At 70.1% G+C, this 41,296-nt stretch carries 40 protein-coding genes; 16 read left to right on the top strand and 24 right to left on the bottom strand.

Annotation, left to right across the window (positions count from 1 at the left end; translation table 11 throughout):
• Nucleotides 1-36: 36 nt before the first annotated feature.
• From ACFWBT_RS17070 to ACFWBT_RS17045, 6 genes are all read right to left on the bottom strand, one after another.
• The gene (locus ACFWBT_RS17070; protein ID WP_385700795.1) at nt 37-1,053 is read right to left on the bottom strand and encodes a glycoside hydrolase family 6 protein; all 1,017 of its coding nucleotides are present in this window, start codon (nt 1,051-1,053) and stop codon (nt 37-39) included.
• A 515-nt stretch (nt 1,054-1,568) separates the two neighbouring features.
• Nucleotides 1,569-2,234 carry a class F sortase gene (locus ACFWBT_RS17065; protein WP_385700792.1) on the bottom strand — a complete coding sequence of 222 codons (666 nt, stop codon included), beginning with the start codon at nt 2,232-2,234 and terminating at the stop codon, nt 1,569-1,571.
• A gap of 1 nt (nt 2,235) precedes the next feature.
• On the bottom strand, nt 2,236-2,787 hold the full coding sequence (locus tag ACFWBT_RS17060; RefSeq protein ID WP_385700790.1) for a hypothetical protein: 552 nt from the start codon (nt 2,785-2,787) through the stop codon (nt 2,236-2,238).
• A 130-nt stretch (nt 2,788-2,917) separates the two neighbouring features.
• Nucleotides 2,918-3,697 carry an HAD-IIA family hydrolase gene (locus tag ACFWBT_RS17055; RefSeq protein ID WP_385700787.1) on the bottom strand — a complete coding sequence of 260 codons (780 nt, stop codon included), beginning with the start codon at nt 3,695-3,697 and terminating at the stop codon, nt 2,918-2,920.
• 295 nt (nt 3,698-3,992) lie between these two features.
• A complete protein-coding gene (locus ACFWBT_RS17050) occupies nt 3,993-4,910 on the bottom strand; it encodes a hypothetical protein (protein ID WP_385700786.1) in 918 nt (305 codons plus the stop codon).
• 357 nt (nt 4,911-5,267) lie between these two features.
• On the bottom strand, nt 5,268-6,470 hold the full coding sequence (locus ACFWBT_RS17045) for an ROK family protein (RefSeq protein WP_385700783.1): 1,203 nt from the start codon (nt 6,468-6,470) through the stop codon (nt 5,268-5,270).
• 207 nt (nt 6,471-6,677) lie between these two features.
• Between ACFWBT_RS17045 and ACFWBT_RS17040 the strand changes: the two genes are divergently transcribed.
• Complete coding sequence (locus tag ACFWBT_RS17040; RefSeq protein ID WP_385700781.1) at nt 6,678-7,763, top strand: Gfo/Idh/MocA family oxidoreductase; 1,086 nt, start codon at nt 6,678-6,680, stop codon at nt 7,761-7,763.
• A complete protein-coding gene (locus ACFWBT_RS17035; protein ID WP_385700779.1) occupies nt 7,760-8,242 on the top strand; it encodes a heme-degrading domain-containing protein in 483 nt (160 codons plus the stop codon). Before ACFWBT_RS17040 ends, ACFWBT_RS17035 begins: the two co-directional genes overlap by 4 nt.
• Before the next feature lie 120 nt (nt 8,243-8,362).
• Here the strand turns inward: ACFWBT_RS17035 and ACFWBT_RS17030 are convergent, their stop codons facing one another.
• The 4 genes from ACFWBT_RS17030 to ACFWBT_RS17015 form a co-directional block, all read right to left on the bottom strand.
• The gene (locus tag ACFWBT_RS17030; protein ID WP_385700776.1) at nt 8,363-9,220 is read right to left on the bottom strand and encodes a fumarylacetoacetate hydrolase family protein; all 858 of its coding nucleotides are present in this window, start codon (nt 9,218-9,220) and stop codon (nt 8,363-8,365) included.
• Between the two features lie 208 nt (nt 9,221-9,428).
• Nucleotides 9,429-10,187, bottom strand: coding sequence for a YidC/Oxa1 family membrane protein insertase (locus tag ACFWBT_RS17025; protein WP_385700773.1), 759 nt, complete (start codon nt 10,185-10,187; stop codon nt 9,429-9,431).
• 131 nt (nt 10,188-10,318) lie between these two features.
• Complete coding sequence (locus tag ACFWBT_RS17020; RefSeq protein WP_385700771.1) at nt 10,319-10,627, bottom strand: DUF6412 domain-containing protein; 309 nt, start codon at nt 10,625-10,627, stop codon at nt 10,319-10,321.
• Nucleotides 10,628-10,670: 43 nt separating this feature from the next.
• Nucleotides 10,671-11,270 carry a winged helix-turn-helix transcriptional regulator gene (locus ACFWBT_RS17015; RefSeq protein WP_385700768.1) on the bottom strand — a complete coding sequence of 200 codons (600 nt, stop codon included), beginning with the start codon at nt 11,268-11,270 and terminating at the stop codon, nt 10,671-10,673.
• A gap of 138 nt (nt 11,271-11,408) precedes the next feature.
• On the opposite strand from ACFWBT_RS17015, the gene ACFWBT_RS17010 reads away from it, so the two are divergent.
• On the top strand, nt 11,409-12,929 hold the full coding sequence (locus tag ACFWBT_RS17010) for an MFS transporter (RefSeq protein WP_385700766.1): 1,521 nt from the start codon (nt 11,409-11,411) through the stop codon (nt 12,927-12,929).
• A 172-nt stretch (nt 12,930-13,101) separates the two neighbouring features.
• Here ACFWBT_RS17010 and ACFWBT_RS17005 read toward each other — a convergent pair whose 3' ends face one another.
• Nucleotides 13,102-13,935 carry a class E sortase gene (locus tag ACFWBT_RS17005; RefSeq protein WP_385700763.1) on the bottom strand — a complete coding sequence of 278 codons (834 nt, stop codon included), beginning with the start codon at nt 13,933-13,935 and terminating at the stop codon, nt 13,102-13,104.
• 409 nt (nt 13,936-14,344) lie between these two features.
• On the opposite strand from ACFWBT_RS17005, the gene ACFWBT_RS17000 reads away from it, so the two are divergent.
• Nucleotides 14,345-15,820 (top strand): beta-1,6-galactanase, encoded by a 1,476-nt coding sequence (locus ACFWBT_RS17000; RefSeq protein ID WP_385700761.1) that lies wholly within the window; start codon nt 14,345-14,347, stop codon nt 15,818-15,820.
• Between the two features lie 172 nt (nt 15,821-15,992).
• Nucleotides 15,993-17,006 carry an SEC-C domain-containing protein gene (locus tag ACFWBT_RS16995; RefSeq protein ID WP_385700759.1) on the top strand — a complete coding sequence of 338 codons (1,014 nt, stop codon included), beginning with the start codon at nt 15,993-15,995 and terminating at the stop codon, nt 17,004-17,006.
• Nucleotides 17,007-17,064: 58 nt separating this feature from the next.
• Here the strand turns inward: ACFWBT_RS16995 and ACFWBT_RS16990 are convergent, their stop codons facing one another.
• Nucleotides 17,065-18,162, bottom strand: a complete 1,098-nt coding sequence (locus ACFWBT_RS16990) for a YDG/SRA domain-containing protein (protein WP_385700756.1) — start codon at nt 18,160-18,162, stop codon at nt 17,065-17,067.
• Nucleotides 18,163-18,362: 200 nt separating this feature from the next.
• Here ACFWBT_RS16990 and ACFWBT_RS16985 point away from each other — a divergent pair, with 200 nt between their 5' ends.
• Complete coding sequence (locus ACFWBT_RS16985) at nt 18,363-21,452, top strand: DUF3427 domain-containing protein (protein WP_385700801.1); 3,090 nt, start codon at nt 18,363-18,365, stop codon at nt 21,450-21,452.
• 3 nt (nt 21,453-21,455) lie between these two features.
• Here ACFWBT_RS16985 and ACFWBT_RS16980 read toward each other — a convergent pair whose 3' ends face one another.
• Nucleotides 21,456-22,112, bottom strand: a complete 657-nt coding sequence (locus ACFWBT_RS16980; protein WP_385700753.1) for an ATP-binding protein — start codon at nt 22,110-22,112, stop codon at nt 21,456-21,458.
• Nucleotides 22,113-22,320: 208 nt separating this feature from the next.
• Here ACFWBT_RS16980 and ACFWBT_RS16975 point away from each other — a divergent pair, with 208 nt between their 5' ends.
• Nucleotides 22,321-23,166 carry a helix-turn-helix domain-containing protein gene (locus ACFWBT_RS16975; RefSeq protein WP_385700751.1) on the top strand — a complete coding sequence of 282 codons (846 nt, stop codon included), beginning with the start codon at nt 22,321-22,323 and terminating at the stop codon, nt 23,164-23,166.
• On the top strand, nt 23,166-23,384 hold the full coding sequence (locus tag ACFWBT_RS16970) for a DUF397 domain-containing protein (RefSeq protein WP_385700749.1): 219 nt from the start codon (nt 23,166-23,168) through the stop codon (nt 23,382-23,384). The genes ACFWBT_RS16975 and ACFWBT_RS16970 overlap by 1 nt, the downstream gene beginning before the upstream one ends.
• 40 nt (nt 23,385-23,424) lie before the next feature.
• On the opposite strand, the gene ACFWBT_RS16965 is transcribed toward ACFWBT_RS16970, so the two are convergent.
• A complete protein-coding gene (locus ACFWBT_RS16965; protein ID WP_385700746.1) occupies nt 23,425-24,117 on the bottom strand; it encodes a hypothetical protein in 693 nt (230 codons plus the stop codon).
• Nucleotides 24,118-24,276: 159 nt separating this feature from the next.
• Between ACFWBT_RS16965 and ACFWBT_RS16960 the strand changes: the two genes are divergently transcribed.
• Both ACFWBT_RS16960 and ACFWBT_RS16955 read left to right on the top strand, forming a co-directional pair.
• On the top strand, nt 24,277-24,771 hold the full coding sequence (locus ACFWBT_RS16960) for a hypothetical protein (protein WP_385700743.1): 495 nt from the start codon (nt 24,277-24,279) through the stop codon (nt 24,769-24,771).
• A 27-nt stretch (nt 24,772-24,798) separates the two neighbouring features.
• Nucleotides 24,799-25,101 carry a hypothetical protein gene (locus ACFWBT_RS16955; RefSeq protein WP_385700740.1) on the top strand — a complete coding sequence of 101 codons (303 nt, stop codon included), beginning with the start codon at nt 24,799-24,801 and terminating at the stop codon, nt 25,099-25,101.
• 90 nt (nt 25,102-25,191) lie between these two features.
• Here ACFWBT_RS16955 and ACFWBT_RS16950 read toward each other — a convergent pair whose 3' ends face one another.
• Nucleotides 25,192-26,151 (bottom strand): GlxA family transcriptional regulator, encoded by a 960-nt coding sequence (locus ACFWBT_RS16950; protein WP_385700738.1) that lies wholly within the window; start codon nt 26,149-26,151, stop codon nt 25,192-25,194.
• 361 nt (nt 26,152-26,512) lie between these two features.
• On the opposite strand from ACFWBT_RS16950, the gene ACFWBT_RS16945 reads away from it, so the two are divergent.
• Complete coding sequence (locus ACFWBT_RS16945) at nt 26,513-27,022, top strand: hypothetical protein (RefSeq protein ID WP_385700735.1); 510 nt, start codon at nt 26,513-26,515, stop codon at nt 27,020-27,022.
• 32 nt (nt 27,023-27,054) lie between these two features.
• Entirely contained in the window at nt 27,055-27,564 is a 510-nt protein-coding gene (locus tag ACFWBT_RS16940) for a levansucrase (protein WP_385700732.1), read from the top strand.
• Between the two features lie 87 nt (nt 27,565-27,651).
• Here ACFWBT_RS16940 and ACFWBT_RS16935 read toward each other — a convergent pair whose 3' ends face one another.
• From ACFWBT_RS16935 to ACFWBT_RS16920, 4 genes are all read right to left on the bottom strand, one after another.
• Nucleotides 27,652-28,011 (bottom strand): VOC family protein, encoded by a 360-nt coding sequence (locus tag ACFWBT_RS16935; protein WP_385700729.1) that lies wholly within the window; start codon nt 28,009-28,011, stop codon nt 27,652-27,654.
• Nucleotides 28,012-28,145: 134 nt separating this feature from the next.
• A complete protein-coding gene (locus ACFWBT_RS16930) occupies nt 28,146-28,619 on the bottom strand; it encodes a hypothetical protein (RefSeq protein ID WP_385700726.1) in 474 nt (157 codons plus the stop codon).
• A gap of 135 nt (nt 28,620-28,754) precedes the next feature.
• Nucleotides 28,755-30,269 carry an MFS transporter gene (locus tag ACFWBT_RS16925; protein ID WP_385700723.1) on the bottom strand — a complete coding sequence of 505 codons (1,515 nt, stop codon included), beginning with the start codon at nt 30,267-30,269 and terminating at the stop codon, nt 28,755-28,757.
• Between the two features lie 52 nt (nt 30,270-30,321).
• On the bottom strand, nt 30,322-31,686 hold the full coding sequence (locus ACFWBT_RS16920) for a DUF445 domain-containing protein (RefSeq protein WP_385700721.1): 1,365 nt from the start codon (nt 31,684-31,686) through the stop codon (nt 30,322-30,324).
• A 230-nt stretch (nt 31,687-31,916) separates the two neighbouring features.
• On the opposite strand from ACFWBT_RS16920, the gene ACFWBT_RS16915 reads away from it, so the two are divergent.
• Entirely contained in the window at nt 31,917-33,248 is a 1,332-nt protein-coding gene (locus ACFWBT_RS16915; protein WP_385700718.1) for an SGNH/GDSL hydrolase family protein, read from the top strand.
• 138 nt (nt 33,249-33,386) lie between these two features.
• On the opposite strand, the gene ACFWBT_RS16910 is transcribed toward ACFWBT_RS16915, so the two are convergent.
• The 4 genes from ACFWBT_RS16910 to ACFWBT_RS16895 form a co-directional block, all read right to left on the bottom strand.
• Nucleotides 33,387-34,238: a DUF1707 domain-containing protein gene (locus ACFWBT_RS16910; RefSeq protein ID WP_385700716.1), complete on the bottom strand. Its 852-nt coding sequence runs from the start codon at nt 34,236-34,238 to the stop codon at nt 33,387-33,389.
• A 33-nt stretch (nt 34,239-34,271) separates the two neighbouring features.
• On the bottom strand, nt 34,272-35,294 hold the full coding sequence (locus ACFWBT_RS16905) for an ATP-binding cassette domain-containing protein (protein WP_385700799.1): 1,023 nt from the start codon (nt 35,292-35,294) through the stop codon (nt 34,272-34,274).
• Between the two features lie 76 nt (nt 35,295-35,370).
• On the bottom strand, nt 35,371-36,228 hold the full coding sequence (locus tag ACFWBT_RS16900) for an ABC transporter permease (RefSeq protein WP_385700797.1): 858 nt from the start codon (nt 36,226-36,228) through the stop codon (nt 35,371-35,373).
• A gap of 79 nt (nt 36,229-36,307) precedes the next feature.
• On the bottom strand, nt 36,308-37,108 hold the full coding sequence (locus tag ACFWBT_RS16895) for an ABC transporter permease (protein WP_385700714.1): 801 nt from the start codon (nt 37,106-37,108) through the stop codon (nt 36,308-36,310).
• 200 nt (nt 37,109-37,308) lie between these two features.
• On the opposite strand from ACFWBT_RS16895, the gene ACFWBT_RS16890 reads away from it, so the two are divergent.
• Nucleotides 37,309-39,747, top strand: coding sequence for a transglycosylase domain-containing protein (locus ACFWBT_RS16890; RefSeq protein ID WP_385700711.1), 2,439 nt, complete (start codon nt 37,309-37,311; stop codon nt 39,745-39,747).
• A gap of 107 nt (nt 39,748-39,854) precedes the next feature.
• On the opposite strand, the gene bcp is transcribed toward ACFWBT_RS16890, so the two are convergent.
• Nucleotides 39,855-40,322: a thioredoxin-dependent thiol peroxidase gene (bcp, locus tag ACFWBT_RS16885; protein ID WP_266759207.1), complete on the bottom strand. Its 468-nt coding sequence runs from the start codon at nt 40,320-40,322 to the stop codon at nt 39,855-39,857.
• Nucleotides 40,323-40,457: 135 nt separating this feature from the next.
• Between bcp and ACFWBT_RS16880 the strand changes: the two genes are divergently transcribed.
• Together ACFWBT_RS16880 and ACFWBT_RS16875 are read left to right on the top strand one after the other, a co-directional pair.
• Nucleotides 40,458-40,796, top strand: coding sequence for a DUF3618 domain-containing protein (locus ACFWBT_RS16880; protein WP_385700708.1), 339 nt, complete (start codon nt 40,458-40,460; stop codon nt 40,794-40,796).
• 97 nt (nt 40,797-40,893) lie between these two features.
• Nucleotides 40,894-41,196 carry a co-chaperone GroES gene (locus tag ACFWBT_RS16875; protein WP_052454563.1) on the top strand — a complete coding sequence of 101 codons (303 nt, stop codon included), beginning with the start codon at nt 40,894-40,896 and terminating at the stop codon, nt 41,194-41,196.
• Nucleotides 41,197-41,296: the final 100 nt, after the last annotated feature.

Here is a 41,296-nt window from a genome sequence, read left to right as displayed (position 1 = left end):
ACAGGGAGGGCGCCCCCTTTCACGTACGAACTGCCGCTACCCGGAGGCCTTCGCGAGCTTCAGGGCGTACTCCGCCCACCATTCGCCCGCCTTCGGGCCTCCCTTGCACGTGCCGTCCGACTCGCCCGGCCGCTTGACCCACAGATACGCGTCGACGAGCGGATCGGCGGTCTTGGTCGTCGGGCTCTCGCCGAGCGCGCGGCCCGGCGGGTTGCACCAGTTCTCGTCGGCCTTGCCGCCCGTGTACGGACCGTTGCCGTTGCGGCTGGTGTCGATGACGAAGTGCTTGCCCGCGACCTTCGCGGCCAGCTGCTTGCCGTAGGCGATGGAGTCCTCGGTCGAGTAGAAGTTGGAGACGTTGACGGAGAAACCGTCGGCCTCGGCGATGCCCGCCCACTGCAGCGGCTGGAAGATCTGGTCGGGGTGGCCCCAGCCCGCGTTGCCCGCGTCCAGGTACACCTTTGTGTTCTTCAGGGACTTGAGCTTGCCGACGGCGCCCTTGAGGAGGTCGTAGCGCTCCTCGTGGAACTCCTCCGGAGTGCACTGGTTGACCAGGTGCAGGATGGCGTCCGGTTCCAGGATCACCGTGGCCGGGCGGTCCCCGATCCCCTTCGCCACCCCGTCGATCCAGGTCCGGTAGGCGTCGCCGTCGGCGGCACCGCCCTGCGAGAACTGGCCGCAGTCGCGGTGCGGGATGTTGTACAGGACGAGGATCGCGGCCCGGTCGACCTTCTCGGCGGCCTCGGTGAAGCCGCGCGCCTCCTGCTCAGGGTTCTCCGCGCCGATCCACTCACCGGTGGGCTGCTCGGCTATCTTGCGGATCTGCTCGGCGTCCTTGTCCTTGCCCGCTCTGGCGTAGGTGGCGACCTGCTCGGCCGCGTTCCCGTCCGGATTCACCCAGAACGGGTCCGCGTTCTTCGGCTGCTGTGTGACCTTGGCTCCGGAACCCTCGTCCTTGTCCCCGTCGCCCCCGGAGGAACACCCCGCGAGCAGCAGTGCCGCCCCCAGCACCGCCGTGGACGCCCGTGCCCCGGCACCCCTCTTGCCGTACATGCAACTCCCCCTCGGGTGCACCGTCCTAAGCCTCAATCGTGACATACCCGCCGCGCGGCCCACGAGGCCGCCCGGGCCTTGTCGGCGAGCTGTTACAGCCCCGCCTCCGCGACCGCGCGCTCCGGCACCGGCACCCCACGGACGAGCGACGCGGGTCCGTGACCACGCCATGGACCGGGGTAACGGAACGCATAGTCATCCGCGGTTCCGGGAAGGCTTCCGGAGCGACCGCGCCCGGCCTGCGGGCATCGCCCGGCGCCACCCGTCACGGACTTGGCGTCGGACAGCCTCTGGGCCACGCCGCTCACCTGTTCCCAGGTGGCGGCGAGCGGCCCGAGCCCCCGGCCAGTCGCTCCGGCCCGACCGCCCCGCACCGGCGGACGGGCTCCAGACCTCCCGCGCCGGCGCCGGGTTACTCCCGCAACCCGTGCGCGCGCGGTCGAGGACCAGCCCGGTCGGCGGCTTCGGGGGAGCGGGTCGTCGACCGGGCCCGGTAACCGCGTCCGTATCCCCGCTCAGGGCCCGTTCCCCGTGAGATACGCCGAGACGATCACGTTGGCCGTGTAGCTGCCGCTGGTCCGGTCGAAGGTTCCGCCGCACGTGATCAGCCGCAGCTCGGCCCGGCCCGACTGCCGTTCACCGTAAGCCTGTCGGGCGTCGAAGTGGTCGCGCGCGAGCACCTGGACGTCGTCCACGGTGAACTCCGCGACCGTCCCGTCGTCGCGGACGACCCTGACGGTGTCGCCGGGCTTGACGGCGCTGAGCTTGTAGAAGACCGCGGGCCGGGTCTCGGTGTCGACGTGCCCGACCATCAGCGCGGTCCCGGCTGCGCCCGGCTGCGCCCCGGCCGCGTACCAGCCGACGACGCCCGGCTGCTCGTACGGCGGCGGATCGATCCCGCCCCGCCGGTCGAGCCCGCGGGCCACCACGGGGGCCTGCACTCCCATCGAGGGAATGTCGACGCGCTGCGGCCGGGCGTTCCCGAGGGGCTTCAGCGCGGGCGGCAGCCGCACCTCCGGCGGCCGTCCGACGGCCGCGATGTCCCCCGTGGTCGGCGCCGATATCCCCAGCCGCAGGTCCGTCACCTGACGGCCCCACAGCCACAGTCCGAGCAGCAGCACCAGCCAGGCCACGCCGGTCAGCAGGCGGCCGGCGCCCGGGGAACGCTCCCGTTCGGCCATGTCAGTCGCGGCTGTCGTGGCCCCGGCGCGCGCCGCGGACCGCCACTGCGGCCGCGGCGACGCCCGCGAGGACCAGGCCGACCACGGCCTGCTTGGTGCCGGGTCCGGCCGCTCTGGCGTCCACCGAGGCGAAGTGGGCGGTACCGCCGCCGCCCGCGTGCACGGGCGCGATCGGCGAGGCGGGTGGGGAGACGCTCGGGGTGGAGTCCGGCGCCGTGACGGTGACCGTGCCCCTGACCCGGCCGGAGTGGCCGTCGCAGTCGACCTCGATGCCGTAGCTGCCGGGGTTGAGCGAGGTGCGGACGCGGGTCTCCCCGGTCAGTCCGCCGCCGCCCCCGCCGGTCAGCCGCGCGTCCGAGACGAACGCGTCGGACACCGCGGTGCCCGTCCGGCCCGCGCAGCCCATGACCCGCAACTGGATGTCGCTGCCGGGGCCGGGGGACGCGGGTGTCACGGAGATACCGGCCGGTCCCGCGTCGGCCGCGTACGCGGCGGGCGTGAACGCGGCCGCGACCACCGCCCCGGCACAGAGAGTGAGTCGCATTGAGCGCATCGTGAAACCTCCAGATATCTGGAGACTCCCCCTCTGGGCGGCGGCCCGCATCTTCAGGGGGCCGCCGCTGCTCCGTACGGGTCAGTCCGCGGCGGTGCGGGTTTCGGATCCGCTCGGCGCGCTCCGGGATTCAGATGCGGTCGACGAGATCCGCGATCGAGTCGACGATCTTCGACGGCCGGTACGGGTAGCGCTCGATCTCCTCCGGCGTGGTCAGCCCGGTCAGGACGAGGAAGGTCTGCATCCCCGCCTCCAGACCGGCCAGGACGTCGGTGTCCATGCGGTCGCCGATCATCGCGCTCGACTCCGAGTGCGCGCCGATGGCGTTCAGCCCGGTCCGCATCATCAGCGGGTTCGGCTTGCCCGCGAAGTAGGGCTGCTTGCCGGTGGCCTTGGTGATCAGCGCGGCCACCGCTCCGGTGGCGGGCAGCGGCCCCTCGGTGGACGGGCCGGTCTCGTCCGGGTTGGTGGCGATGAACCGGGCGCCGCCCTTGATCAGCCGGACCGCCTTCGTCATGGCCTCGAAGGAGTAGGTACGGGTCTCGCCGAGGACCACGTAGTCCGGTTCGTGGTCGGTCAGGACGTACCCGATGTCGTGCAGCGCGGTGGTCAGGCCCGCCTCGCCGATGACGTACGCCGTGCCGCCGGGCCGCTGGTCGTCCAGGAACTTGGCCGTGGCGAGGGCGGAGGTCCAGATGTTCTCGACGGGCACGTCCAGGCCCATGCGCTGGAGCCTGGCGTGCAGGTCGCGGGCCGTGTAGATCGAGTTGTTGGTCAGGACCAGGAACGGCCTTCCGGACTCCCGCAGCTTCTTGATGAACGCGTCGGCGCCGGGGATCGGCACACCTTCGTGGATGAGGACACCGTCCATGTCGGTGAGCCACGACTCGATGGGCTTGCGCTCTGACATGTACGGGTTCTCCTGCCGTCCTGGCGTACGTACGCACTCGATCCGGGGACGCCGGAACGACGCTGTGCCGACGCCCCCAGCCTAGTCAGGGCGGTGTGATCCCGGCCCGGCCGGGATCACACCGCCCCGGCCGGGTCGGACCGGCTCGGCCGGCACGCCGTCGCGGGGTCAACCGGCGGGGCGCCGGAACGAGCTCCGGAATGCCGGAGCGGACGGGGGCGCCAGGAGCCTGGTCGTTCGGACGGTCGACGGAAACGATCGTCGCGGACGGCGCTCCCGCCACGGCTTCCAGGTGTCAGGGCCGGCGCGGACGCACCCGCCGCCCCAGGGCGAGCAGTCCGGCTCCGGAGACGAGCAGGGTGAGCGCGAGCGCGGCCAGTCCCAGCCGGTTCGAGGCACCGGGTCCGGTGCTGGCCAGCTGGTCGGCGGACGGCGCCGCCGCACCGGTCTCCGCGGTCCCGCCGACGGTCGTCCCGCTGCCGGTCCCGCCGCTCGGAGTGCCCGTACCGGCGCTGGCACTGGCGCTGGCACTGGCACTGGCACTGGCGCTGGCGCTGGCGCTGGCGTCGGTACCGGTGTCGGCGGCGCCCACGTCCGCGCCCGCTTCCTTACCCGTCTCCTCGCTCCTGCCCGTGCCGTCGTCCTCGACGCGGAACCGGTAGTCGTTCGACTCCCCCACCCAGTCGCCGTCGTCCTCGTGCCGCTGCACGACGGCCGCGTTCGCGACGACGGTGTTCGGCGCGGTCGCGCCGGAGGTCAGGGAGAGCCGCACCTTCACGGTGAGGGTGCGGCCGGGCGCCACGGTGAACCCGGGGAAACCGTCGTCGAACGGCCCCACGTTCTCGTCCTCGTCGCTCCGTACGAACGTCACCGCGTGCGCCCGCCCCCCCTCGAAGAACTCCAGCCGTGCCTGCTCCGGCCGCAGCGTCCGCTTCGCGTCGACGAGGACGACGACCGGATGGATCGCGCCGCAGGTGTGCGCCGTGGTGTTGGTGAGGTCGATGTACCAGGTCCCGAAGCCGCCGCCGGCCTCGTAGGCGTCGGGACCACCGTGGATACGGGTCTTGATCGGGAAGTCGCGGGTGTCGGACGAGACGCAGGCGGGCCGGGGTTCCAGCGCGTGCGCCGGGGTCGGCGTGAGCGTCACGCACAGGGCGAGAGCCGTCGGGGCGAGGGCGGTCGGGGCGAGCGGGTGGGACGTACGCAGTCGCATGAGGAGCCTTTGGCCGATCGGAGGGTGGCGGGGATCGGGAGGATCGAAAGCGTCAGTCGGTACCGGGCAATGGCCCCGTGACCCTGCCACGCGTCACCCCCGCCGACGGACCGCCACGCACGGAGTCACCCCGTTCGGCCGCACAGATCCCCTCACCCGGCCCGCATCCCCCTCCACCGACCCCGAACCCCTTCACCGACCCCGCACCACCTCCGCCCAGCCATCTCCCCCCCTGGCTCAGCCCCCGTGGCTCAAGCGCTCAACCCATATCCCGTCGCCCGGTCAGCTCCTCGCCGTGCTGCCCGCGTCCTCGTCCGCCCGGCCGTCCCGACGGCCCGGCTGCCCGCACCCCTCCGCTCAGCCCTCTCCCCGGCCGAACAGTGGGGCCAGCAGGAGTTGGGCCGCACCCTCGGCCACTCCGCGTGCCCCACCGGGAGCCACCCGGACCGGCACCGCGGCGCCGCCCCCTTCGCGCCGGGCCCGTTCCTCCAGGACGGCGCCGACGCCGCGTACGAAGACCTCCTCGTGCGCCGCGACCGTGCGCCCGCCCAGCAGGACGAGGTCGATGTCCAGCAACCCCACCAGATTCGCCGCCCCGGCGCCGAGCACCCGGGCCGCCTCGTCCACGGTCCCGCGCCCCACCGCGTCCAGACACAGCACCTCGATGCACCCCCGGTTCCCGCACTCGCACAGCGGCCCGTCCAGCTGGATGACCTGATGCCCGAACTCCCCGGCACCGGTACGGGTCCCCCGGTGCACGACCCCACCGAGCACGAGCCCGGCTCCGAGGCCCGTACCGAGATGCAGATACGCGAAGGATCCACCGCCGGAAAAGCCGGTGCCGGTGCCGGCGTCGGCACCGGACCCCACCGCGACGCCGAGTGCCGCCGCGTTGGTGTCCTTGTCCACCACCACCGGCAGCCCGAGCCGCCCGGCCAGCGCGTCCCGCAGCGCGAACCCGTCCCACTCGGGAAAGCCCGTGACCCGGTGCAGCACCCCCGAGGTGTGATCGAGGGGCCCCGGCAGCGCGACCCCCAGGCCGAGCGGCGACACCCCGCCGAGCAGGGCCGAGACCTCCCCGGCCGCCCCGTCGACCACCGCGTCGGCCCCGGCCCCCAAGTCCAGCGGTGCGCGCCGCTCGGCCACCACGGCCCCGGTGAGATCGCAGAGCACCACGGTCAGTTCGTCCCGGTCGAGGTGCAGCCCGACCGCGTGCCCCGCCTCGGGCACGAGCCGCAGCACCGTACGGGGCTTGCCGCCCGTGGACGCGCGGCGCCCGGCCTCCGTCGCGAAACCGTCCGCCCGCAGCCGCGCGGTGATCTTGCTGACGGCCTGCGGGGTCAGTCCGGTCCGCTCGGCGAGTTCGAGGCGGCTGATGCCGGCGGCCCCCGCCGTGCGCAGCAGATCGAGCACCAGCGCGGCGTTGTGACTGCGCAGGGCGGGCAGGTTCACCCCGGCCGCCCCGGCACCCGCGACGGCCACCGAACCTCCGGGGCCACCCGGACCGCGGGTGGCGCCGGGACTGCGGGTGGCTCCGGGACTGCGGGTCAGCTCCGCCATCTCCCCCGGTTCTCGCGGTTCTCTCCGCTCCGCAGACGCCTGCGACTCCCGCGACTTCTCCGGCGCGGCCGGAACAGCCGAAGGGGCCGGATCCCCCTGCTTCCCGGGGATCCCCGGCATCCCGCCCCCACCCACATTGGTCCTGTTCACATCACCCATTGTCCCCCGCGCTTGCACTTTGGCAACAGCGTTGCCAAAGTAGGACGCATGACAGGCATGACTGGTACGCCCCTTCGCGTGGGTCTCGTCGGCTACGGCCTCGCGGGTTCCGTTTTCCACGCCCCGCTGATCGCCACGACCGAGGGCCTCGCCCTCGACACGGTCGTCACCTCCCATCCGGAGCGCCAGGCGCAGGCCCGCGCCGAGTTCGGCGACGGACTCCGCTTCGCCGCCACGCCGGATGAGCTGCTGGCACGCGCCGACGAGCTCGACCTGATCGTCATCGCGACCCCGAACAAGACCCACGTCCCCATCGCGACCGCCGCCCTGAAGGCCGGCCTCCCCGTGGTCGTGGACAAGCCCATCGCCGGTACGGCGGCGGAGGCCCGCGAGCTGGCCGCCCTGGCCGACGAGCGCGGCCTGCTGCTCTCCGTGTTCCAGAACCGCCGCTGGGACAACGACTTCCTGACGCTCCGCAAGCTGCTCGCCGAGGGCGAGCTGGGCGACGTCTGGCGCTTCGAGTCGCGCTTCGAGCGCTGGCGCCCGCAGCCGAAGGGCGGCTGGCGCGAGTCCGGCGACCCGGCAGAGATCGGAGGTCTCCTCTACGACCTCGGCAGCCACCTCGTCGATCAGGCGCTCGTCCTCTTCGGCCCCGCGGCCTCGGTGTACGCAGAGTCGGACATCCGCCGCCCCGGCGCGCTCACCGACGACGACACGTTCTTCGCGATCACGCACACGAGCGGGGTCCGCTCCCACCTCTACGTCTCCGCGACGACCGCGCAGCTCGGCCCGCGCCTCCGCGTCCTCGGCTCGCAGGCGGGGTACGTCAAGTACGGCCTCGACCCGCAGGAGGCCGACCTGCGCGAGGGCAAGCGGCCCGGTGCCACGGCCGAATGGGGCATCGAGCCGGAGGCCCTGTGGGGCCGCGTCGGCTCCGGCGAGTCCCCGCTGACCGGCGGCGGCCGTCCCGAGCCCACGGTCCCGGGCGCGTACCCGGCGTACTACGCGGCCGTCGCCGCCGCCATCCGTGACGGTGGCCCCAACCCGGTGACCGCGCACGAGGCCGCGGCCGCCCTCGACGTCCTGGAGGCGGCCCGCCGCTCCGCCCACGAGGGAGTGGTGGTGACCCTGTGAACGCGCCCGCACCGGAGATCGCCGAGCTGATCACCGAGCTGGAGGAGCAGGAGCGCCGTCTGACGCTCCCCCGCTTCACCCACGACGACGCCTGGACCCTCGGCACGCTCCTCGTCGAGCTCGCCCGCGAGCGCAACGCGCCGGTCGCCGTCGACATCCGCCGCGGGGGCCAGCAGCTCTTCCACGCGGCACTGCCGGGTTCGACCCCGGACAACGACGCCTGGATCGACCGCAAGCGCCGCGTCGTCGAGCGCTACGGCTGCTCCTCGCTCCTGGTCGGCTCCCGCTTCCGCGCCAAGGGCACGACCTTCGAGGAGTCCTCGCGCCTGGACCCCGACACGTACGCGGCCCACGGCGGCGCGTTCCCGATCACCGTGACGGACGCGGGCGTCATCGGCACGGTGGTCGTATCGGGCCTCCCCCAGGTCGAGGACCACAAGATGGTGATCGAGGCCCTGGAAAAGTTCCTGGCCGCGTAGCGAGCCAGTTCCCCGCACCCCACCAGGGGCGCGGGGAACTGCGCGACCAACCACGACGCACCCGCGGCGAACGACTCACCCCAGCCGAAGGCGGACCCGACAGCGAACCAAGCGGAGCGCTTACGCGTTCTTGAGTTCCTGCCGCTGCCGCCCCAGCCCCCCGATCTCCAGTTCCACCACGTCACCCGCCCGCAGGAACGGCTTCGGCTCGGGCTGACCGAGCGCCACCCCGGCCGGCGTACCGGTGTTGATGACATCGCCGGGGTACAGGGTCATGAACTGGCTCACGTAGCGGACGACCTCGGCCACCGGGAAGATCTGCTCGGCCGTCGCGCCGTCCTGCTTCAGCTCACCGTTCACCCAGAGCTTCAGCGACAGCGCCTGCGGGTCCGGGACCTCGTCCGCGGTCACCAGCCACGGACCCAGCGGGTTGAACGTCTCGCAGTTCTTCCCCTTGTCCCAGGTACCGCCCCGCTCGATCTGGAACTCGCGCTCGGAGACGTCGTGCGCCACTGCGTACCCGGCGACATGGGCGAGCGCCTCCTCCTCGGACTCCAGGTAGCGGGCGGTACGGCCGATGACGACCGCCAGTTCGACCTCCCAGTCGGTCTTCACCGACCCGCGCGGTACGAGCACGGTGTCGTTCGGCCCGACCACGGTGTCCGCGGCCTTGAAGAAGATCACCGGCTCGGCGGGCGCCTCGGCGCCGGTCTCCCGGGCGTGGTCGTGGTAGTTGAGCCCGATGCACACGACCTTGCCGATCCGGGCCAGCGGCGGTCCGACGCGCAGCCCGGCCGGGTCCAGCGCTGGCAGCTCACCGGCCTCGGCGGCGGACCGGACGCGGCCGAGCGCCGCGCCGTCGGCGAGCAGCGCCCCGTCGATGTCGGCGACGACGCCCGACAGATCCCGCAGGGTCCCCTCGGTGTCGAGCAACGCGGGCCGCTCCGCCCCGGCCGTACCGACTCGCAGCAGCTTCATGGTCACCATCTCCCTCGATCACGGGCCGTCGACCGACGGGTGCAGCCATCGGAGGACTGGTCGATCGTCCAAGCTCGCTGTCCAGTCCGCAAGACCCCGTTCACGGACTGGACCGCCAGCCCCTCGCTCTCGGACCGCACCGCCTGGACCGCCCGTGCCGGCGCAGGGCCCTCGCCGGGCCTGCGCCGGGCCTGCGGAGGAAGCCCCGTCAGACGAGTGCCGCGGTCGCGGGCGCGGCCCCCGGCATGTCCCGGTAGAGCACCGCCCGCTCCACCGCGCTCCAGGTCGTACTGGTCACCACGTACAGCGCGGCCGCCAGCGGCACGACGGCCACGGTGAACAGCGTGAAGAAGGACATGAACGGCATGAGCTTGGTGACCGAGGCGAGCCCGGGCACCTGCTCACCGTCGCCCACCACGGGCGCGGCGGCGGTCATCCGCTTGGTCCGGCGGTAGTTGAAGGTGGCGACGGCCGCGACGACGGCGAAGAGGGCCAGGTAGACGAGGCCGGCCGGCCCGAAGAGCCCGCCGTCGCCGAGCGCGTCCGCCCACCGGTCGTCGAGCGGCGCGGCGGACAGCGTGTGCCCGAGCAGGGCGTTGGCCCCGCCGCCGATCGTCGAGCTGGAGAACAGGTGGTAGAGAAGGAAGAAGGCCGGCATCTGGAGCAGGCTGGGCAGGCATCCGGAGAGCGGCGGCACCTTCTCCGCGGCGTGCAGCTCCATCAGCGCCTTCTGGAGCTTCTCGGGGTCCTTCCCGTGCTTCTTGCGCAGCTGTGCGATCTGCGGCTGGAGCGCCGCGCGCGCCCGCTGCCCCCGCGCCGCCGCCCGCGACAGGGGATGCACGAGCAGTCGTACGAGCGCGGTGAACAGGACGATCGCGGCAGCGGTCGCCGAGGCGTGGAACAACGGCTGGAGCAGGTCGGCGAACCGCTCGACCAGGTACGCGAAAGCGGACATGAACGTGGACATGGGTGAGCCCTCCGGGGGTCTCGTCGTGCCGGGATGACGGAATGCGGCATGACGACCCGCGCGGGGTCACCTGGGATGGAGAGCCCACCCCGGGTGGAGAGTCACCGGGGGTGGAGAGCTGAAGGGGTGCCCTACGCGGTCGCCGGGAGGGCGTGTCCGGGGGCCCTGGGCCGCGGCCGACCGCTGGCGTCCGGATCGCGTTGTGGCAGGAAGGCCGTGCGCCGGGCGCGGTCGCGGATGGCCGTGCGCACCCGGGTGGGCGGCACAGGGGGCGCGCAGCGCGACACGATGAGGGAGCACGCGGCGAAGGCGGACCCGGCCGCGGCGGTGGCGGCGAGCGCGACGGTGGCGGTGAGGCTGCCGGTGTCGAGCAGGGCGACCTCGAGGAGCAGGAGCAGCAGTACGCCGGCGGGGCGGGCGTCGGCCCAGGTACGGATCATCGGCTGCCCCTCCTCGTACGTGGTGCGCGTGCCCTTCCGTTGGTTATACAGGATGCCTCTCGACAGCCCCCCGGGATTCGGCCCCGGCCGACTCCCGCCGGTCCGCCCCGGCCTGCTTCTGGGTGTCCGTCTCGATCGGCTCCAGCAGCCGCCTCGGCCCCAGCAGGGCCCGGCTGACCGGATCCGCCGGGTCTCGGTCGAGTCCGGGGCCCGGTGTCATCTCGACGTCGGGGACGGGCACGACCATGGCACAGGCGGGGCATTCGCCGTACGGGCCGAGCTCCGTGCCGCAGGCGGCGTGCCGGAAGTAGCGCAAGCGGGTCTCGTCGAAGTGCTCGCGGCCCCACAGTCCGAGCGAGCGCAGGGTGGGCCACAGGGCGATACCGCGATCGGTGAGGACGTACTCGTCGCGCGGCGGCGACTCCTGGTAGCGGCGCTTCTCGAGGATGCCCACGGTGGTGAGCGACTGGAGGCGGGCCGCGAGCACGGCGCGCGGGATGCCGAGGTGCACGAGGAAGTCGTTGTAGCGCCGTACGCCGTAGAGCGCGTCGCGGACGACGAGGAGCGTCCAGCGCTCGCCGACGATCTCCAGCGCGCGGGCGATCGAGCACTCCTGCGTCGCGTAGTCCTTGCCCAGAGCCATGACCCCACTGTAGCCACTTTCCGACATGTTGGTTCAGTGAACGAACCTTGAGTGTTACGGTCTACTCCAGTAGTAGGTTCAATGACCGAACCTAAGGCGCCACCGTACGGATGATCCGCCGTTTCGAAAGGGCAGGCCATGACCCGGCTCGACCGGACCGACACCAGCACCCAGCCCGACCACGCCACCGCGTCCTCCGGGGGCGCCTTGACGTCGACCCCGCCGGCCGGTTCGGCCTCCGCGCCTTCCCCCGCCTCCCCCGCCTCTCCGGCGTCTCCGGCTTCTCCGGCGTCGGCGTCCTCGGTGGCCACCCCCGCGGAGAGCTCGCCGCGGGCCACCCCGACCCTCGTCCTGACCAGTGCCGCCACCGCCGTGGCCCTGATGACGTACACGGCCCCGATGGTCACGCTCCCGGACACCGCGGCCGCGCTGCACACCTCGGTCTCCGCCCAGGCCTGGCTGCTCAACGGCACCCCGCTGGGCCTGGCCGCGCTGCTCCTGGTCGCGGGGAGCCTCGCGGACGACTACGGCCGCCGCCGGATCTTCCTGGCCGGCACCGTCGCCCTCGGCGTCACCACCGCCCTCGGCGCGCTCGCGGGCTCGACCTGGCTGTTCACCCTGACCCGCATCGCGCAGGGCGCGGCGAGCGCGGCGATCCTCGCGAGCAGCCTGGGCCTGATCGTGCACGCCTTCCCGACCCCACGCGGGCGACTGCACGCGACGGGGGTGTGGGGCGCGTTCGTGAGCGGCGGCATCGCGGTGGGCCCGCTCCTCGCGGGGGCCATAGCGGGCTGGGACTGGCGGATGGCGTACGCCGTCCTGGGCGCCGCCGCCCTGCTGGTCGCCCTTCTCGGCACCCGCGCCCTGACCGAGTCCCGCGCACCCCGCGGCGGCCGGCCCGACCTCGCGGGGGCACTGACCTTCGGCCTGGCGCTGGTGTCGCTGGTGGCCGCGCTGACGCTGGGCCGCGACGGCTGGCTGCGCGCGCCGGTGGGACTGCTGCTGGCGGCGTTCCTCGTCCTGATGGCCGTGTTCGTCGCCGTCGAACGCCGCACCGGGACGCCCATGATCGACCTCGGACTGCTCCGGCACCGCCGTTTCCTCGCCTCGTCCGCGGGCGGGCTCTTCATGGGGCTCGCGGTGATCGGCCTGTTCAGCTTCCTGCCGGCACTGCTCCAGCGGACGCTCGGGCTCTCCGCGATGGACACCGCGTGGCTGTTCCTGCTGTGGTCCGGCCTCTCCTTCATGGTCGCTCTCCAGGCTCGCCGTCTCGCCGGCCGGGTCTCCCACCGCCACCAGCTCGCCCTCGGCTTCGCGCTGCACGCGGTCGGCGTCCTGACGATGCTCGGCGCGGTCGGGGCCGGCTCCTGGGCTCGTCTGCTCCCGGGCTTCGTCATCTCCGGTGTGGGCAGCGGCCTGCTGAACGCCGCGCTGCCACTGCTCGCCGTCGAATCCGTACCCGCGACCCGCGCCGCGATGGGCTCGGGCGCCCAGCAGACCTTCCGCTACATCGGTTCGTGCGCCGGGGTCGCCCTCACGATCGCCCTCGTCACCTCCACCGGCGGACCGGCGCGCGGCGCGGACATCGCGATCGCCGTCTCGGCGGGGCTCGCCGCACTGGCGGCGGCGAGCGTGCTGGTGCTCCGGGACCGGGCGTAGGCCGCCGGCGCAGGCGCGCAGCGCGAGGGGCTGGCGTGAGTCGGCGGGCCTGGCCTGAATCGGCAGGGTTGCTTGAGTCGGCGGGCATGCGCGAGCCGGCTGGCGTCGCCTGAAATCGGCAGGCCTGCGTGAGTCGGCGGCCCTGGCCCGACTCGGCGGGATCGGGTCCCGGTCAGCGGGGCCGCATGGCGGTGAGCTTCCCCCACACCGCCATGCGGTACCTGGAGGTGTACTCGGGGGTGCACGTCGTGAGCGTGATGTAGTACCCGGGCTCGCTGTACCCGTACGACGGCCGGACGGTGCTGCGGGGCACCGGGCGGATCACCCCGCCGTCCCGCGGGGAGGTCTGCGCGAGCGTCCGGTCGACGGTGTACGTGTAGACGGCGGTTCTCGTCTCGACGGTGATCGTGTCGCCGCGCCGGAGCCTCGGGAGGTACCGGAAGGGCTCCCCGTGCGTGTTCCGGTGCCCGGCGAGCGCGAAGTTCCCTGCCTGCCCCGGCTGTTGGGTGCCCTTGTAGTGGCCGACGTAGCCCTTGTTGAGGACGTCCGGCTTGCTGACACCCTCGGCGACGGGCACCCGGAGGGAGAGCCGGGGAATGCCGAGGACGGCGTAGGCCTGGGACCAACGGGGCCGGGTCCGGCCACTGCCGGCCCCGGCCCGCCCGGCACCGGACGAAGAAAGCTGTCCGGCCGACTGCCCGCCACCCCCGGCACCACCCTTCCCCTCCGCGCTCTTCCTCTCCCCGCTCTTGCCCGCGCCGGGACCTGCGCTCGCGTCGGGGTCGCCACTTCCCGGAGCTGGAGTCCCCCACTCCCGCTCCAGCGCCTGCACCTTGCGCTCCGCGTTGTGCTGCGCCTGCCGGTTGGTCCACCACACCTGGTGCACGACCAGGAGGAGCAGCACCACTCCGACGGTGACGAGCACCTCGGCACCGCTCCAGACCGCGCGTCGGTACGCGGCCCGCCGTCGCCGCGTGCCGTGATGCACGATCCCCGGAGCCCGCATCCGTACGCCCCCTTCGCCGGGCGCACGATAGGCGGCGCCCCGCCAACTCACCAGCCCCGCGCGACTTCCGTACGCGGCGATGCCCCGGCGCCCACCAAAAAGCCTCCCCACGAGGAGACTCCCGACGAAGAGGCACGTCGCTCCACGCACGAGCTCTCTCCCCCTCCTCCTGCCCCCCTGCACGAGAGCCGCCGCACCCGTGGACGCTTCCTCCACCGGTTTTGGAAAGGGCTGTCACAACTCTCGACAACCCCACACACCACACCCGATGCTTCCTGATGGCATCAGCGGGACGGGCGAGCGCCGGTGGGGACGAGCCGACGGCCGAGTCGAAGTCGAGTCGTAATCCGACGGCCAACTCCGGTGGTACGACCGGTAGTTGCGCTTCAGACGGACGGAGAAGCCAGCCATGATCCGACGCAGAACACTTCTGGCCGCCGCGGGTGGTACGGCCCTCGGCGGCGCCCTGGCGACGGGCACCGCCCGCGCGGACGCGACGATCGCCGTCAACCCCGCGACGACGTACGGGAAATGGGAGGGCTGGGGCACCTCTCTGGCCTGGTGGGCCAACGTCTTCGGCGCCCGCGACGACTTCGCCGACCTCTTCTTCACCACCAAGTCGACCACGTACAACGGCGCTTCACGTCCCGGTCTGGGCATGACGATCGCCCGCTACAACCTCGGCGCGTGCAGCTGGAACACCGTGGGCGGCGAGACCATGACCGCCTCCGCCAACATTCCCTCCTTCAAGCAGATCGAGGGCTACTGGCAGGACTGGAACAACGAGGACCCGACGTCGTCGGCCTGGAAATGGACGGCGGACGCCACCCAGCGCGCCGCCCTCACCAAGGCGACGGCACGCGGCGCGTCGAGCGAGCTGTTCGCCAACTCCCCGATGTGGTGGATGTGTCTGAACCACAACCCGTCGGGCGCGTCCGGCGGGGGCAACAACCTCCAGTCCTGGAACTACCGCCAGCACGCCTCCCACCTCGCGGCGGTCGCGCTCTACGCGAAGACGAACTGGGGCGTGAACTTCGCCACCGTGGAGGCGTTCAACGAGCCCGCCTCCAACTGGTGGACGTCCACCGGCACGCAGGAGGGCTGCCACATGGACGCGTCCGTCCAGGCGGCCGTACTCCCCTATCTGCGCAGCGAGTTGGACAAGCGGGGCCTGACGGGAACGAAGATCTCCGCGTCGGACGAGACGAGCTACGACCTGGCCCGTACGACGTGGAACTCCTTCGGCTCGACGACCAAGGGCCTGGTCAACCGCGTCAACGTGCACGGCTACCAGGGTTCGGGCGGCCGCCGGGACCTCCTCTACACGGATGCCGTGACCTCCTCCGGCAAGGCGCTGTGGAACTCCGAGTACGGCGACGGCGACGGCACCGGACTGACCCTGGCGAGCAACCTCCTCCTCGACTTCCGCTGGCTGCACCCGACCGCCTGGGTCTACTGGCAGGTGATGGACCCGACGGCGGGCTGGGGCATGATCAAGTACGACGCGAGCACCCTGACGGCCGGCGCGGTGGAGACGAAGCTCTATGTGATGGCCCAGTTCAGCCGCCATATCCGCCCGGGGATGACGATCGTGGACACGGGCGTGGACTACGCGGTGGCGGCGTACGACGCGACGGCGAAGCGCCTGGTGATCGTCGCGGCGAACAAGGCCACGTCCGCCCAGACCCTGACCTTCGACCTCTCCCGTTTCACCACGGTCACCGGAGGCACGGGCGGCCTGGTCCCCCGCTGGAACACCCTGACGTCCGGCGGCGGTGACCTCTACACATCCCATTCGGACACCCACCTGACCGGCAAGACCCTCGCGGTGCCGTTCGCGGCGGGGGCGGTACAGACGGTGCAGGTGGACGGGGTGGTGGTGTGAGGCGGGCCTGAGGGGCCGCGGCGGCACGAACCGCCGCGGCCCGTCGGCCGACCGGACGCTCGGCCGACGCGACGACGCGACGACGCGTTCCGGAATATGCCGTCGGGGACTCCCGCGTCTCTGGCCTGCAGGTCTCTCTCCTTGGCGGCCCGGCGGCAGTACGGTGTCCACCATGCGCCCCGACACGCCTGCCGAGAACGTCGACCACACCGCCGAAGCGGCTCGCCTGGAGCGGACCGCCGGCCTGTATCCGGAGGACGCCGAGCACCTGCTCCTGCAGGCCGCGGCCCACCTCGAACTGGCCGGCGACCGCCCCGGCGCCACCACTCTCTACGACCACCTCCTCGCCTCGGACACTCCCCTGGAGAAGCCGTATCTGGTACGCGCCCTCAAGGCGTCGAACCTGTGGGAGTACGACCACGAGGCCGAGGCCCGCGCGATCATCGACGGAGTCAGGGCCGCGGCCCCCCGTGACCCGGCCCCCTGGGTGATCGTGGCGGAGGCCCTGGAGTCGCACGACGAGCTGGAAGCGGCGCAGGACACCTTCACCGAGGGAGCGGTGCTGCTCCTGACCGACGTGGCGGAACCCCCGTACTCCACGCTCCCCCTCCTCTTCGGCCGCCACCGCGTGCGCCGCATGCTGGGCGCGGCCCACGACGAGTGGGACGCCCTGGCCGACACCCTCCACTCGTCCCCGATCTCCCTGGACGAACTCCACGACCCGAAGCGGGTCTGGTCCCTCGGCTCGGACAACCCGGCGGAACTCCAGGCCGAGATCACCCGCCTCCAGGCCGAACTGGGCGCCTACCGCGCGGCCTTGTCCCGCCCGTTCCCGGTGGCGGTCCTCCACTGGTCGGCCCCCGAACTCGCGGAACTGGTCGCCGCGTACCCGGCCCTCACCGCCGAGTACCCCTCCCACGAGGAGCACCTCGCGACGATAGAGGCGTCCCTGCGCGAACTGGCCGCCTCCGGCACCCCGAACCTCGGCATCGTCACCGCCACGGTCCCGTCCTACGAGGCCTTCGCCGCCTCAGAAGCCTCGTCCCCGTCGGACACGACCCTGCTCCCCCAGTACGCGACAACGCTGGCAGCCCGGGGGCTGGCGGTGGCCTGGCCGCCGCAGCGGACGAGCGAGTGCTGGTGTGGGTCGGGGGCGCCTTATGGCGAGTGTCACGGGGCGGAGTAGCCAACCAGGACCCCATACCCCTTAAAGACAACGACCCCAGCCCTACTCCGGGCTGGGGTCAAGCCGTCCCGAGCCAGTACTCGCGGTGATAGCGGATGTAGTCCAAGTGCACCTTGTGCTGCTTTCTCCTCCTGAGCTTCGGCAGAACGTTCCCACCGAGCGCCCCGGCCCGCACGATGATCGACCAGTCGTCTTCGATCACGATGGCCCCAATATCCAGTCGCACATGACAGTTGGGGCAAAGGCACAAGAGGTTGGGTTCCACATCAGGGCCGCAATGAGGCATACCAAGCGGTCGCAGATGAGCGCCCTCGCTGTACGGCTGGTTATCGGGACCAACTAGCCGTAGGCCACACATCTGGCACTCGCCGTCGTGGAGGACCTTGACGTTTCTCGCCACGGCAGCATCGCGCACCAGGCGCTGAATCCGTGCCGTACGCCTCTGTGGGAACTTCTCTCCAAGCGATGCCTCCCCCTCGCCACCTCCCTCAGAGCCGTCCTCTTCGAGGTCATCGTCAGCCGCCCCCAGTTCCCCTTGGGGCAGCAACTCCAGCTCTTCCTCCTGGTCCAGCAACTCTGCAATGTGCTGTTCAGTCGAGGTCGGATCCTGGAGCTCATCAGGGAGACGTTCCAGATCAAACTGACAGATATGGATGGGCGTGCCATCCGGTGCCGGCCACTTCGATGACGCCGTGCGAATCTCAGCGATCCGATACAGGCCGTCATACCTGTAGCAGTCAATCGGGGAGTACCGAGGATCTCCCTTCCATCCGCGGATGACACGTATAGGGTGTCCTCGATCGTAACTGCGCTTCAAGGCATCATTGTCTTGATATGCCCACGATTGACTACACCGGAGCTTCGGTACACCACCGTCCTTGTATTTATCCTTATCGGGCGAAGCCCCCGTGTATCGCACCCAGGTCCAGTCATCCCGATCATCGTCGTAGCCCCCTTGCAAGACGATGGCGTCGGCGACGTCGCTGCCATCTTCATCCGCGAGCCACGAGATGCCCCTCATCGTGTCTCGATGCAGGCTGCTCCGCTTCACTTCCTTCCGTCGGTGAAACTCCGCTCCCGGGGCGATGCCTTCTATGTGACCAATTCTTCGCTCTCTCACCCGGACACCATGGATCGAATCGATCACTTCTGTCACTGGTGTATTCCGAGTTGACCGGTTCGCGACTGCTCTTTGATCACCTAGCGCCGTCGCGCTGTGCCCCGCCGCACGCCTGTCAGCGCCCCCTGTTACAACTGGTCATAGCCGCATCAGCGATCAGGGGGACCCGCGTGACTCAGCCAGGAGACCTGTCGCAGCCTGTGGCGGGTGTGTATGAGGAGCTCATCACCCAACGCATGCAAGCGCAGATGGACGAGCTGGGCTCGGCTGGGTGGAAAGCCATCGATGCCAGTGTCAGCGAAGAGTCCTCCCCTCATGTGATCGCTCGCCATCTCAGTCAGGCCATAGGGCGCAGACTCGCCCAAGTGCCCCCCGACCAACGTGTGGCTGTTGCAAACCAGATCATCGAATCACTGGCTTCCGACACCACCGCTCCAGGCGGACTCAGCACCGGCGACACTGTCGAGCTCATCGCTGACGGACCTCGTCAACTCCTGGCTCTCGCAGAGCAGGAAGCCCCTGGCGTCTATGCCGTGCGACCTCTCACCCCGCTGTCCGAGACTGCGCTGATCACCAACTCGTCGGAGGACCCCAGCCTCGGGAGCGAGCTGCGCGCGGAACTGGCCACGGCAGACCGCATTGACCTGCTTTGCGCCTTCGTCAAGTGGTACGGCCTGCGCGTGTTGGAAGATTCACTCCGGGCGGCTCGAGCCCGCGGCGTTCCTATCCGGGTAATAACGACCACGTACATTGGCGCGACTGACCGACACGCCCTTGACCGCCTAGTGCGTGACTTCGGCGCCGAGGTGAAGGTCAACTACGAGATTCGCTCGACCCGGCTGCACGCGAAGGCATGGCTTTTCCGACGCAACAGCGGCTTCGATACGGCCTACGTAGGCAGCTCGAACCTGTCCAAGGCCGCACTGCTCGATGGCCTGGAGTGGAATGTACGCTTGTCATCGGTCGCAACTCCAGCCGTACTCAACAAATTTGAGGCGACCTTCGACGCGTACTGGAATGACATCGCCTTCGAGTCGTACGACCCGGACAGCGACGGAGAGCGGCTCGATCGCGCCCTGTCGCAAGCAGGCGGTACCAGCAATCCAGGTGATCTGAAGATCAACCTGTCGGGACTTGAGGTGCACCCCTTCCCGCATCAGCGCGACATGCTCGAGCGCCTCCGTGTTGAACGCGAAATCCATGGCCGCAACCGCAATCTCCTGGTCGCTGCCACTGGAACGGGCAAGACTGTCATGGCAGCCCTGGACTATCGAGCACTGTGCAAGAAGCACGATGGTGAAGCTCCTCGACTGCTGTTCGTGGCGCACCGCAAGGAGATCCTCAACCAATCTCTGCGCACGTATCAAGAAGTTCTCGACGACGCGTCCTTTGGCGAGCTACTTCACGGCGGTCAGGATCCTCAACACTGGCAGCATGTGTTTGCCAGCGTCCAGTCGCTGAACGTCCAGCGACTGGAACGACTCGACCCCGACCACTTCGACATCATCGTCATCGACGAGTTCCACCACGCGACGGCAGCCACCTATCGGCGGGTCATTGATCACTTCAAGCCGAAGCAACTACTCGGCCTCACCGCTACGCCGGAGCGGATGGACGGGCTCAATGTGCAGGACGAGTTCTTCGAGGGGCGCATCGCAGCCGAAATGCGACTGTGGGAAGCCCTTGAGAACGATCTACTCTGCCCCTTCCACTACTTCGGCATTCCGGATGGCACGGACCTCACCAGCATCGGCTGGAAGCAAGGCGCTTACGCGGATCGAGACCTTGGGAACCTGTACACCGGCAACCATGCGCGCGCCCGCATCGTGGTCAAACAGATTCAGGACAAGGTCTCCCAGCCTGGAGCGATGCGCGCGCTTGGCTTCTGCGTCAGCAAGGCTCATGCACACTTCATGGCCGACTTCTTCCAGAAGGCCGGCTTTCATGCCGCAGCACTCGACAGTGATTCACCTGCCAGCGTGCGCGCACAGAAGCTCTCCGACTTGCGGGCCGGAAGGCTCCAAGTGATCTTCTCTGTCGATCTTTTCAACGAGGGTCTAGACATCCCAGACGTCGACACGCTGCTGCTCCTACGGCCCACAAACAGCGCCACAGTCTTCCTCCAGCAGTTGGGCCGAGGTCTCCGTCGCACGGAGACCAAGCCAGTCCTGACCGTTTTGGACTTCATCGGTCAGCACCGCGCGGAGTTCCGCTTCGAGGAACAGTTCCGGGCCATGACAAACCTCTCCCGCAACCGACTGGTAGAGCACATCGAGCACGACTTTCCGCAGCTTCCCTCCGGTTGCCAGATCCTCTTGGAGGGCAAGTCCAAGGACCTCGTCCTCGACAACATCCGCACTCAGTTGGGTGCCACCGTCAAGACGCTGGCGAAGGAAGCGAAGGCCTACGACACACCGCGCCTCGCCGACTACCTACGTGAGAGCCGACGAGAGATCAAGGAGCTCTACAAGGGCGGCAACTCATGGACGACAATCCTCCGTCGGTCAGGATTGCTGGACGAAGCACTTCCATTGGGGGAAGCGGAACTACTCAAGCGCGTCCACGCATTCCTGCACGTCGACGACCCTGACCGCGCCCGCGCGTACCTTCGCCTGCTCGCAGATGATGCACCCCCGTACGCATCGCTCACCCAGACCGAGCAGACGTACGCCCACATGCTCTTCTTCAACCTCTGGGATAACGCCGGCGGCTTCGCCAGCTTCCCAGAGGGCCTCGAATCGCTACGGGATCAGCCAGCGTTCCGCGACGAACTCCGGCAGGTGCTGACGTACGCCATGGAGCAATGCGACCACTTTCCGATCCCTCTGTCCGGCCCGCACAGCAGCATCCCGCTCAAGGTCCACAGCTCCTACAACCGGTCAGAGATTCTTGCCGCTCTGGGCGTTGCGCGCTTCGGCGGCCAGATGCCCCGATCCTTCGCGCAAGGCGTCCAATGGGTGGAGGACGTCAAGACGGACGCCTTGTTGATCACCTTGGAGAAGAACGAGAAGGACTTCTCTCCGACCGTTCGATACAAGGACTACGCACTGAGCCCCACGCTCTTCCACTGGGAGTCACAGAGCACAACGGCTGCAACCTCCCGCACGGGTCTGAGATATCAACACCACGTGCAACAGGGCAGCCATGTACTTCTGTTCATGCGGCGCTACAAGAACACCGACATCGGAAAATCTCAACCCTGGATGTTGCTAGGACCAGCTACGTACACGGGGCACACCGGCAGCAAGCCCATGGCCCTCACTTGGCGTCTACACCATGAGCTCCCCGCCGATGTGTGGACGTACTCGGCCATCGCGCCGGGGTGAGATTCAGTCGCCATCCATGCCCAGCTCCGCTTCGAGGCGCATCTGTGCGCGATCCAGCGCCTCGTCCCCGTCACGGCCGTGCGCTCGAAGCCAGTGGAGGAGGTCGGCGATGACTTCGATAGCCGCCTCTGCCGCTACAGCCACGCCTAACGTGCTCGGAGCCGTCACCCGGGACAGTCGCGTCACACCGTAGAAACCGAGCATCGCTCCAGCTCTTGCCACGCGGGCGCCTCCGCTGTGGCCGTCGGATGAACTCAGCTGAGTGGACAGCTCGCACCACGTGACCTTTCGGTCCGGGTGGAGCACCACACCCCAACGTTCCGCGACGGCGTCCACGAGCGCCATGCCTCGCCCGCCTTCGGAATCAGCCGCCGCCTCAACGAGAGTTGGCAAGGCGCGAGCGTCTGGGTCATGGACCTCGATGCGCAGGTGCGTGCCATTCATCGAAACGGCAAGCGTGGCCGGGGTGCCCGAGCCCACGTGGGTGATGACATTGGAGACGAGTTCGGTAACGCACAACTGGGCCGCGTCGCTGACCTCACAGATGCCCCACAGCCCCAGATGAAGCCGCATGATGCGGCGAAGAGCTGGCACCTCTCTCGTTTCCGCTACGAACGGGATGCCCCATGGCTTCCTCGGCACGCACCTCGTGCACTCCATGCCTCACTCCTTCCCGCTGGCCGTATCGCCTTCTGCGATTGACTCATCACCGAGAGTTGCAGTGGAACTCTCAAAATGGAACTCTCACCTTGTGATTCAGGCAGCGAGTGGGAGCGCGACAGTGCTCGCGCGCCCCGGCGTACGCGACCTTGCCACCACCGTCGGGCAGCCATCACGATCTGAGAGATCCGTACGGAGGGCCGCACCCATGGCAGTTGGACCTACCACTCGCAGACGCCAGCTTGGCGCCGCTCTACGGCGCCTACGAGAACGTAAAAGGCTCACTCTGGAGGAGGCGGGCGCACGCGTCGGGATCTCCAAGGCAACGCTTAGCCGCTACGAGACCAAAGAGGGATCGGTCAAGTGGCCAGCCGTAGACGCACTTTGCCGGGAGTACGGCACCACAGACGAGGAGCGTCTCGCCCTCGTCGAACTCGCCAAGGGTGCGAAGATTCAAGGCTGGTGGCGATCCCTCGCTGATCCCATTCCCGAGTCCATGAACTTGATGCTCACGCTAGAAGACGAGGTCGTGCGCGAGGACCACTACGCCTGCATGTACATCCCCGGCCTACTCCAAACGCGCGGTTACGCCGAGGCCGTCCACCGCGCCTCGGAGATGCAGTGCCCGGAGAGGGAGGTGCAGCACATGGTCGACATCCGCATGAAGCGACAGGAACTCCTGCACCGGGATGAGCCCCCGCACATCTGGTGCGTGATCGACGAAGCGGCGATCCGCCGAAGCGTCGGCGGACGCGAGGTCATGCACGAGCAACTTCAGCATCTCCTCGCCCTATCGGAACAGCCCCACATCACTACCCAGGTGCTGACCTTCTCAACAGGAGCCCATGCAGCAGCCGTTGGTAGCTTCGCGATCTTGCGCGGGCCAACCCCAGAATTGGACGTCGTGTATGTAGACGTCCTGGGCGGTGGCCTGTTCATGGAGAAGCATCAGGAATTGGAGCGCTATAGGTTGGCGTTCCAGTACCTCAGCGCGCAGGCACTCGATCTGGAGTCCTCGGTAGCGCTCATCGGCCGCATAAGCAAGGAGTCGTAATGCCTGAACCGCTGGCGCCCCTCTGGTTCAAGTCCTCCTACAGCGGCGGCAGCGGCACCGAATGCGTCGAGTGCGCCCACACGAACGCGGGCACGCTGATTCGCGACTCCAAGACCCCCGACGGTCCGATCGTCGTAGTTCGCCCTCCGACTTGGCGGGCCTTCATACGACACCTTCCCGCAGAGCGGGGCAACGGAAGCGGCGATGCGATTGCTTGACGCCGACAGGGCGCATGGATGGCGAGATGGCGCCCCGCCGTCACCCCGCCTCTGGCAGCAAGTCCGCTGCGAGTGGGTAGCCGATCCTCCCGGCCTCCGCGATCACCGTCTCGACGTCGGCCGAAGGGTTCAGGGCGGCGATGTGACCTCGGCCGAGCGGGCGCAGCTCGTAGAGGGCGCGTACTGCCTCGATGTTCACGGACGTCTCGTAGTAGTCCTCGGCGAACGCCTGGAACGCCTCGGGGGTCGGGGTGAGGAGTAGGTGGAAGAGCCAGTCCGAGCCGTCGGGGTCCGGATGTCCTTCGGGGAAGGTGATCCGGCCGGTCTCCCAGGTCGGGGCGTCCGTGTCGCGCCACAGGCACACCGTCACCACCGGGCATCCGTCCTCGTCCGTGAAGGCGGGCTCGTGGACATAGCGCCGGAAGGGTTCCGGTACTGAGTCCAGCACGCCGGGCCAGGGCTCCGGCACGTCCTCGTGGCCGTACGGGCTCAACGGGGACTCGTGGTCGAAGCCGCGGATGTACGCGCCGGTGCGGGCGAAGACGATGTCGTACTCGTCGCCGGATCCGTTTCTCATCGAGGCCGCTTCCTCGGTCTCCGACCACCGCGCGCTGTACGAGTGGTAGCACTCGCCCCCGGGGTTCACTATCGCCTCCGCCATGGCCATCGATCGGCAGAGATCTCTCAGGGAGCCGATGTCGGGCAGCGCGTCGGCGATGTCTTGGGCTGTCATGCGGTCCATCCAAGCGGGTGCCACCGACAGTCGGCCTGTCGGTGACCCGCGTGAACTGTGACGCCGCTGTTGCCGGAACTGTGGGCTCCGCCACAGGTGCGCCGCGATCGTCGTGCTGGACTCGGCGGATTCACCGACCGATCGACATGTGGGGCCGCGATGTGGTTTCTGACTCTGCTGTTCCTCGTCATCGCCGCTGTCACCGCCTTCGGCCTCATCGGGTACGGCTGCAGCGTCCTCGCGCGGCGCGGTGAGCGGCGCGGCGAGGCGACCCTGGCACTTCGGACGCTCGCCGCCTTCTCGGGCGCCGCCGCCGTCGCCCTTTACGCCTGGGGGCTGCTCCACGTCGCCGGTTCGCTCATGGATGCGGAGGACGGAGGCACCGACTCGGCGCCGGTCCGGCCCTGCCGTACGTCGGGGTGGCTGGAGCGGCATGAGCGAGGGATCGAGATCTCCGGCTACTCCGTGAGCTACGTGCCCCCGGGCTTCGTGTGCGAGACGAGTGACGGCGGGAGTTACGACATCGTCCCCCGTTACGTCGGTCCCGCCGTCCTGGGCTTCGCCCTCGCCGGTGCCGGCTGCGCCGTCTCCGCGGGCTATGTGACCGAGCTCCGCGCCCGGGGCCGGGCCCGCCGCGCTCCGACAGGGCGTTAGCCTCGGGTGACGAACGAGGAGGCAGTGATGGCGAAGGTTCCGGCCGCGATGGTGGCCGCCGGCGGGCTTGTCGGTGGGTACGGCGTCGCCCGTTGGACGAGGAAGCGGCAGCTGGGCGGGGTCGTGCTGGCCGCCGCCGGGGCCGTCGCCGCGCAGCAGTGGAAGCAGCAGGCCGGCGGGAGGGCCGCCGGGGCGCTGACCGCCGCGTACGTCGCCGCCTTCGCCGGGTCGCACCCGCTGGCCAAGAAGGTGGGCGCCTGGCCCGCCGTCTTCGGCGTCGCCGGTGCCATGGCCGTCGCCTCCTGGGCCGTCGCCGACCGGCGAGCCTGAACGACTCGGCTCCCCTCCCCCTTCAGGGAGCCGGGTCAAGGATCAGGGGTCAGGGGTCACAGGTCAGGGAGCCTGGTCACTGGACCCCCCTCAAGACGCCCCCGCTCCCCGGAACGCCCGCCGGTACGCGTACGGGCTCGTCCCCACCACCCGCTTGAAGCGTTCCCGGAATGCCGTCGGGGAGCCGAAGCCCGCCTGGGTGGCGATGCGTTCGACCGGGTACGTGGTCGTCTCCAGGAGGTACTGGGCGCGGCGTACCCGGGCCAGGTGCAGCCACTGGAGCGGGGTCGTGCCGGTCTGTTCGCGGAACCGGCGGTTGAGGGTGCGGGTGCTCATTCCGGCGTGGTCCGCGATGCCCTCCAGGGTCAGCTCCCGGTCCGCGTTCTCCTCCAGCCAGGCGAGCAGCGGCTCCATCGTCGTGCCCGCCGGTACCGGGGGCTGCGTCTGGACGATGAACTGCGCCTGGCCGCCCTCCCGTTCGAGCGGCATCACGGACAGCCGGGCCGCGTGTGCGGCGACCGCCGAGCCGTGGTCCCTGCGGATCATGTGCAGGCACAGGTCCAGGGCCGCCGCCGCACCCGCCGAGGTGAGGAACTGGCCGTTGTCGACGTAGAGCACGTTCGGGTCGACGGTCACCGCCGGGTACTTCGCTGCCAGTTCACCGGCCGCGAGCCAGTGCGTGGTCGCCCGGAGTCCGTCCAGCAGGCCCGTGGCGGCGAAGACGAACGCGCCGACGCAGATCGACGCGATCCGCGTACCGTTCGCGGCCGCCGCGCGCAGCGCCTCCGCGACGCCCGGCGGCAGGGGCAGCGACGGGTCGGCCCGCCCGGGCAGGACGATCGTGTCCGCCTCGGCCAGCGCCTCCAGACCGTACGGGGCGCGCAGCGTGAACGGACCCGCGCTCACCTCCGCGTCCGCGGTGACCGAGCACACCCGGGTCCGGTACGCGGGCCGCCCGTCGGGCAGCCGGGCCCAGCCGAAGGTGTCGATCGGGGCGGAGAGGTCGAACGGGATGACCTGGTCCAGTGCCAGTACGGCCACGGTGTGCATGGCTGGAGCCTAGGTGTACGCCGGATTCCCGTCACCCGGTGAAGCTCCCGAGCAGACCGGCACACCGGCACACCGGCATGAACAGACCCCCAAAGCCCAGCCCGGCCCAGCCATGCAGCCAGCCCGGAGCAACCATGCAGCCCAGTTCGGCCCAGCGATAAAGCCCAGCCCCGACCAGCCATGGAACCCGAAGCCCGGCCCGGGCCAGCCATGCAGCCCAGTTCGGACCAGCCACGGAACCCAGTCCGGACCGGCCGTGCAGCCCAGCCCGGACCAGCCGTCAGAACACTGGCTGGAATCCGTTGCTCCCTGGCAGAAGTGCCACTTCTCCAAGATCCGCCCCGGCCCCTACCGTCACCCCGTGACCAAGTTCCTCCTCGCCGTCCATGTCATCGCCGCGATCATCGCCGTCGGGCCCGTCACGGTGGCCGCGAGCATGTTCCCGCCGGCCGCGCGCAAGGTTCTCGACGCGCCGGACGGCGCGGACGCCCTCGCCACCACGCGGCTGCTGCACCGCATCTGCCAGGTGTACGCCGTGGTGGGCGTCGTCGTCCCCGTCTTCGGGTTCGCCACGGCGAACTCCATGGGCGTGCTCGGCGATACCTGGCTGATCGTCTCGATCGCGCTGACCGCGCTCGCGGCCGTGGTCCTCGGCGCGCTGGTGCTGCCCCGGCAGAGCGCGATCCTGCAGAGCCTGACCCCGGAAAACCTGACCTCGGAGAACCTGACCTCGGAGGGCCTGACCCCGCAGGGGACGGGAGGCCGTGCGGCGACCGTGCGGCTCGCGATGTTCACCGGGATCTTCAACCTGTTGTGGGCCACCGTCACCGTCCTGATGATCATCCGCCCGGGGTCCACCACAGGGGCTTAGCGTGCCGCCTCCGGGAGCCTAGGATCCCGCTCATGTACGCACAACAGGATCAGTCGGCGCCGGGCACCTACCTGGCCTTCGTGGAACGTCAGTTGACCGAGGACGGTTGCACCACGCGGTGGGAGGACTGGGCCGGGGTGCCCGTACTCGTCGGACGACGGGCCGAGTTCCGGATGCGCTGGATGGCGACGAAGCTGCACCTGTTCACGGTGGCCGCGGCCGTCCCGGAGATAACCGTGCCGGCCGTCTCCGCCTTCACCGACCAGGTGATGCGGTACGCCAAGGACACCAAGGGCGGTCTGCCCGTCGGCATGCAGAACGGCGTCGGCGCCTTCCCGCTGCTGGTCAGCGACCGGGTCGATCCGGCGGCCGTGCAGTGGGCCGAGGCCCAGCAGCGGGTCAAGTTCGCCTGCATGACCCGGCCCGTCGTGGTCGACAGTTCGCGCCAGTACGTCGGGATGTACCGCGGCAAGCCGGTCCTCGGACGCGTCTACGCCTCGTACTTCAACGAGAAGGGCTCCCGGTACTTCTACGGCCAGTGAGGGCAGGGGACTTACGGTCAGTGAGGGTGCGGGGCAGGCCCGGTGCGACGCGACGCTCACGAGCCGCTCCCTCACGGCCTCGCGCCCTCACCCCCGATGCCCCAGCACATTCACCACCCGCCCGTTCGGATCCCGTACGAAGAACCGCCGTACGCCCCACTCCTCGTCCCGCAGTTCCCGCAGGACCTCCGCGCCCGACGCGATCACCTGCGCGTACACGGCGTCGACGTCCTCGACCTCAACGCTCAGGTCGGGGACGACGGGAGCGGTGCGTTCCTCGGTGAGGAAGCTGATCTGGGCGGTGGGGTTGGACGGGGACGCGAGGGTCATGACCCAGCCCTGGTTCATGACCTCCTCGAAGCCGAGCAGGCCGTAGAAGTCCCGGTTCGTCGTCATGTCCCGCTCGGACCCGACCTGGATGTCGGGGACGATCCTGCGGATGGTCACCGGTGTCCTCCTCGCGACGCGTGGGCAGGGGCCGACGTCCGTGACGGACGGTGGCCGACGTCCGTGCCGCACAGCCGGCGCGGTGCGTGACGAGCGGTCGGCCGGCGCGGCACGGAACCCTGGGACGAACCGTCTCACGACCGGGCGGGCAGGCTCAGCTCCTCCTCCCACGCGTCCGCCAGGTCCGCCCGGAACTGCCGTGCCACCGCGGCCACGAACAGCACGGCGGCGGCCCCCACCAGGGTGAGGAACGCCCAGGTCAGCGGCCACGCGCCGGCGAAGCCGTCCGGGGGTCCCGGGTGGGTGCGCAGCGACATGTACAGCAGGGTGGCCGGAGGTGCCACGACCAGCAGCAACGGCCAGGCCAGCGCGTCCCGGTGCCCGAAGTGGACGGCCAGGAGCAGCAGGGCCGCGCCGAGGGCGAGGACTCCCGTGCCGGTCACCGGGGTGGTCTCCACGACGGAGTCCGGCGTCTCGGGGCGGTTGCGCAGGTCCCAGGGAAGGCAGATGAGGTACGCCGCGCAGGACAGGGCGGCGCCGAGCACGCGCGTCAGCCAGCGTTCCGGCCAGGGGCGCGTTCGCAAGGGGCGGAGCAGCTTCTCGGTCATGCGTACGAGGGTTCCGCGCGCCGCGGGGGCGCGACAGAGTACGCGTACTCAGAACGGGATACCCAGAAGGCGCGCGGCGCCCGACCCAGGTCGGGCGCCCGCTGCCCGACTCAAGGCGGACGCCCGCTGCCCGACTCAGGTCGGACGCGCGGACGGTGCCGACGAGGACGTGTCCGCCGGGGCGGGTGCCGTCGACAGCGGCGCGGCGATGTCCTCCAGGGAACGGCGCTCGGCGTTGACCGCCAGGAACACGGCGACCAGGCCCGCGGCGCACATCAGGCCGGCGCCGATCTGGAAGGCGAGCACCGTGTCGCCGACGACGCCGGACTTGGTGAGGTCGGCGAAGACCAGCGGCCCGCTGATGCCGCCGGCGGCGGTGCCGATGGCGTAGAAGAAGGCGATGGCCATCGCCCGCGTCTCCATCGGGAAGACCTCGGAGACGGTCAGATAGGCGCTGGAGGCGCCCGCCGACGCGAAGAAGAGCACCACGCACCAGCAGGCCGTCATCGTCACCGCGGTGAGCGAGCCCTGGTCGAAGAGCCATGCCGTGCCGAACAGCAGCACACCCGAGAGCAGGTAGGTCGAGGAGATCATCACCCGGCGGCCGACGGTGTCGAAGAGCTTGCCCAGCAGCAGCGGGCCGAGGAAGTTGCCGGCCGCGATGACGGCGAAGTAGTAGCCGGTGCCGCCGGTGGGCACGTCGAAGAACGTGGTGAGGATCGAGCCGAAGCCGAAGGTGATCGCGTTGTAGAGGAAGGCCTGGCCGATGAAGAGGGCGAGGCCGAGCACGGCCCGTTTCGGGTAGCGCCCGAAGACGGTCCTGGCGATCACGCCGAAGCCGATGCTCTTGCGCTGCTGGATGGTGATCTCGCCCTCGGGGGGCGGCAGCGGTGCGCCCTTCTCCTCCTCGATCTCCCGCTCGACGGACGTGACCAGCCCCTCCGCCTCCTCGCCGCGGCCGTGGATGTACTGCCACCGCGGGCTCTCCGGCACATGCCGCCTGACCAGCAGGATCACCAGACCGAGGACCACACCGAGGCCGAACGTCAGCCGCCAGCCGAGGTCCTTGGGGAAGATGTCCGTGTTCAGCATGACGATCGACAGCAGTGCGCCGCCGATCGCGCCGAGCCAGTAGCTGCCGTTGATGATCAGGTCGACGCGGCCGCGGAACTTGGCGGGGATGAGCTCGTCGATCGCCGAGTTGATGGCCGCGTACTCGCCGCCGATGCCGAAGCCGGTGAGGAAGCGGAAGGTGAAGAACCACCAGGCGTCGAAGGACAGCGCGGTCAGCGCGGTCGCCGACAGGTAGACGACCAGGGTGACCATGAAGAGCTTCTTGCGGCCGTACCGGTCGGTCAGCCACCCGAAGAACAGGGCGCCCGCGCAGGCGCCCGCCACATAGAGCGCCGCCGCGATACCGGTGACCTGCGCCGAGGAGATGGCCAGGCCGCTGCCCTCCTCGGAGAGCCGGCCCGCGATGTTGCCGACGGTGGTGACCTCGAGGCCGTCCAGGATCCAGACGGTCCCGAGGCCGATCACGATCATCCAGTGCCAGCGGGACCACGGCAGCCGGTCCAGGCGGGCGGGCACGTTCGTCGTGACGGTATCGGTGGAGGCGGGCGTTGGAACCGGCGAGGCTGGGGCTGACATGGGCTCCCTCTTCTTCGGGCGAACCCCGCCCGGGTGCCCCCGCCCCGGCCGATCACGCCCCCAGCGCCCGCGACACCACGTAGATCAGCAGTCCGGCCAGTGAGCCGACCACCGTGCCGTTGATCCGGATGAACTGGAGGTCCCGGCCGATGTTCGCCTCGATCTTCTTGGTCGTGTGCTCGGCGTCCCAGCCCGCGACCGTGTCCGTGATGAGCGAGGTGATCTCCTTGCGGTACGTGGTCACGACGTACACCGCGGCGCCCTCCAGCCAGCCGTCGACCTTGGCCTGGAGCTTGGGTTCGGTGGCCATCCGGGCGCCGAGGGACAGCAGGGAGGCGCGCACACGCAGCCTCAGCTCACTGCGCTCGTCCTCGGCCGCGGACACGATCATCGACCGTACGGCGGTCCACGCGGAGGCGATCAGGTCCTGGACCTCGCCCCGGCCCAGCACCTCGCCCTTGAGGCGCTCCACGCGCGCGCGGGTGTCGGTGTCGGACTGGAGGTCGGAGGCGAAGTCGGTGAGGAACCGGTCGAGGGCGCCGCGGGCCGGGTGGGACGGGGAGTCGCGCATCTCCGTGACGAAGCGGAGTAGTTCCCTGTAGACGCGCTCGCCGACCTTCTTGTCGACGAACCGGGGCGTCCAGCCGGGCGCGCCGCCCTGGACGGCGTCCATGACCTGCTCGTCGTGGAACACCAGCCAGTCGTGGGCGCGGGTGACCACCAGGTCGACGATCCGTCTGTGGCCGCCGTCCGCGACGATCCTCTCCAGCATCTTCCCTATGCCGGGCGCGATTTCCTGGGCGTCGGCGCGCCGGGTGATCGCCTCACCTACGACGGCCTGGACGTCGGAGTCCCTGAGGACGGTCAGCGCGCCTCGGAGCGCGGCGGCCAGTTCGGCCGTGACCCGGTCCGCGTGCTCGGGATCGGCGAGCCAGGTGCCCAGCCTGCTGCCGATCCCCACGGCGCGCAGCCGCTGCCGGACGACGTCCTCGGAGAGGAAGTTCTCGCCGACGAACTCGCCCAGCGAGACGCCCAGCTGGTCCTTCTTGGTGGGGATGATCGCGGTGTGCGGGATGGGCAGGCCGAGCGGATGCCGGAAGAGGGCCGTGACGGCGAACCAGTCGGCCAGCGCGCCGACCATGCCCGCCTCGGCGGCCGCCGCGACATAGCCGGCCCAGGCGCCCGCGCCCTCGTGCGAGGCCCACTTGGCCAGCACGTAGACGAGGGCGACGAAGAGCAGCAGGCCGGTGGCGGTCGCCTTCATCCGGCGTACCCCGCGGCGCTTCTCCTCGTCGGCGGGGCTGAAGGTGTTCATCGCCCGGCCCGGAGGCCCGGCGGCCGTCGTCGCGTTCGCGGCGGTGCCGGGACGGGCATGCTGCTCCATGTCGTCCGGTTCACCCGAATTCGTGCGTTCCATTCACTCCACCCGTTCGCAGGCCGCGTCACACCGCGTACACATTGTCCCTTTCTCCCTCTCTTCTTGACCGACTCCTGGAACGACACAGGAGTTCCCGGCGTCTGTTCGGATGGGGAATCGACCGGGGGGTCCCGTAGGGGGTGCTTCGGTGCTCGCCCACTCCATGACGCATCATGGGGTGATCACTTCGGAGTCTCGGGCTCCCACTCGTCGGAGGAGAAACGCATCGCATGACCAAGCGTCACGGTTATGCCCTGCTCGCCGCGGTCCTCGCCGTGGTCCTGGTCCTTTCCGCAGCCATATACATCGGTGTCGCGGCCGACGACGGCGCCGGCACCAGGTCCGACGTCGCCGGTGGCCGCACGACGCACAACGCCGCCGCCCCCGCCTCCACCGGCACCTGGGTCGGCGCCTGGTCGGCCTCCCCGGCCGGAGCCGAGCCCGGCACGGAGACGAGCGGACTGGCGGGCCGCTCCGTGCGCAACGTCGTGCACTCGGCCGCCGGGGGTACGAGTGCCCGCATCACGCTGTCCAATCTCTACGGGCAGCAGCCGCTCACCGTCACGCACGCCACGATCGCCGTGGCCGCGACCGCGAACAACGCCGCCGCCGCGGTCGGCACCATGCGCCGCCTCACGTTCGGCGGCGCCACGACGGCCGTGGTCCCGGCCGGCGGACAGCTGACGAGCGACGCCGTGCGCGTGCGCATCCCGCACGGCGCGGACGTCCTCGTGACGACGTACTCGCCGACCCCGTCCGGCCCGGTCACCTACCACCCGTTCGCACGGCAGCTCTCGTACGTCGCCGAGGGCGACCGTACGGAGGACGTGAGCGGCGTCTCGTACACCGGACAGAGCCCGTACTGGCGCTACTTGACCTCGCTCGACGTGCTGAGCGACGACGCCGCGGGCACCGTCGTCGTCCTCGGCGATTCGCTCACCGACGGCATCACCTCCACCGTGGGGGCCAACCACCGCTGGACGGACGTCCTTTCGGAGCGGCTGCGCGCCTCGGCCGGAAGCGGCGACACGCCCCGCTACAGCGTCGTCAACCAGGGCATCAGCGGGAACCAGATCCTCGCCGCCGGGCTCGGCCGGCCGGCCGACAACCCCAGCGGGCTGAGCCGCTTCGGGCGGGACGTGCTCGACCGTACGAACGTCAGGGCCGTCGTCATCGACCTCGGTGTCAACGACATCCTGCGCAACCCGAACCAGGTCGATCCGCGCACCATCACCGACGGCCTGCGGACTCTGGTGCGGCACGCGCACGCCCGTGGACTGCGCGTCGTCGGCGCCACGCTGATGCCCTTCCAGGGACACCGGGGTTACACGGACGCGCGGGATGCCGTACGCCGGGCCGTGAACGCGGAGATCCGGTCCGGGAAGGTGTACGACGCCGTCGTCGACTTCGACGCGGCCCTGCGGGACCCGTACAACCCGCGCCGGCTGCGGAGCGACTACGACTCGGGCGACCACCTGCACCCCAGCGACAAGGGGTACCGGCGGATGGCCGACGTGTTCGACCTGGGCGACCTGAAGGGCACGGCTCCGGCGGACCTGTGATCCGCCGGCGTCGACAGCCCGGGACGGCGCCGGACCTCGGTGGCACTTGCCGGCGTTTGACCTCGGTGGCACCGGACGCGCCGGACCTCGGTGGCACCGGACGGCGCCGGAGGCCCGCGGCCCGGACGGCGCCGTCGTTCAGTAGTCGCCGTCGTGCCGCCAGTGGCGGTGCTCCCGGCGCTCCCGGTGCCGCTCCCTGCGCTCCTCGTGGCGTTCGTGCCGTTCCTCGTGACGGTCCCGGATCAGGTCACGGGCGTCGTCGAGCACGTCGAACATGTCGTCGACACCCCCGCCCCGGGAACCCTGCAGCTCCCTGCGGGCCGCCCTGCGCTCCAGCTTCTCCTGGCGGCGCTCCTCCTTGAGGCGCTGCCGCTCGGCACGGGTGAGTTTGCGCTCGACGCCGACACCGCCCCAGAAGGCGAAGCCCGTGACGATCACCCGGGGTGCCCCGGGTTCGCCGGCCTGGTCCGACTCACGGTGGTCGAAGCCGCCCATGATGCCGATGCCGCGGACGACGACCTCGACGCCGGGCGGCACGATCACGTTCATCCCGCCCATGACCGCGACGCAGTTGACGACGACCTCGCGGTCCGCGAAGTTCGCCTCGCGCAGGTCGAGTTCACCACCGCCCATGAAGGCGAAGGAGTTGAAGCGCTTCGGCACCGTCCAGCGGCCCTTGCGCTCGAATCCGGACAGGATCGCCACGCCCCACGAGGACGAGCCCTCACCGCCGACGATGCGGGCGGCCCAACTCCCGTCGTCCACCGGCTTCTTGACCATGGATATGGGAGCACTCGCGGCCGTACCCGGCAGATCGCGGGTGATCGGCGTCAACTCACCGTAGGTACGGGCGGTGTACGTCGCCTCCAGCCGCTCCTCGAACTCCTCCATGTCGAGGCGGCCTTCAGCGAGAGCGTCCCTCAACTGTTCGGCGACTCGTTCACGATCGGCGTCGGAGGCGCGCAGCTCCGGGAGTTCGTCGTCGGTCATAAGCAGCAGCCTACGAGTTCCTCCGCCCGCGGGCTATCCGGCCCGCCCTTCCGGCGCCTCCCGCTGCGAGACCGCTTTCCCCGCCGTACCGGCCTTCCCCGCGTACATGCGGCTGATGACCGCCTCGATGTCCGGCTCCCGCACCGAGAGGTCCATCAACGGATACTCCGCCGCGATCCGCGCCACCAGCGGAGCCGCCGACCCGGCGGCGGGAAAGGCCAGCCACTGCCGCGGCCCCTCCACCTTCACCACCCGCGCCGACTCCACCTCGATCGGCGGCAGTTCCCGCTCCAGGTCCACCACCAGGGTCCGCTCGCTCTCCCCCACCTCGTGCAGCCCGCTCAGCGGACCGTCGTACATCAGCCGCCCGTGGTCGATGACCATCACCCGCCGGCACAACTGCTCGATGTCGGTGAGGTCGTGCGTGGTGAGCAGAACGGTCGTACCCCGCTCGGCGTTCAGGTCCCGCAGGAACTCCCGGACCCGCGCCTTGCTGATCACGTCGAGCCCGATCGTCGGCTCGTCGAGGTAGAGCACCTCGGGGTCGTGCAGCAGGGCCGCCGCGATGTCGCCGCGCATCCGCTGCCCCAGCGACAGCTGCCGCACCGGGACGTCCAACAGGTCGCCGAGCTCCAGGAGTTCGACACAACGGTCGAGGTTCTCCCGGTAACGCCCGTCCGGGATGCGGTACATGCGGTGCATCAGCCGGTAGGAGTCGATCAGCGGGAGGTCCCACCACAGGGTCGTGCGCTGCCCGAACACGACGCCGATCCGGCGCGCGAGACGGGTGCGCTCGCGGGACGGGTCGAGGCCCGCGACACGCAGCCGGCCGCCGGACGGGGTGAGGATGCCGGTCAGCATCTTGATGGTGGTCGACTTGCCGGCGCCGTTCGGGCCGATGTAGCCGACCATCTCGCCGCGCCGCACGGTGAAGGAGATCGAGTCGACGGCCCGCACCTGCCGGCGCTCACTGCGCAGGAAGCCCGTCTTCCTGCGCACGTCGAAGACCTTCTCGACGCCGTCGAGCTCGATGAAGTCATGGTCCGGACCCTTGATGTCACGGTCCGGGCCGGTGAAGTCCCGCTCCGGCCCGGTGAGTTCGCTGTCCCCGGCGATGGCCACGCCCATTCCCCTAACTTCCCGTACTCCGGTACGCGCGCAGCCCCGCGCGCCAGGCGATCCCGGCCAGCGCGCAGCAGCCCGCCGCCACGAGTGGTGGTGTGAACGCGACCCACGTCGGCAGGTCGAGCGGATAGGGCCGCCCCAGCACGTACAGCGCGGGCAGCCAGTTGACGAAGGCGAGCGGGAGCACGAAGGTCACCCCGCGCAGCAGGTCCTTGGCGAAGACGGTCGGCGGGTACTGCAGGAGCGTGCTGCCGCCGTACGTGAAGGAGTTCTGCACCTCGGCTGCGTCCTGTGCGACGAACTGGAAGGACGCGCCCGCCACGAACACCGCCGAGAAGATCGCTCCGCCGCTGAGCAGCATCAGCGGGATCAGCAGCACCTTGAGCGGCGTCCAGTGGATGTCGAGCACGGCGAGGGCGTATCCGAGGACGAGCAGACCCTGGGTGACACGGCCGAGCCGGCGCAGCGCGAAGCGGTCCGCCGCGACCTGCGCGAGCACGGGCACGGGGCGGACCAGGAGCGTGTCGAGCGTGCCGTCGCGCACCCGGCGCCCGAGCCGGTCCATCGATCCGAGCGCGAGGTCCGCGAGCCCGAAGGCGGTGCCGGCCACCCCGTAGAGCAGGGCGACCTCGGGCAGGCTGTAGCCGCCGATCCGGTCGACCTGCGAGAACATCAGCACGATCGCCACGAAGTCGAGGGCGGTCGCCGCGAAGTTCCCGAAGGCCGTCATCGCGAAGGACGCCCGGTAGGCCATCGTGGAGCGGATCCACATCGCGGTGATCAGACGGTAGGCGCGCAGCCCGTCGCGCAGCCGCTCGTACGCCCCCTGCCGCTCGAAGGGCTGGAAGTCCCCCGCGCGGACCACCGACCGCACCGGACCGGCCACGACCCGCGTCCCCTCCTCCACCCGACCGGCCACGACCCGCGCCCCCTGCTCCACCGGGTCAGCCACCCTGCACCACCACCCTCCTCGTCGCCGCCGACTGGACCAGCCGCCCGGCCGTGAGCAGCCCGAGGGCCCAGGCGGCCTGGGACACGTACGTGCTCAACGGATCGGCCGTGCCGAGCAGGACGTCCACGGGCGCCTGGATCAGCGACGACCAGGGCAGGGCCCGTACCACCTCGCCGAGGACGCCCGGGAAGACGTTCAGCGGCAGCAGCATCCCCGAGCAGAAGATCCCCGCGATGAACGCCAGCTGCGCCACGCCCGCCCCGTCGAGAAGCCAGAACGCGGACAGCGCCACCAGGAAACGGATCGCGAAACTGACGGCCACCCCGAGCACGACCGCGACCAGGAAGGCGAGCCAGGTCAGCGGATCGGAGGGCAGCGCCAGGTCGAAGAAGAAGGCGCCGAAGGCGAGCGGGACCACTCCGCGGCCCATCAGATGGAACAGCGCCCGGCCCATGTCCTGGGCGAGCCACCACATCTGGAGGTCGGCCGGCCGGTACAGGTCGATCGCGATGTCACCCGTACGGATGCGCTCGATCAGTTCGTCCTCGAAGCCGCCGCCCATCACGGCGACCACCATCAGCAGCGCCTGGCTGAGCCACACATAGCTGAGCGCCTGTGCCTGGTCGTAGCCGCCGAGGTGCGGCTTGGTGTCCCACAGGGCGATGAAGATGTACGCCAGGATCAGCCCGAAGACGGTGTTGGTGAAGACACCCGCCGCGGTGGCGATCCGATAGGTGGCGTAGCGCCGGAACCCGCTCGCCGCGACGGACGCGTACAACCGCGCTGTGCCCACAACCCGTCCCTTTCCTCCGCGTTGAGCCAAAGCGCAGGAGCCTAGCCCCGGCCCCGCGTGGCCCGCCAGGCATTTTCCGGCGCGACACGTGCCGGGATCCGGGAACGGAACGCATGGTGCGAGAGTCTTCAAGAGGGGACGCACCAGGCGTACGAGGTCGTATGGGAACGTACGATCATAAACAGGAGTTCGGCAAACAGATGAGCGACAAGCCGCAGGCGCAGCAACGCAGCCAGGGCTGGGCACCCAGGGAACCGGAACCGGGCCCCCGCCCGGCCCCGGCCCCCGCGGCGGGACCACAGGCAGCACCGGGCACGCCCGGCAAGAAGCAGAAGCAGAGGCGAACCGGCTGGCGCAGGCTCGTCCCGACCTGGCGCATGCTGCTCGGCACGCTCCTCGGCGCGCTGCTGCTCGTGATCGGCCTCTTCGCGCTCGGCTACTTCCTCGTCAAGATCCCGCCCGCGAACGCCGCCGCGACCAAGCAGAGCAACGTCTACCTGTACGCCGACGGCAGCCAGCTCGCCCGCGACGGCGACGTCAACCGCGAGAACGTCTCGCTCGCCCAGATCTCCAAGGACGCCCAGCACGCCACCCTCGCCGCCGAGGACCGCGACTTCTACACCGAGTCCGCCGTCGACCCGAAGGCGATGCTCCGCGCCGGCTGGAACACCGTCACCGGCAAGGGCAGACAGTCCGGCTCGACGATCACCCAGCAGTACGTGAAGAACTACTACCTGGGCCAGGAACAGACCGTCACCCGCAAGGTGAAGGAGTTCTTCATCTCCATCAAGCTCGACCGGGAGAAGAGCAAGGACGACATCCTGGAGGGCTACCTCAACACCAGCTACTACGGCCGCAACGCCTACGGCATCCAGGCCGCCGCACAGGCCTACTACGGCGTCGACGCCCAGCGTCTCACCGTCGCCCAGGGCGCCTACCTCGCCGCCCTGCTCAACGCGCCCAGCGAGTACGACGTGATCACGCACCCCGAGAACAAGGCCGCCGCCCTCGCCCGCTGGAACTACGTCCTCGACGGCATGGTCAAGAAGAAGTGGCTGACCCCGGCGGAGCGCGCCCGCATCACCTTCGCTCCGCCCAAGCAGGCCAAGGGCTCGGCGGGCATGTCGGGCCAGCGCGGCTACCTCGTGCAGGCGGTCAACGACTATCTGACCTCGAACAAGATCATCGACGAGGACACCCTCACCACCGGCGGCTACCGCGTCACCACCACACTCCAGAAGCCCAAGCAGGACGCCTTCGTGGAGGCCGTGAACGACCAGGTGATGGACCAGCTCGACAAGAAGAACCGCAAGGTCGACACGTACGTCCGCGCCGGCGGCGTCGCCATCGACCCGTCCAGCGGCAAGGTCCTCGCGATGTACGGCGGCATCGACTACACCCAGCAGTACGTCAACAACGCGACCCGCCGCGACTACCAGGTCGGCTCCACCTTCAAGCCGTTCGTCTTCACCTCGGCCGTCCAGAACGACTCGCAGACCCAGGACGGCCGCGCCATCACCCCGAACACGATCTACGACGGCACCGACCAGCGTCCCGTGGAGGGCTGGAACGGCGGCCTCTACGCCCCGGAGAACGAGGACGGCGTCTCGTACGGCGACATCACCGTCAGCACCGCCACCGACAAGTCGGTCAACTCGGTGTACGCGCAGATGGCCGTCGACGTCGGCCCCGCCGAGGTGGAGAAGACCGCAGTGGCCCTCGGCATCCCCGCCGGCACCCCCGACCTGACCGCCTCCCCCTCCATCGCCCTCGGTCCGGCCACCGCCAGCGTCCTCGACATGGCGGAGGCGTACGCCACGCTCGCCAACCACGGCAGGCACGGCACGTACACGCTCGTCGAGAAGGTCACCAAGGACGGCGAGGAGGCTGTGGAACTGCCTGCCCGCAGCGTTCGGCAGACGGTGAGCCGCGAGGCGGCCGACACCACCACCTCGATGCTCCAGAGCGTCGTCGACGGCGGCACCGGTCAGGCCGCGCAGGCCGCCGACCGGCCCGCCGCGGGCAAGACCGGCACGGCGGAGGAGGACACGGCCGCCTGGTTCGCGGGCTACACCCCCGACCTCGCCACCGTCGTCTCCGTGATGGGCCAGGATCCCGAGACCGGCGCCCACAAGTCCCTGTACGGCGCACTCGGACAGGCCCGCATCAACGGCGGCGGCTACCCCGCCCAGATCTGGGCCCAGTTCACCGGGGACGCCCTCGATGACACCGAGGCGGCGGACTTCGACCTCCGGCTCCAGCCGGGCGCCGAGGAACCGGACTACCCCAACTACGAGCCCAGCGAACCGGACGCCACCGACGACCAGGACGACGACGGCACGGACGGCGGCGAGGACGAGGACGGGACACAGGGCGGAGCGAACGGCAGCACACCGGCGCCGACGAACGGCCAGACCCAGGGCCGGACCGGCGGCCGGACCCAGAGTCCGGCCAACGGCGGCACCAACAGCTCCGGCGGAACCCCGAGCGGCACCACCGGTGGCACCACCACGGACGGCGGCACCACCGGATCCCCCACCAGCGGGGGCGGCACGACCGGCGGAGCCACGAACGGCGGCACCACGGGCACGACACCGGGCGAGGACCCGCTGAGCGGGCTCACGTCCAGAAAACCCTGAGCGGGCTCCCGCCCGGCAGGACATGGCGGCCTCCCGTCCAGGACCTGAACGGTCGGATCCCGGGGTCAGATCCCGGGGTCAGATCCCGGGGTCAGATCCCGCGAGGGTCAGATCCCGAGATCCTTGATGATCTTCGCCACGTGCCCGGTCGCCTTCACGTTGTACAGCGCCCGCTCGACCTTGCCCTCCTCGTCCACGACCACCGTGGAGCGGATGACACCGACGACCGTCTTGCCGTACAGCTTCTTCTCGCCGAAGGCGCCGTAGGCCTCCAGGACCGTCTTGTCGGGGTCCCCGACCAGGGTCACCTTCAGGGACTCCTTCTCGCGGAACTTGGCGAGCTTCTCGGGCTTGTCCGGGGAGACGCCGATGACGTCGTAGCCGGCGCCGGCCAGCACGTCGAGGTTGTCCGTGAAGTCGCAGGCCTGCTTCGTGCAGCCGGGAGTGAGGGCGGCCGGGTAGAAGTAGACGATGACCTTGCGGCCCTTGTGGTCGGCGAGGGAGACCTCGTTGCCGTCGGCGTCGGGCAGGGTGAAAGCGGGGGCGGTGTCGCCGGGCTGGAGTCGCTCGCTCATCGGAACCTCACGTGGCCGGGGGGGATGGAATGGATACGGAACGAGCGTAATGGGGGGTGCCGAGGGGTGCGGTCCGGTCCGAACTGACAGACTGTCCGAATCAGGGAGTCACAACACGACCACGGAGGCAGCGCGGTGTCGGATACGTCGAGAACGCCGGATACCAGGACTCCGGCGCAGATCGAGGCGGACATCAAGAACCGCCGCGCAAAACTCGCCGACACGCTCGACGAGATCGGCGTACGGGTACACCCGAAAACGATCGTCGGAGACGCCAAGGCCAAGGTCGCCTCGAACATCGATCACACGCTGGGGCGCGCCTACGTCGGCGTCAATCGCGTCGTCGGCGATGTGAAGGGGCAGTTCGTCACCGATGAGGGCGCGCCCAGACTGGGGCGCATCGTGCCGGCGGCTCTGGTCGCGGTCGGGCTCGTCGGGCTGCTCGTGGTGGGCACGCGGCGGGGCAAGGGCTGACCCGCCCGCGTACGAAACCGGCAGGGACAGGTAGGTTCGGGGCGTGAGCGCCAATCGGGAAAAGCACAGCACCCATGACGACAAGTTGCCCATCCGGATGCTGCACGACCGCGTGCTGGTACGGCAGGACGCCGCCGAGGGCGAGCGGCGCTCCGGCGGCGGCATCCTGATCCCCGCGACGGCGGCCGTCGGCCGTCGGCTCGCCTGGGCCGAGGTCGTCGCGGTCGGACAGAACGTCCGGACGGTCGAGCCGGGCGACCGGGTCCTGTACGACCCCGAGGACCGTGCCGAGGTCGAGGTGCGCGGGACCGCCTACGTGCTGATGCGCGAGCGGGATCTGCACGCCGTGGCCGCTGACCGGTTCGAAGGGTCCGAGGACTCGACCGGCCTGTATTTGTAGGGCATACGTCGTCCAGAGGGGCCGGTGACCAAGGTCACCGGCCCCGTTTTTGGTGCATTTGGTACGGTGGAGAGTCCCCCACGAGACGCCTCGTTCCGGG

The organism is Streptomyces sp. NPDC060027 (assembly GCF_042737005.1).
Classification (GTDB): Bacteria; Actinomycetota; Actinomycetes; order Streptomycetales; family Streptomycetaceae; genus Streptomyces.
The sequence above is the reverse complement of the archived record's forward strand: the minus strand, read 5'-3'. Positions and strand labels throughout refer to the sequence as shown.

What these genes read in the sequence shown, in the direction of transcription:
- ACFWBT_RS16940 (WP_385700732.1), top strand. Translation starts at nt 27,055, where the DNA reads ATGTACGCACAACAGGATCAGTCGGCGCCGGGCACCTACCTGGCCTTC.
- ACFWBT_RS16910 (WP_385700716.1), bottom strand. Translation starts at nt 34,238, where the DNA reads ATGACCGACGACGAACTCCCGGAGCTGCGCGCCTCCGACGCCGATCGT.
- ACFWBT_RS17045 (WP_385700783.1), bottom strand. Translation starts at nt 6,470, where the DNA reads ATGGCGGAGCTGACCCGCAGTCCCGGAGCCACCCGCAGTCCCGGCGCC.
- ACFWBT_RS16980 (WP_385700753.1), bottom strand. Translation starts at nt 22,112, where the DNA reads ATGGAGTGCACGAGGTGCGTGCCGAGGAAGCCATGGGGCATCCCGTTC.
- ACFWBT_RS16995 (WP_385700759.1), top strand. Translation starts at nt 15,993, where the DNA reads ATGCGCCCCGACACGCCTGCCGAGAACGTCGACCACACCGCCGAAGCG.
- ACFWBT_RS17070 (WP_385700795.1), bottom strand. Translation starts at nt 1,053, where the DNA reads ATGTACGGCAAGAGGGGTGCCGGGGCACGGGCGTCCACGGCGGTGCTG.
- ACFWBT_RS17050 (WP_385700786.1), bottom strand. Translation starts at nt 4,910, where the DNA reads ATGCGACTGCGTACGTCCCACCCGCTCGCCCCGACCGCCCTCGCCCCG.
- ACFWBT_RS16930 (WP_385700726.1), bottom strand. Translation starts at nt 28,619, where the DNA reads ATGACCGAGAAGCTGCTCCGCCCCTTGCGAACGCGCCCCTGGCCGGAA.
- ACFWBT_RS17010 (WP_385700766.1), top strand. Translation starts at nt 11,409, where the DNA reads ATGACCCGGCTCGACCGGACCGACACCAGCACCCAGCCCGACCACGCC.
- ACFWBT_RS16890 (WP_385700711.1), top strand. Translation starts at nt 37,309, where the DNA reads ATGAGCGACAAGCCGCAGGCGCAGCAACGCAGCCAGGGCTGGGCACCC.
- ACFWBT_RS16925 (WP_385700723.1), bottom strand. Translation starts at nt 30,269, where the DNA reads ATGTCAGCCCCAGCCTCGCCGGTTCCAACGCCCGCCTCCACCGATACC.
- ACFWBT_RS16965 (WP_385700746.1), bottom strand. Translation starts at nt 24,117, where the DNA reads ATGACAGCCCAAGACATCGCCGACGCGCTGCCCGACATCGGCTCCCTG.
- ACFWBT_RS17060 (WP_385700790.1), bottom strand. Translation starts at nt 2,787, where the DNA reads ATGCGCTCAATGCGACTCACTCTCTGTGCCGGGGCGGTGGTCGCGGCC.
- ACFWBT_RS17015 (WP_385700768.1), bottom strand. Translation starts at nt 11,270, where the DNA reads ATGGCTCTGGGCAAGGACTACGCGACGCAGGAGTGCTCGATCGCCCGC.
- ACFWBT_RS17000 (WP_385700761.1), top strand. Translation starts at nt 14,345, where the DNA reads ATGATCCGACGCAGAACACTTCTGGCCGCCGCGGGTGGTACGGCCCTC.
- ACFWBT_RS17030 (WP_385700776.1), bottom strand. Translation starts at nt 9,220, where the DNA reads ATGAAGCTGCTGCGAGTCGGTACGGCCGGGGCGGAGCGGCCCGCGTTG.
- ACFWBT_RS17065 (WP_385700792.1), bottom strand. Translation starts at nt 2,234, where the DNA reads ATGGCCGAACGGGAGCGTTCCCCGGGCGCCGGCCGCCTGCTGACCGGC.
- ACFWBT_RS17040 (WP_385700781.1), top strand. Translation starts at nt 6,678, where the DNA reads ATGACAGGCATGACTGGTACGCCCCTTCGCGTGGGTCTCGTCGGCTAC.
- ACFWBT_RS17020 (WP_385700771.1), bottom strand. Translation starts at nt 10,627, where the DNA reads ATGATCCGTACCTGGGCCGACGCCCGCCCCGCCGGCGTACTGCTGCTC.
- ACFWBT_RS16955 (WP_385700740.1), top strand. Translation starts at nt 24,799, where the DNA reads ATGGCGAAGGTTCCGGCCGCGATGGTGGCCGCCGGCGGGCTTGTCGGT.
- ACFWBT_RS16960 (WP_385700743.1), top strand. Translation starts at nt 24,277, where the DNA reads ATGTGGTTTCTGACTCTGCTGTTCCTCGTCATCGCCGCTGTCACCGCC.
- bcp (WP_266759207.1), bottom strand. Translation starts at nt 40,322, where the DNA reads ATGAGCGAGCGACTCCAGCCCGGCGACACCGCCCCCGCTTTCACCCTG.
- ACFWBT_RS17025 (WP_385700773.1), bottom strand. Translation starts at nt 10,187, where the DNA reads ATGTCCACGTTCATGTCCGCTTTCGCGTACCTGGTCGAGCGGTTCGCC.
- ACFWBT_RS16985 (WP_385700801.1), top strand. Translation starts at nt 18,363, where the DNA reads ATGCAAGCGCAGATGGACGAGCTGGGCTCGGCTGGGTGGAAAGCCATC.
- ACFWBT_RS16970 (WP_385700749.1), top strand. Translation starts at nt 23,166, where the DNA reads ATGCCTGAACCGCTGGCGCCCCTCTGGTTCAAGTCCTCCTACAGCGGC.
- ACFWBT_RS16920 (WP_385700721.1), bottom strand. Translation starts at nt 31,686, where the DNA reads ATGGAACGCACGAATTCGGGTGAACCGGACGACATGGAGCAGCATGCC.
- ACFWBT_RS16975 (WP_385700751.1), top strand. Translation starts at nt 22,321, where the DNA reads ATGGCAGTTGGACCTACCACTCGCAGACGCCAGCTTGGCGCCGCTCTA.
- ACFWBT_RS16875 (WP_052454563.1), top strand. Translation starts at nt 40,894, where the DNA reads ATGCTGCACGACCGCGTGCTGGTACGGCAGGACGCCGCCGAGGGCGAG.
- ACFWBT_RS17005 (WP_385700763.1), bottom strand. Translation starts at nt 13,935, where the DNA reads ATGCGGGCTCCGGGGATCGTGCATCACGGCACGCGGCGACGGCGGGCC.
- ACFWBT_RS17055 (WP_385700787.1), bottom strand. Translation starts at nt 3,697, where the DNA reads ATGTCAGAGCGCAAGCCCATCGAGTCGTGGCTCACCGACATGGACGGT.
- ACFWBT_RS16915 (WP_385700718.1), top strand. Translation starts at nt 31,917, where the DNA reads ATGACCAAGCGTCACGGTTATGCCCTGCTCGCCGCGGTCCTCGCCGTG.
- ACFWBT_RS16950 (WP_385700738.1), bottom strand. Translation starts at nt 26,151, where the DNA reads ATGCACACCGTGGCCGTACTGGCACTGGACCAGGTCATCCCGTTCGAC.